Origin of the sequence: Arthrobacter sp. ZGTC412 (genome assembly GCF_002929215.1) — a bacterium.
In the GTDB taxonomy this organism is placed as follows: domain Bacteria; phylum Actinomycetota; class Actinomycetes; order Actinomycetales; family Micrococcaceae; genus Arthrobacter.
The window spans coordinates 115,344-160,924 of the sequence record NZ_PJII01000008.1 but is presented as its reverse complement, the minus strand read 5'-3'; the positions used below and the strand labels follow the sequence as shown (position 1 = coordinate 160,924).

The following is a 45,581-nucleotide window of genomic DNA, read 5'->3' as shown; positions in this document are numbered from 1 at the left end:
AGGGAAGGGGTCTGGCGCTGCCGAACGATATTCAACTGCAGCGAGGCCTGCCCGCGAGGTATCAAGATCACGCAGGCAATCAAGGAAGTCAGCCAGGCAATCCTGTCCACCCGCATATGACACACACCCAACAGATGCGCTGAGTCATTTCGCCGAGGGCCGCCGCCTGCCTGGAAGCGTTTGTGGAGTTGCGCGGCGCGCTCCGGGTACAGTGCGCCTTTCTTCAGCAAGTGACGCTGGACTGACAACCACTTGCCCAAGCCCTGTTCCTCCGGGGAACCGGACCGTCCCATGCCGGGATTTCTTCCGTAAGCACGTACGTGCTCCTTGAGTTGTTCCAGACGGTGTTCCACCTCGCCTCGGTCCGGGAAGAGGGACGGTAGCCACCGGGAGCGACATGACTCCAACCAGGCAGGGCCGAGTCCAACTTCGCGATTCTTTCCCGCAGGAGCAAACCGTTTCGAAGGCTGGATCTGTGATTCCGCATCCAGTAAGACAAAGCCCGCTCACCGGGTTCTTCCGCATATTGCGAAGGTACCCGCCTCTGCCGCTCGATGAACCGCACGTATTCACCAAATTGTTCGTCCCAGGCACGGCGGGGAACGCTGCGCGTGCCTTGACCGGGCGCTGTCTGCTTCATCCGATGCAGCCACCAAGCGTCCGTCCCCCTCCATTACCTAACCCTCCGCTCCTGCAGGCCAGCTACCGGAGCCACTCACACATTACTTACCCCACGGCTGGCCGGTGCTGCAGCGATCGGGGTGATGCGCAGCCAGTTCCCCAGGATCAGACAGCGGGTCCCGGCATCCGTCGGTTTCCTTCCGGAGTGACAGTCGGGGGAACCAGACGACAAGGGGTTGTGGCTGCGGTACTGGAGGGATGTCCTACGCCGCGAGTTGGGTTGCGAGTCCCGTGAGCAGAATGGTCAATCCCCGGTCGAGTTCGACGGCGCCGTCGTAGTCGGCGAGGGCGGGGGCCAGGGTCCGGAGGTGGGGGAATTCCTTGGCTGGGAGGCGGTGCAGGCCCAGGCGCAGGATGGCTTCGCTTTCGTCCGGGTCTACAACGTACTCCTGGAGTTCGTTGAGGATGTGCCCGTAGAAAAACCCGTAATAAACGCGGTAGACGTGCAGGGCATCGGCTGGGGCGAAGCCGGCATCTATCAGCAGCGCCAGGATCCGTTCCAGTGGCCGCAGTGTTCCCAACGGGCGCAAGCCCAAGGGAGTGGACAGGGGCCGGGTGACCAGCAGCGGCATCACCTTGGGGTGCCGCAGAGCCATGAGCCGGAAGTCATGGGCGATCCGGCGCAACTGTGCCTGCCAGTCCGGGTCATCCGGGAAGATCGTGAGCTCATCGAGGACAACTTCGGTGACCCCGTCCAGCAGGGCTGCCCGGTTGGCCGCGTACCGGTACAGGCTCATGGGATCGCGATGCAGTTCCTGCCCCAGGCGGCGCATGGTCAGGGCGTCCAGGCCTTCCTCATCAACCAACGCCAGCGCGGTGGAGAGCACCAGGTCCCTGCTGAGGGGCGCCTTCCGGGCGCTTTTTTGGTTGTTGGATTTTTCGGGGGTAGCCATGAAGAGTGTCCGTCCTGTTCGTTGCGTTCAGGCCCACCCATTGGAGATACGTAAGCTTGCTTATTAACCAGTCTACATGTAAAGTCTACGGTGTAGAGAAGTTGTCGACATGGTTTCAGTCAAGGGATCAAAGTTTGCAGGGCCGACACGGGCACCTCACACCCCTTACCTAGGGAGAACCACATGACGACGCAGACCCAGAACGAGCCTTCCAGCACGATCCGCAACGCCAACGCCATCAGAATTTCGACCCGGACCCTCGAGTTCGCCGTCTATGTTGCAGCCGTGATTGCCACGATCATCACGGCAGCTGTTGTCGGCGACGACGCGAGCGAGAACGGCGTTGACGTCTTCAACGCCAACCATGCGATGCAGTACGTCGCCTTCCTCACGGTCGGCCTGATGGTGGCGCGCGGACTGGCGAAAGCCGGCAACCGCGCCCACAACAACCGCGCCTAACACGCGCTTCTCCGGCCCCGTGCCGGGAACCGACTGATCCTGGCGCCGCACCGAACGCTGCTGTGCCAGGACCCTCCCGCCTTACCCCCTGTTTTACCTGCCGGAGCCCAAGAACATCGGTCCTCCCGCAGTTCCGCTTGCTGTCCCGTGCAAGGCAGCAAGCTTGAGTTCGCTGTAGCCCCCGGCGGACCATCGCACCTTGTTGAGAAGAGCCACTGTGGCCTATACACCGTTTGACCAGTTCCTCAGCGAAGCCACCTACAGAGACCATGCGTCTGACTCGACGATTGACGGGGATGCCTTTTACGGCCTGTACACCAGCTGGTGCTACGTATCCCAAAACACGCCACAGCCCCAGCACGTCTTCTGGGAGGCGATGGGACAGCGCATCAGTCCCGGGCACCGATTGCGCATGAGGGGCCCCGCGGCCACGGACTACCTCCTGAACAGCTACTAGGCCGTGGTCCAACCAACGTGACGACAGCCTCTAACAGCTACGTCCCGTGGGACGTGCACCAGCCACGCGGCATACGCCCCTGGTGCGGAAACTGCGACACCGATCAGCACCTCCTGGTCGAACTCCCCGCGGTCACGGGCAGACGGGCAGGCACTCCCGCAGTCGCCGTCGGCTGTTCGCAGTGCCGCCACTCCAGGGTCCTGGACTCACCGCGGACCACGTCGCCGTCCTTCCCGAAGGTCCATCGTGACACCCTGCCGCTGCTGGCCGGCCCGCCCCCACGAGCCAATGATGGCAACATCCCGCGGTGTTCCAGCACCGCGCGCACCCCGGCTGGAACAGCCCAGTGCAACCAACCCACTCCCCCAGCCGACAGGCCAGATCGAAGGTGTACCCAGAAATGACGAACAACACCCGCACCACCACCGCCGCTCCCAGAGTCGGGCGCGCCACCCCATTGGGCATCGAGGACTTTGACCTCACACCCGCCGGTCTCGCCGACGCCCCCGCCAACGAACAAGACACCGACAGCATCGTCCACACCGGCAACAGCTAGTCACCAGCCCTGAACCGAGAATACGGTCCCGGCACCTCCGGCCAGTTCCGGCAAGCCGTTACCGCACCGATTCCAAAGCGTTGAAAACTATCCGAAGGAGCCCAATGAACACCTCACCCGCCCCGGCCGAGCTTCAGGACGGGGTCATCTCCCAACTCCAGGACCTGGTCCTGGAAACCTCGGACGCCGAGGAATTTTTTCAGGAACTCGCCGCCTTCTCCGCTGCCCTCCTCGCCCCACCTGCGTCGGAAATTTTCTGCAATGTCACCATCGAGCGCCGGAAGAAGCCTGTCACGGTGGCCTCCAGCACTCCCTGGGCACACGCCATGGATGAGCTCCAGTACCGCTTCGGCGACGGACCCTGCCTCGCCGCCATGCGCACCGGCTCCACCATGCACGTCCCTGACGTCTCCCAAGAGCATCGCTGGCCCGAATACACCCGCGCCGTCGCCACCAAGTACATCCGGTCCATCCTCAGCGTTCCCCTACGTTTGGAAGGAGAGTCCGCGGCCTCCCTGAACATCTACTCCACACGAGCCCACGGGTTCACCGGCGAAGACATCACCAGAGCCGAACTGTTCGGCGAGCAGTCCGCCAAGACCCTCCGGCTGGAACTGCGCCTGGCACGACTCCCGGACGCGAAAAACAACCTGGCAGCGGCGATGAAAAGCCGGACAGCCATTGACGTCGCCGTCGGTATCATCATGGCCCAAAACCGGTGCAGCCAGGACGCAGCCATGAAAATCCTGCGCAGCGCCTCCAACGCCCGCAACCTCAAGCTCCGGGACGTAGCAGCAACAGTCGTTGAATCAGCGACGCCCACCCCGGGCCTGCGCACCCACTTCGATGAATAAGAGTGCCGGCGCTCGGCAGGGACCAACCGCTCTGGCGGTCACAACCTGTCGGTAGGACAGCTGTAAACCCACTCTGGGCGCCGTCTACCGGCAGGCTTCAGCGACAGCTCAAGCAGCGGACGACGTAAGGGCGCTGTCAATGGCCGGGCTGGGCCGACTCCTTCGGGGCGTGCAGCTCTTCTATCGAAAGCTCCAAAAGGTCCAGATCCAGGGCGCTCGGCTCGCTCACCCCGTACAGGAACGACTCGAATTCGAGTTTGGACGCGTTACCGCCGTTGGCGTAATACTGCACCCAGATTTCATAGACGTCAGCTTCGTCTTGTTCGACCATGGCCCGCGCTGTCAGTCGTGGATCTTCCACAATGACTACTCTCAGTTTGGCGGCGACAGTTCTAATGCTGGCCGCTCTCTGTGCGTCCCTTTTACTCAGAACAGCGTAATTGTTTCATGCGTTGGGCTGAGGCCACCAGCAAATGTGCAGGAAATAACACGCATAGACAGGGGCCCTTTTCGTTGTGAGGGCGCCCGTGACCCCTTATAGAGACTCCAGATAGCCCGTGTTCCGGGGCGAGTTGCTTGAACTCCATCGTTTGCAAGAAGGGGCAGCTGCACTCCGAAGCACCGATGGAGTTGGGTACACCCCAACCTGACAAACATCTCCCGGTCTGGACTGCAGAAGCAGTGGGAACTGATTCTCCGCTCCTGGGGAATGGACATGCATGTTCAGAAGATGAGGCTCGGGCAGGTTTAGGGTACCCCCATGTATTTGTGCGGCATGACGGTAATCAAGTCGATTGCTGTTTCTACAGGCATGGTCTCGAACCCGCCCTTGATGCCCGCCTCCATTTGGGGGAAAAGAATTGTATCCCGGAATATCTCCCAGCTCTCCTTTGATTCATGCACTGCCAGGACCGTCCAGCCGCCAACAGAGGCGCCGCTTGCATGGAAGATCTGACCTGCAGGGAGCTGTCCTTCTCCCGGATGGACAGCAGCGATCGAGGACAGGTATTGCTCCCGGGTGCCGCCAGGAAAAAAATGAACGATGCCGTACGGTGTAGTAGCCATCTCCGCTCCTAAGAAGGACCACGGTGGTCCCTACGGCCAGTGGTAGTCGCGGCCACCAGCCGTGTCAATGGGTTCCCGCAGACGCTGACAAGAGCCCAGCACCGTCGTCGAGCCAAACAGACCCCGCCCTTCGAACAAGTCAGGTTCGCCGTCGCCAGCCTGGACCACATTTGGCCAGTTGCACTACCCGTTCGGGATACAACCTGCCTCTCTTCTTTGCGTACCACTGGGCTGACAGCCACACGGCTGCACGACCACACCCAGGACGAGCACTCCAGTCCTGTCTCACGCGCTGTCTCGCCCTAGCGGGACCGGGTACATAAGTGTGCTTAGTATTTAGGGCCGTCATGTATTACCCTATTTTTAGTCTTCCGGACCTGAAGAAATTTTTCATGGTCCGGCAGCTCGGCTCGATGCCCCGTGCAGCGCAATGAGCTGGAGACCGCTGTAGCCGAACGGTGGACAACTGCACCAAGCCAAAAGAAGAACCACCATGGCACAGTCCCAGTTCGACCAGTTCCTCAAGGAAGCCACCTATACGGACCCGGAGTCCGGCTTAACTCTTGACGGAGACGCCCTTTACGGCCCGTACACCAGCTGGTGCTACATATCCCACAACACGCCACAGCCAGAGCGAATCTTCTGGGAAGCGATGCGACAGCGCAGCTGTCCCTACCCGAAATTACGCATGAAGGGCCCCGCGGCCGCTGACTACATCATGTCCAGCTACCCGGCCATGGTCTGACCAAAATGACCACGGCATCGAACAGTTACATTCCCTGGGATGTGCATCAGCCACGCGGGAAACGCCCATGGTGCGCAAACTGCGACACCGACCAGCACCTCGCCGTCGAATTCCCGGCGGTCATGGGCAGACGGGCAGGCACCCTCGCCGTAGCGGTCATCTGTTCACAGTGCCGCCAATCCCGGGTCCTGGACACTACCGCGGACCACCTCGCAGCCCTTCCCGCAGGTGCCCCGCGGTAAGCGGCCACTCGACGTTTGCTGCCCTACCCGATCGCGTCGGGCGATGACGGCACGCCATCACCCGCTGTTCCAGCGGCGGCCGCACCCTGGCTGGAACAGAAACAGCACAACTAACCTACTCCCCCTGCCACAGGCCATACCGAAGGGATACCCGACCATGACGAACAACATCACTGCCGAGCTCAAGGCCACGGCCATCCCGCTCAGCATCGAGGACCTTGACCTCACGCCCGCCGGCCTCGCCGACGCCCCGGCCAGCGAACTGGACCTCGACAGCCTCGTCCACACCGGCAACAGCTAGGCATCAGCCCTCGAAGGAGCCCCATGAACGCATCACCGATCACCCCCGGAGCCACCTCCTTCGAACCATAATCCGAAAGCCTGAACAGAAAGCTCGAGGGCATCTCCCGAACGTCCCACAACCGGGCTTCCCGTGAAGATTAGCTTGCCCAGCCTGCTCTGATCCTGGTACCCGGGATTAGGTTATGACCGTTAACACGCGCATGCTGGGTGGTGAGGTACCGAATGCTCGGGATACTTAATCCCTGGATTCGTGAACTCAAGCGCCGATCAGCTCGTTCGATCGACCCTCTGTCACCCGTTAAGCAGCTAGCGGCCCTGATGGACGCTTTCTGCAGGACCACGCCGCCGACCCGCACCGCGGCCCGGGTCGGCCATGACATGATGCACCCATGACGACAACTGCCCAGGCACTACGTGAATGGGCGCGAGGCTCCCTCCCCTGCGAAGCCGCCACAGAACTTCTCCTCCGTGCATTCAACGGACGCTTCACCCAGCCGGGCTGGCCATGGATGCACAGCGATGAGCAAGGCCGGAGCTGGATTGATTTCGAAGCCATCCCCGAGCACATGGACGGGCTCTCCGGCGGTGAGCACCAGTTCATGATGATCGCAGCATCCCTGGGAGGCGAGGAACAGGTGGCCCTCTCCGACGTTATACCTGGTCTCGACCGGGCGTTGCTGGATCTGGTGCTGGCGGCACTCGCCCATGCCGCAGGCTCCCACCAGGACTCTGTCATCCTCGAAAAGCCTGAAGGCGTCTTGGGATTTGAGCGGGCCGACACCCTACATCCGTGGCCGAAAGAACCCCCTGACCTACGCGCGATCGACGGCGGCCAAAACTAGGTGCTTCCAAGTACTGCTTTCTCTCGGGCGCCCCCTATAACGCTCTGGGTTTCAGGCGGAGGCCGAAACAGTGGCTTGTCGAGATAGAACACACCCCAAGCTGACATACGGCTCTTTACCTGGTCCCCGGAACAACCGGAATTGTTCACGTTTGAACGAGAATTCCGGTCCGGGTGGATAACCCAATTATCCGCAGCCGCGGATCGCTCAAAGTTTCTGCGTCGGAGCTAAACAGTCCCCTTGGAGCTATTTCGTTTTGATGGTGGTACTGACCCCCGGAGGGGCTGCCACTCAACTGGTAAAGGCCTAGAAAACACTTGAGTAGCTGCTTCCCGCGGTCCGGCGTGATCGAACGCGTTAGGGATCTTGCAATCAGGTCCTTCCATCGGGCGAGCATCGGTGTTGCCGCGGACCAGCGTCCGGCGTTTCATGCCGTCACTTCCCTGAATTGACTAGTGGTGTGGGAAAAGACTGAATCTGTGTGGGAACGGGGTTCCTTGACCCTGGCAGCCTCGGCCGCCTGGGTAAAAACTTCGCCCAGGATGGCCCCGCCCTCACGGATCTGATCGATCGTGGGCAGGCAGAAAGACAGCCGTAGCTCGGTGTGGCCTTTGCCGTTGGTGTAGAAGGCCGTGCCCGGAACGTAAACGACGCCGCGCTCAATGCACTCGTGGACCAGGACGTCGGTGTCGATGCCCTCCGGAACGGTTACCCACAGGTAGAAGCCGCCGCTGGGACGGTTCCAGGTGGTGCCGTCGGGCATGACCTGTTCGAGGGTGTCCAGCAGGGCGAGGAATTTCTCTTTGTACAGGCCGCGGTATTCCTCCAGCTTGTCCTGCCAGGCCGGGTTGTCCAGGTAGGAGCTGAGCAGCATCTGGTTGAATACCGGCGGGTTGAGCAGCGTGGTTTCGGAGGTGTTGATGAAGTGCTCGAAGAGGGAATCGGGCGGCAGGACCCAGCCGAGGCGCAGGCCGGGGGCGATCATCTTGGAGAAGGAGCCGAAGTACACGGTGATGTCCGGGAAGTTCGGCTGGATGGCCGGCAGCGTCTGCCCGTCGAAGCCGAGCAGCCCGTAGGGATTGTCCTCGAAGATCAACAGCCCGTTGTCGCGGCAAATCTGGCCGATCCTGCGGCGGCGCTCGGCAGAGAGGTTGACGCCGCCCGGGTTCTGGAAGTTCGGAATGGTGTACAGGCCCTTGGCGGTCCGGCCGGAGGCAATGACCTTGGCAATGGCCTGCTCTAGCTCTTCAGGGATTAGGCCGTCAGCGTCGATGGGAATGTGCACGATTTCTGCCTCGTAGCCGCTGAAGACGGCCATGCCTCCGGCGTAGGACGGCGCCTCCGCAAAGATGACATCGCCGGGATTGACCAGTATCCGGGCCGCCAGGTCCAGGGCCTGCTGGCTGCCGGCGGTGACCACTACCTGGTCCGGTTCTGCCTTGATCCCCTCCAGCTCCATGAGCGCGGTGATGTGCTTGCGTAGCGCCGGAACGCCCTGGCTTGCACCATACTGAAGGGCCACCTGACCGGCCTCCGCCAGAATCTTCTGTGCGGAGGCGGCCAGCTGGTCAAACGGCAGGGCACCGAGGTAGGGGGCGCCGTTCGCGAACGAAATCATGCCCGGACGCTGGGCGGCACGGAAAACCTTGCGCACCTCCGAAGGTCGGGCGGACCGCACTCGCTTGGCTAAGGCTGCCTCAGCGGTGACTTCCGCGGCTACGGGCATGATCGTTCCTTTCAATCGGGGGATGGGGCTGCACATTAGTATCGCGCGCCTCACATATGCTGTCTAAGACCGAAAAGTAGCGTTGAGAATGCTCTTTCGGCATGATCGGATGGAAGCTCGGATGTGCGCAAGCCCCTCGAAACGTCGGCTGAGTTTTCCGCGGGAAACGTCGGCCTTGGTTGCCTACTTCGTTAAATCCTTGCCCTTTGTTTCGGGTAGCTTCCAGGCCACCAGGGTGGAAATTGTCAGAAGTATGACGACGTAGGCGATGAACGCGGACGGCCCGAAAGCAGCATTTGCCCAGCTCTGCAGGTACGGTGCCGTTCCGCCGAAGATCGCGACTGCCACGGCGTATGGAACAGCCACGCCCACCGTGCGGATACGCGTGGGGAACATTTCGGCAAAGACGGCCGGGGAAATGGCCAATGTGGAGCCCATCAATACCAGGATGAGGGTGGCAGGGAGGAACAGCGACCAGAAGCTCTGGCCCACGGTGTTGACCAGCAGCGGGAACAGGATGATCGGTGCACCGGTTCCGATCAAGAGGTTTGCGCGGCGGCCGAAGCGGTCCGAGAACATCCCCCAGAAGGGCAGCGAGATGATGAGGACGACGTTGCTCAGGACGCTCGCCAGCAGCGCTGTGCCCTGGTCCATTTTGTGGATCAGGACGGCCTGCTGGACCGCACTGACGGACCAGACGTAGTAGCAGACCGTAGCGCCCACCCCGAGGCCGATGACGCGAAGGGCAGAACGCCAGTTCTTGCGGATTTCCGGCCAGATGGGCGTGCGTGGGGTGGCCTTGGCGGCCGTGAACGTTTCCGTCTCTTTCATCCGTGAGCGCGTGATGAGGGTGTAAAGGCCCAGCACAGCCCCGATGATGAACGGGATGCGCCAGCCCCAGGCCTGCATGTCCTGCTTGCTCAACATCAGATTCAAGACATAGCCGAAGAGCAGGCCGATCACGATGCCGGAGGTCCCGGAGAAATAGATCAGCGAGGACCACAGTCCGCGGCGTGCGGCGGGGGCCGTCTCCGCGATATATGTCTGGGCGGAGGGCATCTCCCCGCCGTGGGCCAGTCCTTGCAGCAGGCGGGCCGTCAGCAGCACCGCCGCAGCCCACGCGCCGGCCGCACTGTAGGTCGGTACCAGGGCGATCAGCAGTGAACCGAAGGAAGCCAGGCCCACGGTGGAGATCATGGAGGCCCGGCGGCCCCGATGGTCCGCCATCCAGCCAAACAGCAACCCGCCCACCGGCCGGGCAACGAAACCGACAGCAAACACTGCCATGGCTCCCAGCAGTGCCGCGAGGGGGTCCCTCGGGTTGAACACCTCGGTGGCAAAGTAAATGGCAAACGCCGAGTAGATCCCCCAGTCGTACCATTCGAGGGCGTTGCCCATACCTGTAGCGAGCAGGGTCTGCCGCTGCTCTTTTGTAGCCTTGATGCTAGCCGGGGCCGCCTGAACGGGGACGGCCAGTGCCGGGGCGCCGGAAGCTGAATCGTGGGTCATGGGAATTCCTAGGGTGGGAGGGTCTCTGGGATGGGTGCGCGGTCAGGTACTGGTGAGCTGCGCGAGCCGGGCTACGGCGAGTTGGGTGTACAGGGCTGTGCCGTCCACCAGGACGCTGTCGTCAAACGTGGCGCGGGGCGAGTGATTGAAGGCTGCGTCCTGCCGGCCTTCCGGAGTGGCGTCCAGGCAGATGAAGCTTCCCGGGACGCGCGCCAGGACGTCGGCGAAATCTTCGGACCCGCCCAGCGGAGTGGCGAGCCGGTGGTGGCGTTGGGCACCGAACAGCTCTTCGATCTGGTCGGCTGCGAAGGCGGTGTGGGCTTCGTCTGTCACCGTGACCCGTCCTCCTACGTGGTAGTTAATCTCGACGGTCAGCCCGTGGGCTGACGCGATCCCTTCGAGCAGTCGGGGGACGGCTGACTGCATTTTGGTGCGGGCCGCATCTGAATACATCCGGAGGCTTGCACCGAACTCGGCGGTATCTGGTATGACGTTGATTGCCTCGCCGGCCTTAACCATCCCGACCGAGACCACCACGGGGTCGTGGGCGTTGAACTGGCGGGTCACCATGTGTTGCAGGCCAAGGATCATTTCCGCCAGCACGGGCACGGGGTCCTTCGCCTGGTGCGGCGCCGATCCGTGTCCTCCCTGGCCAATGACCTTGACGAAGAGCGCGTCCGCGGCGGACATCATGACCCCCGGTTTCGTCTCGAACCGGCCGGTGTTGCCGCCGGCACTGAAGACGTGCAGGCCGTAGGCGGCGTCTGCCCGACGACCGGATAGCTCCAGGATCCCTTCGTCGATCATCATGGGAGCGCCTGCCAGCTGCTCTTCGGCGGGCTGGAACATCAGGACGACGTCTCCGGCCAGTTGATGGCGTCGCTCGGCCAGCAGCCGGGCGGCACCTGCCAGCATGGATGTGTGGAGGTCGTGCCCGCAGGCGTGCATGCGGCCGGCCACCTGGGAGGTGTAGTCGACGCCGGTTTCCTCTTGGAGCGGCAAGGCGTCCATGTCCGCGCGGAGCAATACCGTGGGGCGGTCGGCGCCAGAAATGTCGCCAGCAGTGCCGCGCAGGACGGCGCCCACAGAGGTGAGGCCCTTGCCCAGGGTGATCTCCAGGGGAAGGTCGGCTAATGCCTCGAGCACCTTTTCCTGGGTGCGCGGCAATTCCAGGCCCAGCTCAGGGTGGCGGTGCAGGGCGTGGCGTAGCTGGACGATGTCGCCGTGCAGTTCCCTGGCGTCTTCAAGTATTTTGTCGGCTGACACGGGTGTGTTCCCTTCGAAATGTACAAGCTGGCCACCACGAGTTGGCGGGGGTTTCATTCGAGTATGTGAGCTGGGCTACTTGCCGTCCATGACCAAAATTGCACGGAATTCATGCCACCACGGCATGAAAGAAGGAGCACTACGAAGCCTTACTCTGTTTCCGTGACCGCCACCCTCTTCGCAAATGCCACTTTCCACACCCTCAACCAGGACCAGCCACAGGCAGAGGCCATCTTGGTGGAGGACGGCGTCATTGTCGCTGCCGGCACAACAGCCCAGCTCCGGGCCCACGCACCGGCAGGGACGAAGACGGTTGGGCTGGGCAACGCCGTCGTGATTCCAGGACTCACAGATGCCCACATTCACACTGCGAGCCTGGCCCGGTCCATGCACGAGGTGGACCTTCGGCAGACCCGAAGCCTGGTCGAAGCCCTTGCCGAAGTAGCGGCGGTGAAGCCCCGCTACCGGGAAGGAGAGTGGATTCTGGGCGGCTGGTGGGACTTCAACGCCTGGGAAATCCCGGTTCAGCCGGACCGGGCAACCCTCGACTCCCTCTGCCCGAAGAACCCTGTTGCCCTGACCAGCGCGGACGGCCATACGGTGTGGGCCAATTCGCAGGCACTCCAGCTGCTCGGGATCACCAGGACCACGCCCGACCCTGCCGGCGGTGAAATCGTCCGTAACGCCCACGGAGATGCCACCGGGATCCTGCGGGAAAGCGCGGTGTACCCGGTCCGGAAACTCGCTGCATCAGGGGTTTCCGGAAATCTGGCAGACCAGCTGCGGGAAGCCCAGCAGTACCTTCTCTCTCTGGGGCTGACGGGGGTTCACGACATCGACGGAGCCGACGCCCTTGAGGGCTACAGACACCTTCGCGACGAAAACGCGCTTGCCCTGCGGGTGCATAAGCTCCTCGCGCAGGACGACCTGGAAGCCGCCATCCTGGGCGGAATCCGGACCGGCAAGGGAGACAGCTGGATCCGACACGGCGCTGTCAAAATCTTCGCCGACGGCGCTGCGGGCTCCCATACCTGCCACATGAGCGAGCCTTTCCCGGGCAGCACCAGCTACGGCATGGAAGTGACCGCCTATCCCGAGCTGTTGAGGCTGGCCACACGGGCCGCAACGGCAGGAATCGCCGTCGCCGTCCACGCCATCGGTGACCGCGCCAACCACCTGGTCCTGAACGCACTGGAGGACATAAAAACCATCACTGCGCAGCACAACCTGCGTCACCGGATCGAGCACGTCCAGTTCCTGAAGCCTGCTGATGTCCCCCGGCTGAACACGCTCGGCGTGGTGGCCTCAATGCAGCCCCAGCACTGCCCCAGCGACCTGCCCATCCTGGGCATGGTCGAGGGCCGCGACCTGGCCTCCTATGCCTGGCGGAGCCTCCTGGACACCGGAGCCACCGTGGCCTTCGGATCCGACTCCCCCGTGGAAGTGCCCAACCCGTTCCACGGGCTGCATGCCGCCATCACCCGGACAACGGCTAAGGGCGAGCCCGACGGCGGATGGGAACCACAGGAGCGGATCACACTGGAGGAGGCACTGCATGCATACTGCGCAGCACCCGCCTACGCGTCCGGTGAAGAGAACATCAAAGGCACGCTGAGTCCCGGTAAGCTCGCCGACTTCGCCGTGCTGGACACGGATATTTTTGCGGCAAGCCCCGCCGAACTCAGGGAAACGAGAGTTCTCATGACCGTCACCGGCGGGTCCGTGCGCTACCGACTCGAGGACTAGTAGCCGGACAGCACAGCGAGCGGCAGTTCAGCGGGTACAAAACGCCGGTACCCCCGCAGCACGGCTGCGGGGGTACCTTTTTCGTGTTGGAAATTCTGTCTACCTGGCGTCCGCCCTGACCTTCGAGGTCGCGATTGCGCCGCCGAGCGAGATCAGGCCGATCACCACCAGCAGTGTGGCAGGTCCCCAGGAAGCATTCCCTGACAGGGACAGGAAGACAGTGGCCAGCGCCGGCATGAATCCAGCGACGACGGCCGACAGGTTCGCCGAAAGCCCCATGCCCGTGTACTTGACCTCTGCCGGGAAGAGCCGGTCGATCAGGGCGCCGATGATCGCGTAAGTAATGGCACACGGACCGAATGCCAGCACCATGGCCACGATGATCAGGCCCGGGTCCCTGGTATCCACGAGCCCGAAGATGGGAAATGCCAGGGCAATGAAGATGGAGTAGCCGATGATCCCGACGCGGGCTGCGCCGAAGCGGTCGGCGAGGCGTCCGGCAACCACTGTTATGACCATCTGGGCCACGGCACCGATCGTCATGGCAGTCAGGATCACCGTGGACGGCAGGCCGAGGACCCGGGTCACGTAACTGATCATGAAGGTGGTCAGGATGAAGAAGCCGGCGTTGCCCACCAGGTAGGTGCAGACTCCGATGGCAAGCCTGCGCTTGTGCTTGCGGACCAGTTCGAGGACGGGAGCCTTCTTGGTCCCGTCGTTTGCCTTCAGTTCCTGGAATTCGGGAGTTTCATCCACGTTCCAGCGGAGCCAGAGCGCCACAGCCACCAGGAGAATCGAGGCGATGAACGGCAGGCGCCAGCCCCAGGACATGAAGTCTTCCTTGGGCAACAGGGCAACCAGCGTGATCGCGCCGGTGGAGAGCAGGGTGCCGACGGGCGAACCGAGCTGGACGAGGGCGGCGTACAGGCCACGGCGGTTGGCAGGAGCGTACTCGATGGCCATTAGCGTTGCCCCGCCCCATTCCCCGCCGGTTGCCACGCCCTGGACTGCCCGGAGCAGTGTCAGCAGGACAGGGGCGACGACGCCGGCCGTTTCGTAGGTGGGCAGCAGGCCCATCAGCGTGGACGCGGCGCCCATAAGCATCACCGTTGCCACGAGCGCACCGCGCCGCCCGTACTTGTCCCCTACGTGGCCAAAGATGATGGCACCGATGGGACGGGCAACGAAGGCGGCACTGAAGCTGAGGAATGCGGCGACCGTGGAAGCCACCGGGTCAGTGCTGGGGAAGAACAGAGGGGCGAAGACGATGGCTGCGGTGGTTCCGAACAGGAAGAAGTCGTACCACTCGAGGGCAGTGCCGATGAAGGCGGCGGCCACCACCTTGCCTGGGCTGGACGGGCCACGTTCCTTGGCACCGGCGTGTGCGGCAGTACGTGAAGTGGGAGTAGTCATGGGTGGGTCTTTCGGCTAAAGAGTGCAGATCAATGCTTGCTGTAGACGACGGTACTGTGAGCTGTTGCATACCCGCCAATACTTCTTCTTGCGCAATCACATACCCAAACGGCATGCTTTTGTCATGAACTTTCGCCGTCTGGAGTACTTTTTGGCCGTCGTGGATGCAGGCACGATCACTGCCGCGGCTGAGCTCATCCATATAGCCCAGCCTGCGCTCAGCCGGCAGATTAAGACACTGGAAAGGGAACTTAAGCTCAGCCTTTTTGAGGCTCAGGGCAACAAGCTGGTACTGACCCCTGCGGGCCGTGCTTTCGTCCCTGCCGCCCGTCGGCTGATCCTGGAGACCCAGACCCTGGAAGACGCGGCAGATGCGCTCCGTACGGGAAGGGTAGCAACGCTGGTGGTTGCTGCTACCACCGCGTCAGTGCGCGGGTTCCTGGCGCCCTATATTGCCACGACGGGTCCGGAGGATCCGTTGATAATTACCAGGGAGACCAGCCACTTCGCCATCACTGATGCTCTCCTGCATGGCAGCGATTTCGCTGTGTCCCCGGCGGCCCCTGAATCCGGGCTGGCAACAATGCCGCTCGGGAGTATCCCGCTGACCGCGTACGTGGCGGCAGACCATCGGTGGGCGCTGGAGGGGGTATCTGAACTCCCCCTCTCGGCTCTGGGCAGCCAGCATGCCATCCTGCCTTCGCACCAGAGCGTCAGCCGGTACATTCTCGACGATGCACTCAACCAGGCCCACTTGAGCTTCCGCCAGGTCTCCGAATGCGACGACGGACAGACCATCATGGCCCTGGCCGCTGCCGGGCACGGCATTGGAGTGACCACCGACCTGCCCGCGTACGGCACGCACCCGATCCGTATTCTCGTCGGCGCCGAAGGAATGCCAAACCAGGTCCTCCGGCTACCCCTGCACACAGCATGGATTCCCGGGCACTTCGCTGAGAAGGCCATCCGCGCCACCGCTGTTCGTTTACGGGAGTTCCTTAACGGACGGGGAGCCCTCGTGGAGGACGAGGTAAAAAGCGAAAAAGAGCATGCCCAAAAGGGATGAGTCTGCGAACTTTTAAGTCTTAGACAGCATGAACCCCGGTCCTGATACTGGAGGCTACCGCCTATCCACCAGACCGGGAGAAGTGCATGCTTTTCGACGCTTTGTACACCAACGGAACGTTCTACACCCAGGACGGCAACCGCCCTCGGGTGCACAGCGTGGGCGTCCACAACGGACGCATCATCAGCCTCGACGACGAACTCCCCCAGTCCCTCTTCCGCGACATCCACGACATGGGGGGCGCCGCCGTCGTCCCCGGCTTCAACGACGCACACTGCCACCTCAGCTACGTGGGCCTGGCGCTGGTGCAGGTCGATGTCCGGCCCGCCGCCTGCCCAACAATGGATGAACTGCTGGCCGCCGTGGACCGCGCCTGCCGGAACGCCCCCGCTGGGGCATGGGTCCAGGGCGCGGGGTACGACCAGAACTACCTGGGCAACCAGCACCCCACGGCTGAGCAGCTCGACGCCGTCAGCCATGGCCGCCCCGTTTGGCTGATGCACAACTCCCGGCACATGGGAGTGGCCAACACCGCCGCCTTCGAACGTGCCGGACACCCCGGCCGCAGCAGCGTTACCTCACCCGAGGGCGGGGCTGCGCCCGCCGACGCAAGCGGCAGGGCCGTCGGCCTGCTTCAGGAAACGGCCCGCGCGCTGGTGATGGATGCCATTCCCGCCCCCACAGTGGAGGACGTGGCCGCGATGGTAGGTGCAGGCAGCACCGCTCTGCTGAAACTGGGCGTCACCAGTATTACCGAGCCCGGGCTGGGAGCCCCACAGCACATCGGCCACACCATGTCCGACATCGCCGGCTACCAGGCCGCCCGCGATGCCGGCCTGCTGGGCGTCCGCGCCACGGTGATGCCCTACCTCACCACCCTGCACCGCCTGGATAGCAACCCAGGGCAGACCGGTCAACACGACGACGGCCCCAAACGCCTCGGCCTGGACCTCGGCATCCGGACAGGATTCGGGGACGAATGGCTGCGGCTGGGCCCCACGAAGATCCTGTCCGACGGCTCACTCATTGGCCGAAGCGCCTTCATGTGCTGCGACTACCACCTGGACGCAGCCGAGGGCAATGACAACCGCGGACTCCTTCAATTTCCCGCTGAGGAACTGCGCCGCCGCATCATCGGCGCGCACCGTGCTGGCTGGCAGGTAGCAACACACGCCATCGGTGACGCCGCCCTGGACGTGGTGATGGACATCTTCGAGGAAGCCCAACAGCTCTACCCCCGGCAGGACGTGCGGCACAGGATCGAACACGTCAACGTCGCAGGTGACGAACAAATCCGGCGGATGGCGTCCTTGAACCTCATTCCCGTACCGCAGGGCCGGTTCATCAACGAACTCGGCGACGGCGCCGCCCGAGCGCTGGGCCCGGAACGGGTGGCGTTGACCTACAGGGTGAAGGCCTTCCTCGATGCCGGGATAGAGGTCCCTGCCAGCACCGACGCACCCGTGGTCTCCGCGGATCCGCTCCTCAATATCCATGACCTCGTGAACCGCCGTACGGCCTCCGGGGCGGACTTCGGACCGGCAGAGCGAATCAGCGTCGCCCAAGCCGTGCGGGCCTACACGGTCGGTAGCGCCCACGCAGCCCATGAAGACCACTACAAGGGCTCGCTCTCACACGGCATGCTCGCGGACTTCGTCGCACTTTCCGAGGACATCTACCAGATCGCGCCAAACAGCATCAGCGACGTCCGAACCACCGCCACCGTGGTCGGTGGCCAGCTGGCCGCCGGAAGCCTGTAAAGTTCATGCCCTTTTGTTATGGCATTGGGGCTATATATGTATTGGACAGCATGGAGCTAGTTTCCAATACTTGAGACCAAGAGAAGGCCATTGCGGCCAGCACCCCCTTTCCGCAGCCCTATGGCACACCCCCTGATGAGGAGCACCACGTTGGAGAAGAAAAACCACGCCGGCCAGGCAATCGTTGACTCGCTTGCCCTGCACGGCGTCAACCGCGTCTTCGCGGTCCCGGGCGAAAGCTACCTTGCCGTCCTGGACGGCCTCCATGGAGCGGACATCGAAACCATCGTCTGCCGCCAGGAAGGCGGCGCCGCCTACATGGCAGAAGCACACGGCAAGTTCACCGGCGAACCGGGAGTGGCCATGGTGACCCGCGGCCCGGGAGCAGCCAACGCCTACGTTGCCATCCACGCCGCGTGGCAGGACGCCACCCCCATGGTCCTGTTCGTCGGCCTGATTCCAGTGGCGGACCGCCAGCGCGAGTCCTTCCAGGAGTTCGACCCCAACGCCTGGTTCGGCACCCAAGCCAAGCGGGTTTTTGTCCTCGATGAGGCCTCACGTGCCTCCGAGGTGGTGGCCGAAGCCTTCTTCGCCGCGAAGTCCGGACGCCCCGGCCCGGTAATCGTCGGCCTCCCTGAAGACGTCATCACGCATTCGTTCGAGGGTGAACTCCACCCGGCAATCACTGTGGCCGAGGGCGCCGTCTCCCCCGCGGAGCTTGACCTGATCACCACCGCCCTTGGCTCCGCCAAGAAGCCCGCACTCTTTGTGGGCGGCCAGCGCTGGACCCCTGAAGCAGCAGCCGCGGTGACCACCTTTGCCGAGGCCAACGGCATCCCGGTCATCCAGGACTGGCGCGCGTCGGACCGCATCCCCTTCGACTCCGAGGTCTTCGTCGGAGCCCTCGGCTACGGCCGGACCCAGGACACCGCACGGATCTTCGCCGAAGCCGACGTGCTGCTGGCCGTTGGTGCCGTTCCCACTGACGTTCCCACCGATGGCTACACCCTGCGCCAGGGCCACGATGCGACCAACATCCTGGTCAACATCGACGCTTCCCTGCGGGGACGTTCCGGGGCTGTGACGGCACATATCCTTGCCAGCCCGGTCGCCTTCGCCGATGCCGTCAAGGATGTCCAACTGGGCAAGGCCGCAGAATGGGACACCTGGCGTGCAACCGGCCGAGCAGCACAGACGGCGTTCAGCGCACTTCCGGACCTGGCTACCCTCCCGGCTACCCGCGAAGGAACCGGCCACATGAGCGCCGTTGTCTCCGAACTGGTCAACCGCCTGCCCGAGGACGCCGTATACAGCTTCGGAGCCGGAAACCACTGCGCCTGGGCGCAGCGGTACCTGCCCACCAATGTGTTCCCATCCCAGCTCAGCATGCGCAACGGATCCATGGGCTACAGCGTCCCGGCAGCCGTTGCGGCATCCCTGGAAAGCCCTGAGCGACTGGCAGTCGCCATCGCCGGCGACGGGGAATTCCTGATGAACGGCCAAGAGTTCGCCACCGCAGTGCAGCACGGCGCCGCCATGCTCGTCATCGTCATGGACAACGGACAATACGGCACCATCCGGGACCACCAGGAGCACCACTTCCCCGGCCGTGTCAGCGGCACCCAGCTGAAGAACCCGGACTTCGCCGGCTTCGCACGCGCCTTCGGCGGCCACGGCGAAACCGTAACGAACGACGACCAAGCAGCCATCGCCGTCGAACGCGCCCTTAAGGCCGTGCAGGACCAGCGCATCCCCGCCATCATCCACGTCATCACCGACCCGCAGATCGCCCTCCCCTAAGCGATCCGGACCCCAGAAGGAGAACAGCATGAGCCTGTATGCCGTCACCAACCCGGCCACCGGAGAGCACATCAAGAGCTATCCCACGGCCACCGACGCAGAGATCACCGCGGCTGTAACCGCTGCCGACGCCGCGTTCAAAGTATGGAACAAAACCGAGCTGGCCGAGCGAGTAAAACTCCTGGGCCGCGTCGCCGAGCTCTACACCGAACGCCGCGACGAGCTCGCCGCGATCGTCACCAGGGAAATGGGCAAGCCCATCTTCCAGGCGCAAATTGAAGTGGACATCGTCGCGTCCATCTATCGCTACTACGCTGACAACGGCCCCAGCTTCCTCGAGGACGAGGACATTGACGTTGTAGCCGGCGGCACGGCGATTGTCCGCAAGGAAGGACTCGGGGTGCTGCTGGGCATCATGCCGTGGAACTTCCCCTACTACCAGGTGGCACGTTTCGCCGCTCCCAACCTGATGAACGGCAACACCATCCTGCTCAAGCACGCACCACAGTGCCCTGAGTCCGCACTGGCGATGGAACAGATCTTCCGGGACGCCGGCGCGCCCGAAGGCGCCTACGTCAACATCTTCGCCACGAACGAGCAGGCTGCCGGCATCATCGCAGACCCCCGGGTGCAGGGAGTTTCCCTCACCGGCTCGGAGCGTGCAGGATCGGCCGTGGCCGAAATTGCCGGCCGCAACCTCAAGAAGGTAGTCCTGGAACTCGGCGGCTCCGACCCGTTCCTGGTGCTGGACTCCGCAGACATTGACCAGGCCGCCACGCACGCGCTGTTCGGCCGCTTCGGCAACACCGGCCAGGCCTGCAACGCCGCCAAGCGCATCATCGTGGCCGATGCTGTCTACGACGAATTCGTCGAGAAGTTCATCGGCGCCGTCACGTCGGTGAAGGTGGGCGACCCCACGGAGGCCGACACGTTCATGGGTCCCCTGTCATCGTCTGCTGCCCGCGACGGCCTCGCCGCACAGGTGGACGACGCCATCGCCAAGGGCGCCACGGTACTCACCGGCGGCGCTACGCTGGAACAGCCCGGCGCCTGGTACCAGCCCACGGTCCTCACCGGCGTCACCGAAGACATGCGGGCCTTTTCTGAGGAACTATTTGGCCCGGTTGCTGTTCTCTACCGGGCCTCATCTGAGGATGACGCGGTGGAACTGGCCAACAACTCCGTGTACGGTCTCGGGGCCGTCATCCAGTCCACGGACCCTGCTAAAGCCCAGGCGATCGCAGCGCGGCTGGACGCCGGCATGGTGTACATCAACGAAGCCCCCGGCACCGCGCCCGAGCTGCCCTTCGGCGGCATCAAGCGCTCCGGCGTAGGCCGCGAACTGGGCAAGTACGGCATGGACGAATTCGTCAACAGGAAGCTCATCCGCACTGGAAAGTAATTGCCCATCCCGTCATACATAAAAGCCCAGTGGGCCAAAGGACCCATGGCCCACTGGCGTCTTTCCCGCCGCCTGACCAATTACTTGGGATGAGAGCACGAAAAAGCGCCTCGATGCCAGCTGGTCCCCAACGCCCGGGCCATGAAAACAACACCTGGACCGAAGTGCACCACACACTCGGAAGCGGCCAAGACACCGACAAGACCGCCCGCCCCCGACTACATTCTGCCGACCAAACTAAAGGAGAAAATTGTGACTTCGAAGACGAAACGCGCCGGTGCCTCCGGCTGGGACGACATCCAGGTGGGAGACAGCGTGCAGCTGGGCAGCAGCGGCCGCACGGAGTATGCCGGCGAAGTGGACGCTCGGACAGCGGATGGTGACATCATTTGGGTCCACAACCCTATTGGTGGCCGCCGCTTGTTCCATATCCATGACGGCTACAACCTGCAGCCGGCTGCGTCATGACCGACCCGTGTTCGGAGGATTGCCACTACTGCTCAGGACCGGAAACCGACTAGCGGCCAGCCTGCGGAACAGGTCAAGTACTGAGGCCTGGGCCCTGCATCGTGGCAGAAACGACTGGCTGTGGAAAAGTGAATTGGCAAAGCGATGGCTGCGAAGCCTCCGGGGTTGGCGGGCTTGTCGAGAGCCCGGTTGACGTACACCAAATCTGACGACGCTACGTCGGGGCGCGTTGAACGATTCCTAGTCTGACTTCCAGAACCAGAGTGGACAATGACGCTGCCGTGGTCCCTAACCGGGGACAGTTCTCCTAGGGTATCCACCAGTACTACTGCCGGAGAGCTACTCCAGCGGCTCCCAAATTCCCATCCGTGGGTAGCTCGAATTGACCCCAGCCGTGGACCGCTTACAGTCACCCCTCGTTGGCAGGCATCAAGGGTTTATCCAAAGCAGGAGCAGGTAGACGGAAGGTCGATTATCGGCGTTTGTGGATAGGCCCAAGGAGTGGCCTCAAGTGCGGCCTATGGTCGGCTAAGGAAGGCCGCCTTCCCGCGGGCTACAGGATGATCTTGTAAGTGCTTACGGGTTCGCGTACTAGTTTGTCAGGTCCATCCCCATGGTCTTTGGTAGCTTCCGGGTCACCAGGGTGGAGTTGGCGAGGAGTACTACTACATGTCCGAGCCGGGCACGTCCACGGCAGGTATTGCTACTTATCACCAAGGCTGACGCAAGGGTCAAGCTCAAGTTTTTGTTCGGGTGGGCCTGCAGAAGGTTGGTACAGACCAGTATCAGCTGGTGAAGAGAACAACGCCGATGCCGAGGCCACCCAGCATCACCCCGGCGACTGCTGTCCAGAATACTGCTGGGATATCGGCGTCAACACTCTCCTTCACCATACCCTGCGAGCTGGCGCTGTACCGGCGGCGCTGGGTGAAGTAGATGGCGGCAGCCGCCCCTGTCGCCACAGCGAAGAGCAACATGATGGGAAATCCGTGCTGCGGGAGCCAGCGCAGGAAAATTGCGCTGACGGTCGCCAGGGCCATCATCGTCCTTCCCCAAGCCAGGGTGGTCCGCTCCGGCTGGAGGCCCGGGTCCTCGTGTATCCCGGTAGGCTGGCTGCTGCGTGCCAAGCTCTCAGCGCCTGAGGATGAAGACCAGGATGACGGCGGCGGCCAGCCCTCCTGCCGAGGCCAGGAGGGGAACGATGAGCGGCAACGGCAGCGGTGCCTTGTTGCGCATGCTGCGTTCCACGCGGAGCCACCTGACGGCGGAGCCTGCACTGAGCAGCATGCCGAGCAGCAGCAGGAGCACGGCGAGGCCCTTGCGTATGGGTTCCACGAACAGGTCAAAGGTGAACGCCTCAACGGCGATCCCGCCTGCCAACAGCGCCAAGGAAGTGCGGATCCAAGCTAGGAACGTTCGCTCATTTGCCAGCGTGAAGCGGGGATCGGGCTCTTGGCCGCCAGGCAGCAGGCGATCAGCAATTTTGCCGCGCGTCGGTGGGGCAGGATCGCGCGTCGTGGCCTGGTCACCAGTCACTTGATGACGCCAGCTCCGAGTCCGCAGTTGTCGCCGGAGAAATGGTAAGTCCAGTCCTCACGGCGGTCAACCATGTCCCTTGTCTGATTCGATGTCCATCTCTGGTTCCTGAGCCTTGGCGTCGCTTATGCGACGCGAGCTCCGGAAGCGAGCTGCACTGCGACGTCAACAATCATGTCTTCCTGCCCTCCAACGTATCCGGCTTTGCCGATTTCTTCGAGGATCTGCCAGGCGGGGACGCCGTAGCGTTCCGCGGCTCGTTCGGCGTGGATGAGGAAGGAGGAGTAAACACCGGCGTAGCCCTGCATGATCGAGGCGCGGTCCATGATGGGCATGCGGGTGATGATGGGTTTGACGACGTCTTCCGCGGCGGCCATGACGCCGTGGACGTCAACGCCGGTGTGAATGCCAAGCCGTTCGAAAGCGGCGGCGAGGACTTCGGTGGGTGAGTTCCCTGCGCCGGCGCCCAGGGCAAGCAAGGTTCCGTCGATTTGCTTTGCCCCTGCCCGGGCGGCGTAGACCGAGTTCGCAACACCGAAGCTAAGGTTTTGGTGGCCGTGGAAGCCTACCTGGGCGTCACTGCCGAGTTCCGCGACCAGGGCCGATACGCGGTCAGAAACGTCCTCCAGGATCAGTGCTCCGGCGGAATCCACAACGTAGACGCACTGGCAGCCAGCGTCGGCCATGATCCGGGCCTGTTTTGCGAGGTGTTCCGGTGTTGTCCGGTGGGAGAGCATCAGGAATCCGACGGTTTCCATGCCGAGTTTGCGGGCGTGCTGGAAGTGCTGGATGGAGACATCGGCTTCGGTGCTGTGGGTCGCGATGCGAGCGACGGAAGCGCCGGCGTCGTGGGCCTGGTTCAGGTCGTGGATGGTGCCCAGCCCGGGGAGCATGAGGACGGCGATTTTAGCGTTCCGGGCCTCATCGACGGCGGTCCGGACCAGATCGAGCTCCGGGGTGAGGGAGAAGCCGTAGTTGAAGGAAGAGCCGCCCAGGCCGTCGCCGTGGGTGACCTCGATGACTTCGACTTTGGCGTCGTCCAGGGCACGGACCACCGAGCGGACATGGGCTTCGGTGAATTTGTGGCTCATGGCGTGGGACCCGTCCCGCAGCGTGGTGTCCGTCAGTCGGACGCTCAGGTTCTGTGTCTCGGTCATGGTTATGCTCCTACGGGTGTTGAAGGGGTCACGGCGTCCATGCGATCGGCCAGCAGGTCAGCTGTCCGGGTGGCGGCGGCGGTGATGATGTCCAGGTTGCCGGCGTATTCGGGGAGGTAGTCTGCTGCGCCCTTGACCTGGACCCAGACGCCGACGCGGCCGTTGCCGTTCCAATCTTCGCGGGCGGCGTCGAACTGGGGCTCGACGCGCAGGGAGTAGCCGGGGACGTAGTCCTGGATCTTGGCGACGGCCTCGTCAATCGCGGCGCGGATCTTGTCCTGCAGGTTGCCGGCTTCGGCGGCCTGGGCGGGGATCGCGGCGTAGATGGTGTTGCGCATAATCATGGGCGGTTCCACCGGGTTGATGATGATGATGGCTTTGCCCCGCTTGGCACCACCGACCTCTTCCAGGGCCTTTGCCGTGGTTTCGGTGAACTCGTCAACGTTGGCGCGGGTGCCCGGTCCCGCGGACTTGGAGGCGATGGACGCGACGATCTCTGCGTAGTCCACCGGGACCACCGTGGAGATCGCGGCGACGATGGGGGTGGTGGCCTGCCCGGCGCAGGTGATCATGTTGACGTTCAGGACATCTTCGAGGGCGTCCAAGTTCACCACGGGGCAGAGGTAGGGCCCGACGGCGGCGGGGGTCAGGTCGATCGCATGGATCCCGGCGGCTTTGTACTTGGGCGCGTTGGCTTCGTGGGCCTTGGCGGAGGTGCACTCGAAGACGAAGTCAGGAAGTTCGTCCTGGGCCAGGAGCCAGTCCACACCCTCCGCGGATGTGCTGATGCCCAGCCGGGCGGCACGGGCGAGACCGTCCGAGGCCGGGTCAACGCCGATCATGTACTTGACCTCGAGGTTCTTGCTGCGGCGCATGATTTTGAACATCAGGTCGGTGCCGATGTTTCCCGAGCCGACAATAGCGGCTGTTTTCTTTGCCATGGGGGGTCCTTAGTCTGTGAAGTGGATGGTCAGTGAGCCCAGCGGACCGAAGTCCGCGACGGCTGTGCTTCCCGCGGTGACGGGTTCGGCTTTGGTGAACGAGCCGGGAAGGATCAGTTGCCCGGCTTCAAGGGCGACGCCCTGCTCGCCGAGGACGTTGGCCAGCCAGGCAAGCGGGGCTACCGGGTTCCCCATGACGTCGGCGCCGGTTCCGGAGCCAGTGACCACGCCGTCGATGACGAGTGAGCACGGGGTATCCAGCAGCGCCGAGGGATCAAGGTCCAGCGGTTTTGCACCGACAGCGATCGCGCCGCAGGAGGCGTTGTCCGCCACGGTGTCAACCAGCTTGATGTCCCAGTCCGTGATGCGTGAATCGATGATCTCGATGGCCGGGTAGACGGCCTCGATGGCGGCAGCGGCCTGCTCAACGGTAACGCCGGGGCCATGAAGCCTTTCTTTCAATACGAAACCGAATTCAGGTTCTACCTTGGGCTGGATGAAGGCCGATGCAGGGATGTTCGCGCCGTCGCCGTAAACCATGTCCTGGAAGAAGAATCCAAAGTCGGGCGAGCCGACGCCAAGCTGCTTCTGCATAGCCAGGGAGGTCAACCCGACCTTGCGGCCGGCCATGACCCGTCCGGCTGCAATGTGGTGGTCCAGCTGGACGGTCTGGACATAGTAGGAATCAGCCAGGCTCATATCCTCGAGCCGGTCCCGCAGGGGGGCTACGGGGACCAAAGAGGTGGTGGCCTCCAGCAGTTCGGCCGCGAATATCTCTAAAGTGCCGGTGCGGGAAGGCTGCGTGGTAGCGGTCATTACTTCACCACCGCCGTCGTCACGCCGAAGCCCGCAATGAATTCGGGGATCGGGCGGTAGTACTCCGAGGTGACGGTGTACTCTCCTGCCGCGCGCAGCGCGTTGTACGCGGCAACCCAGTTCCGGACCTCATGGGCGGAGTTTCCGGCGGTTGCCGCCATTTCCGCTGCGGTCCAGGTGTCCAGTTTTTCCAGCTCGCCTGAGGTGATGATCGTCAGAAACTCGCGGTCCCATTCCGGGTTCAGGTCCATAATGGTTGCCTCGCCCTTCGCGAAGGCTGCGGCCGTGTCGATGACCCGCTGCTGGCGCGCGTTCCGTGCAGCGGCGGTGGGGTGGCGGCCGTTGAGCAGCATCGTCTTTTGTTCGGGTGTGGCAGTGGCGATCTGGGGCACGGGCGGGTCGTGGGACAGTCCGCCGGAGCCGATAATGAGGACCTTCTGGTCCAGGGTCTTGAGGTAGTTTCCGACGGCGGTGCCCAGCTGCCGCATACGGCGCATTGAAGCGAAAGGCGGCGCGACCGAGTTGACGAAGATCGGGATCACCGGTTTGGCCGCGATGGAGCCGAACAGCACCTCGAGCGGCTGCACCGCACCGTGGTCGATCTCCATTTTGAGGGAGATCGCGGCGTCAAGATCGGCGTCGATGACAGCCTGTGCCAGGTCCTTTGCGATGGCGGTCGGGACGTTCAGCGGCCCCTCCTCGGAACCGTAGTCGCCGACGCTCACGGCTTCATAACCGATGCAGAAGGGAGGCATTAGCTCGTAGAAGAAGCCGTTGTAATGATCCGGGGCGAAGGAGACCACCAGGTCCGGGTTGAAGTCCTCCACGAACTGACGGGCGACGGCGAACGCGGCGTCGACGTCCCTCTGGATTTCCTCCGGCGGGGCGGTCACCTCCAGTAGGGGGCTATGCGACATGGAGACGAGTGCGAGCGTCATTGCTTACTCCTTCCTTGAAAGACATTGCGGCGAGAATGCCGTCGAGCGTTTTGGGGGCGTCCTGGGCCAGACAGGCGCCGGCGACGAAGCGGTCAGGACGGACGAACACCACCGGGGTGGGGCGCTCGTCGAACCATTTCTTGAGCCGCCCGGTGGTGTCACCGGCGACGACGACGCCTGCCGGGTAGCGTTCTTCGCACCAGGTGCGCTGGCTTTCTGGAACAAGGCAGACCAGCTGCGCGCCGAGCTCCTCAAGCCTGTCCAGGTCGCTTTCGGAGAACACGTCCTTGGGGTTGTTCCCCCAGACCAGGACGGTCCACCATTTTCCGGTGACCTCATCCAGCAGGACGTTGGATTCGGTCTTGGTGGTGACGCGCGGTTGTGGGAACTGGACGCCGACCGGTGAGACCTGTGTGTTGGCCGTGCGCGTGGGGATCAGTTTGCTGGTGAGTTTGGCGAGGGCGGAGCCGGGGTTGTGGCTGGTGGGGTCCACCACGACGCCTCGGGTGTAGCGCGGCATAGGCTTGAATTTCATGTCGGAGAAGTAGGCCTTGACCTGCGGGAAGAGGTTCAAGCCGGCCGCGATGGCGTCGCGTGAAGCGACCATGGCCGGGTGGGTCACCTTTATGACGTTGCCCAGGGTGAGGGACAAGTCGATCATTGCTTTAGCGTGGTCCCGGCGTTCGACGTCGTAGGTGTCCAGCAGGTCATCGCTGGCTTGGCCGCGGAGGATGGTGGCGAGCTTCCAGGCCAGGTTAGTGGCGTCTCGGACTCCGGAGTTCCAGCCCTGGCCCATCCAGACGGGCATGAGGTGGGCGGCGTCGCCGGCGATCAGGACCTTGCCGCGGCGGAAGGAGCTGGCGATGCGTGCATGGTGGGTGTAGACACGGCGGCGGATGAAGTCCAGGCCGGCCGGGTCCGGTACGTGGTCGGCGAGCAGGGCGTTAACGAAGTCGGGGTCGGTCACCATGGCGTCGGTTTCGCCGTCGAAGAGCATGAATTCCCAGCGGCGGATGGCGTGCGGCAGTCCGATGGAGACGTAGGGGCGTTTCGGGTCGGCTCCGAGGAAGACGTTGGGAGTGCCGAGCGGATCGTTGTTGACGTCAACGACGAGCCAGCGGGTGGAGGGGGACTTGCCGTCGAACAACACACCCATCCACAGCCGGGTCGCGGAGCGGCCGCCTTCACAGCCCACCACGTATTTGGCGTGGATCTGCTTCAGCCCGGTCTCCCCGTCGTCGCCTTTGACGTTGATCGTAGCCAGGACGCCGTTGTCAGTTTCACGCAGCGAGAGGACTTCGTGGTTGAACCTGACGTCTACGGTGGCGTGCCGTGACAGGCCCTCAAGCATCGCTTGGTCTACCAGGGGCTGGATAAAGGCGTTTTTGCGTGGCCAGCCGAACTCGTCGGTGGTCGGGGCGTTGTGGGTGAGGACCCGGCCCCTGCCGTTGACCAGCCGCATGATGTGCTGGGGCGTGGTGTGCGGCAGGACCGTGTCGGTGAGCCCAGCAGTCTGGACTGAACGCAGCGACTCATCATCGATTCCTACCCCGCGCGGATAGTCGATCAGCTCGGGCAGCGCCTCGAGCAGGGTCACGTCCTGGCCGTAGGTGCCCAAAAGGTTGGTCAGCATCAGGCCGACGGGGCCAGCGCCGATCACCAGTACGTCGGTGTCAAACTCCATGGTGGTTCTCTGTTCTATGTGTGCGCAGAATGTGCAGGGAAGCTGTTGTGCTCAGCGGGCGAGCATGAAGTCGAGGAAGACGCGGTTGAAGGTTTCGGGGTCTTCGTACTGGGGCCAGTGGCCGCAGTTTTCCATGACGGCGAGTTCGCCGTTGGGAATGAGTCCTGCAATGCGGCGGCCCTCGTCCACCGGGCCGGAGGGGTCCTTGGTGGTCCAGAGCACCAGCGCCGGTGCCTTGATCTGACCCAGTGCCTCATCCGTGAGCATGTTCCGCTTTCGGGTTTCAAGGTCCTGCAGGGCCATGTTGGCCTGACATGCCTTGAGCCAGTCCGGCTGCTGGAAGATAGCCTGGCGGGTGCGGATCAGGTCATCGGTGACCATGGCGGGGTCAGCCATGAGCCATTCGAGCCGGGTCCTGACCCGCTCCCAGGACGGGTCCTTGGCGGCCTCCATGCTCAGCGTGTAGAGCCGCTCCATCACCACGGGGTTGGCCATCGTTCCACCCATGGTGTTCAGCAGGATGCGCTCCACCTTTTCCGGGTAGTCGATCGCAAACCGGGCCGTGACCCAGCCGCCGAGGGACTCCCCCGTCAGGTAGGACTTTTCGACGCCGATGGCTTCCATGAAGCCCAGCAACTGGTCGATGTAGTGCTTGATCTCCAACGGATGGTCAGGCTTGTCGCTGTAGCCGTGCCCGATGAAGTCGATCGCCCACACGTCGAAGTGCTCCGACAGTGCCTTCAGGTTCCGCACGTAGGCCTCGGCATGGCCGGTAATGCCATGCATGGCAATGAGCGTCGGCTTCGACGAGTCACCGGCATGCAGGTACCGGGTGCGGTAGGGCCCGGCCTGCATGAAACCTTGGCTGAACTCCGTCTGGGCAAGGTCTGCCCAGACGCTGGTGTAAGGGCGGTGCGTCGTCATAACTTCCTCCGATGTTGTAAATAACGCTCAGCTACAAGCGATATATGCACGAGTATGGCTAATATCACAGCACGGCCGATGAGGGTCTGTCAACGGCGGGAGGGAATTGCGGTGATTGCCGGGGCTAGGTTCGGGACCGTGGAGGAGAGCCTAGGCCAAGCGGCTGGCTATGCGTGCGGCGGCTTCAATGATTGCCGGAATAGCGCTCTCGGCCAGCTCTTGGCGGGTGGTGATGAGGTTGACGCAGGCAGCGCTCCCCCAGGCTTCCCCTTGGATGGGGGCGGCGAGGCCGAACATATTCGGCTCCACCTCGCCATACGTCAGGGAGTAGCCTTTCGCTCTAGCCTCGCGCACCGGCTCTGAATCGTGTTCGGTGGGAGCGGAGCAGGAACTGATGGCGTGGCCTGCCGCTCCGCGGTTGAGCGGATGGCGGCTTCCTTCGCTGAACGAAATCCGGTAGGTGAGGTTCCGGGGCTCGACGACGGCCAACGCCACGGCGTCCGACCCCTCCCGCACCAGCAGCGAGACCGTCTGTTGAAGCTGATCCGCCAACTCGGTCAACACCGGCAGTGCAGCTGCACGCATTGCCGAGTGGGCGGCGCCGGCCAGAGTGAGGAGGCCGGAGGCGCCGCGGTACCTGTTGTCGTCACCGCGATGAATCAGGGCGCTGTCACTGAGGGTGTTCAGGATCCGGTAGGCGATGGTCCGGTGAACCCCCAACTGGTCGGCGACGTCCTGGATCACCATCCCCTGCTGCGAGGCCGCGATCATCTTCAGCACGGAAAGTCCCCGGGCAAGGGTCTGGGAGCCGGCCGTGCGTGAGGCGGGCGCTGCAGGTTCGTCAGTCACGATGACCATCCTAATGATTCGCCGGAAAGTCCGGCGCGTGCAAGAACTTCCGTATTGACAGCGAGGGTGAGCCCCATCACTATAGTTAGTACATTATCGCTCACTGACGAGCGTTATTTACACCAAATTCCAATCTTCTTTTCATCAGCCAAAGGCAGGCTCCTATGACCAGCGCTCCCACGGCCGTCCCCTCTGAGGCGGCCTACCGAAAGCAAATGCGGCGGGTTCTTTTCTCCAGCTACCTCGGCAGTGTCGTGGAGTTCTACGACTTCCTCTTGTATGGCATCGCCGCCAGCCTGGTTTTCGGACAGATCTTCTTCGCCAACATGACTCCCGTGGTTGCCACCATCGCATCCTTCGGCACCTTGGCCATCGGCTACCTGTCCCGTCCCCTCGGCGGCATCATCTTCGGCCACTTTGGTGACAAGATGGGCCGGAAATCGATGCTGATCATCACAATGTCGCTGATGGGCGTGGCGAGCACCCTGATCGGGCTGCTGCCCACCTACGACCAGATCGGCGTCGTTGCTCCCCTGCTGCTGATCTTCCTACGGCTCGTGCAGGGTCTGGCTGTCGGCGGCGAATGGGGCGGGGCCGCACTGATGTCACTGGAACATTCCAAGACAGAACGCCGCGGTTTCGCCGCCAGTGTCACGCACATGGGCGGCCCATCCGGTGCCCTGCTCGCCACGCTGATCATGACGGGCTTCTCCACCCTGCCCAAGGAGGACTTCCTGACCTGGGGCTGGCGTGTGCCCTTCCTGTTCAGTGCAGTGTTGCTCCTCGTCGGAATGTTCGTGCGCTTGAAGGTCACTGAAAGCCCCCTCTTTGCCGCCGCACAACAGGCAAAGAAACTGGAACCGCAGAAAACCAAATCCCCGTTGCTGCTGGTCCTCCGCCGCTACCCCAAGAACGTGGTACTCGCAGCATTGGGCGGCTCGGCAGCCTTTGTTTTCCAGGGACTGCTGGCAACCTTCGCCATTACGCTGGCCGTCCAGACCGGGGTAGCGCAGACCACCGTGCTGTTGATGCACGCGGTCGCAACGTTCCTGCACATCTTCACCATCCCGCTCTTCGCCATCCTGTCTGACCGCGTCGGCCGCCGGCCCGTCATGGTCACAGGTGCCATCGCCGGCGCAGTACTCGCCTTCCCGATCTTCCAAATGCTCGCATCCGGCAACGTCGCCCTGGTCCTGATCGCGTTCCTGATCGGCAACCCCCTCATCCAAGCGTCGATGTATGGGCCCATGGCCGCGTTCATCAGCGAGATGTTCGGAACCGGAGCACGCTACACGGGCGCGTCGCTGGGATACCAGCTTGCCGCCACCCTAGGAGCAGGCCTGGCACCGTTGAGCGCTGCAAGCCTGATGGCAATGGGCGGCGGAAACCCCGTCTTCATCTCAGTTATGGTCGCCGTCGTCTGCATCATCAGTGCAGCAGCCATCTACCTGACCAAAGAGTCCTACCGGGCAAACCTCGCTTCATCTGCGGCTGATGAATCACAGCCGGCAGCAGCAGCGGTAGGAAACTGATGGCCCGGATCCAGCATGAAGCTGTGCGCAGTGACCTGAACCCGCGGGTCGTGACCCTGGGAACCGCCGGAGGGCCCATGTGGTGGACAGGTGAAGACGCAGGACGCCGCTCCGGGATAGCCACCGCCGTGCTGGTCGGGGACCGCGCCTACCTGGTTGACTGCGGGCACGGCGTGGGACGCCAACTGATGCTCGCAGGGATCAGCATCGCAACCATCAAGGGCATTTTCCTGACCCACCTGCATTCGGATCACACGATCGATCTGGGCTCGCTGGCGCTATTTGGTTTGTACGACCTGTCCAAGGGCGACCGAATCAAGGTCGTGGGACCCGGAGACAGGGGCTTACTGCCGCCGGTGTCTAAACGGGCACACCAAGCACCCCAACCGATTTTCCCGGCCAGGCCAACGCCAGGCACGGCGTCCCTCTTTGAATCCATCCTGCAGGGCTACGCCACGGACCTGAACGACAGGATCTTCGACACCCTCCGGCCCTCCCCCTACGAGTTCTTCGACGTCGAAGATATCAGGGTTCCCGACGGAATCGGATACCACCCCAATGCCAACCCCACACCGGACATGGAACCCTTCGAGATCTATGCTGACGAGGTCGTGACCGTATCGGCCACGCTCGTACGCCACGCACCCATAGCGCCGGCATTTGCCTTCCGGTTCGATACAGCCGAAGGGTCCGTGACCATCTCCGGTGACACCGGACCTTGCCGCAACCTGGTACGTCTGGCCACCGGCACTGACCTGCTAATGCACGAAGCGATCGACGCGGACTGGATCTACCGCGACCGGCCCGGCGTCCCTGCGGACTCCGTTCAGGCCGCAATCGACCACCACAACAACGCACACACCTCAGTTGCAGACTGCGTCCGAATTGCCACCGACGCCGGCGCCAGGGCATTGGCCCTTCACCATCTAGTTCCAGGAACCAGTCCCAAGGAAACCTGGCTGCGCGGAGCCAAAGACTTCGACGGAACATATCTCGTACCAGACGACCTTGACGAAATATCCTTCGCCCGAAGTTCTCTAGTACCCCGATAGCAGCAGGACCAATTCAGGACGCGCCCGCGGCCCCCACAGGAACCACCGGCGGGTCATGACCACGGGCGACGTCGTGATAGACGACCAGGACGGCATCGTCGTCATCCCAGGCCGACCTCAGCTCCTGAGTGGCAGCAACCCGGCCGGGCCGCTGCCACTCCATCATGCCAAGAAGGGAAATCATGACTTTGAACCACGCTACGCCGCGCGAGCACGTCGAATGGAGCCCTCTGATCAATGTTCTTGTGGAAATCCGCCACTACGGCAAGGCCATCAGAACAGGGTTTGTGGAAGACGCAATGCCGGATTCCTCCGCCCTCTGGCTCGCGGCAGACGCCGCACATTCTCGTCAGATGTTTGAATCAGCCCAAGGTCATCAAGTTTGGGTTGCACCGCAGGAGCTCAGCGGCGACCTCAACTACCGCATGACGACGGCGCAGATTTTCGGCAACTCTCTAAGAAGAGGACTCTGACACGGCTCGGTGAAGTCGATAGCGTGCTGGGACTGAGGCAGCTCCCGTCGTAATAGGGCACACCCCAACCTGACGTCAGGAAGGTGCTCAGGGGTAGTCAGACTGAGGTTCGATTCACCTTTACTAACAATGGCGGGGACAAGTCAAGATCGGAACCTGACACTTCTGAATTGGCTCAAGCCTCAGCGCCACTTTAACGTTCATCAGCTCACTCGTTGGTACAGACCGGTCCGGGGCGTATCCGAGCCGACCAACGGCAAACTGCAGCGCGAATCCACCGGGTAACCGGGGCTGGCCGCGCCAGCTACCGCCGTCGACCCAAGCACTCAGGGTGTGTCGGAAGTCGAGTACTCTCCCTACGCTTTGAACTACTAGAGCCAGCTTCGCTGTTTGTCATTCTGAGCTCCATAGTCACTGGGCCCGCTCCCCTGCGCAAATCAGTGCCCTACGCTCCGCTGGCAACCCGGAATTTGACCTCGGCGCTGCTCGGTCGCCCGGGCACCGCCTATAAAGCAGACATAAGTGTGGACACTGTCCACACCCCCTTTGGCAGGACAAACAGAGCACCCCAGCTCCCGTGCCGTCAGGGAGGAAGCTTTCCAAGAAGGCTCCGCCACCAAAATCAGCAAAGTCATGTTGTGCCCGCAGCCCCGGACCATGAATAAGTGTTGGCTACCCACGGCCAACCCGACAGAACCGGAACGAGGAACCGCATAACCCCACCACAGCAGGCGGAAGGCCCACCAGCCAGGGACTTGAACCCGCCACCCCACACACCTGCATAGGCCACCGCGGCAAGCAGGCCACAGCCCGCGAACCTAGCGTCAGAGGGACGCCACCACTAGCTTTGTACACACGTTAAAGCAAAAACCCCTCTGACGAGGGGATATGCTGTGCCCGAGGTGGGACTCGAACTACATTCCAGCCCTTGCAAACACTGGGAACTCAATAGAACATCAGCGAACCGGCGAGGTCGGAGCCATCAACGACGCAGTCCGAACCCAAAGATGTTGACAGTGTCAACGCCTTCTTTCTCAATCAAGTCCTGCCCAAATGGTGGCATCGGGCCGAGAGCGTCGGAGGAGCGCTCCACTTACGATCCAGGCCCTACGCATGAGCTCGCTGCCAAAAGCTTCGAGAACTGACGGAGGCATGAATCGACACCGCCCCCTTCGCCATAAACGCACCTACCCGACGAAAATACCTCCATGGGAGTAACCGAGCGGCTAGGACGCCTGCGCGGGGAACGGCGGAAGGCGGTCGTCCCCAGTCTTAATGCGCACGATATCTTTGAGCCTGCGTCGCCACGCGTCGGCTGACTTCGGTGCAGGGTCGCTAAGCCTCGCCCGGTGTTCAATTCCGAGGTGCAGCGACGGCGGTACGAAGTCGGGCCCCTTGCCCTGCCATGGCTGCTGGGCCTCGTGCTCGGCTGGGAACAGGAAAGGTACTAGCAGGTCAAGCTCGTCAAACGACTCATAACCCATCCCAATCAAGGCGGATCGGAATCTTAGATAGGCCGCCAGGTCCTTCTCCGATCTCATCGCTCTCATCACTATGACCAACTGGTGCAGTGGAATGACGCCGAGTTCTGGCGTAAGCCCACCGACCAACGGAAGGCAGTCATGATGCCAGACCGCGCCCCCGTAATCGTGGAGTGGCACTGCTAAGCCATAGATGGATCCTCGCGGCGATTCCCAGGGCTGGCCGTCTACGGTGATCATCGCTCCAGCCGCCAAGGCCTCCATCCGCACCTTAACCTGGTCCGTCGCTTTGCCGACATCGGTTTGAAAGCTGTTGATGACGCTCGTGGCCTTTGGCGAGGCCACCATTGATTTACACTCGCCGATGTACGTTGAAGCCACCCCTCGTAGGACAAAGTCAGTCTCGCCTGGATTCTTGCTATCGGGAATGGGGCAGGCTGCCTCCCCGTCGCCCACCACCATGTCGCTAGGGACGGTTAGTTGCAGTGAGCGCCGTACTGTGGCCTCGAACAGGTCAGACCGATCCTTGTCATCCTTCAACAAACGGCGAGCAAGACTGAACAGGGCGAGTTCCAGACGACAACTCGCTTCCCGGTCCGATATGGGCATAACCCCACTAGTAAATCGAACGAACGGGTATTCCTCGTTGCGGAGGTCGGGCATCAGAGCGTCCGAAGGACTTCCTCTAAGAAGACCTGGTGATAAAGAAAGTGCGTCCAGAAGTGCAAGAGCATCCCCCGAAAGCTCAGGTACTCCAACGGCAGGCCCGTCCGAGACATCGGCGTCGCGGCTTAGTCCTTTTGCTTCCACCCACTTGAAAATCTCGCTCACCGCATTGGGGGTGACGATACTCAACTCTGCATACTTGTCGCTTTGGTCCGCGACTTCGTGGGCCACGGACATGCAGATGAGCTCCGACGCCCACCCTAAGTGAACTGCGACGTGCATGTAACGTCGGGCGGATTCAAACCACGGATTCGTATCAACGCCTCGACTGGCCTTGAACTGGGCTTGCCGGAACCTGTTGGCCAGAATATCCGCTGCGATCCACTCGGCAGACGCCGCAACGAAGCCCCCGAGGGCACTGGAGGCGCAATCGGTCCCGCCTGCGGCCGCCGCGATCATCCACTGCAATTTATTGAAGCCGGCCTTTCTGACGACATACAGGCCTTCAGCCGACTCTCCTAATACTGACCAGAGCAGGCCGTTATCAAGAATCACTTCAGGACTCAGCGCCTTGAGCCAGTAATCCATCCTGCGGCGGGATTTCTTCTTCGAATCATCCAGGACAGCAGCAGCCGTATCTCGGCTATCGACCGCCTGCCCATCGCCAAATGCACGCAACGTTTCCTCAGCAACACCGGAAGGCAAAAAGACATAGTCTTCAGCTTCACTGGCGCGGCTAGAAGCCAAGCTAACTAGGCTAGCGGCCGATTGCACACCCGTCATCCGTAGGGTTTCCCTTCCTTGGGGGTTTTGTAGGGCAAGCTTATGCCGTCTCCCCGAGTTCGCGAGACAGGGGCCAGCAGCTCGGCCTTTACTGCTCAGGCTCGCTCGAATCGAAGCAAGCTCATCCTCCATTCCAATGATTGGGTCCACCTTGGATGCGTTGCATCCCCGCACAAGCCGGAAAATATTGCCTACCGAGTGCCTGGCGGCCACACACAGCGGAATAACGTGTTCCTTTTGGACCGTTCGCTTTGGTGGGCTCGCCGCAGTAAGCCGATTCATATCCGTACTGCTCTTGCAAGCGCACCGACGCGTTCATTGAACGCATATGTCTCTCGGCGCCACCCTTCCTCGCCCTGTACTTTGCGCCACAAAAACTACCCATCCCCGGTTTCAGCAACGTGTGCAAAACGAGAACACTCTCGATCGAGGTCGCGATGCCTCGCCACAGCTCTCAGGCGCGTCAATGATGGTCGAAAAGTGAGCCATTCCGCCACCGTCACAATGGCTCACTTTTCGACCGTCACCGACAAAGGCGCAGCGCCCTCGGCTAGCCGCTCGGGTCCAGCGCTACGAGTGAGCGTTAGGTTCCAGCGCCCTTCCGCAGGAAGTACGGGGGTTTTCGATACGATAGCTGCCCATCGAAGAAGGGGCGTTTTCAGATTCGTTGATAGGTAGCGTGCCCATTGCTTTCCTTAGAACAGCAGATTGCCTTGCGGCCGCGTTCCCGAGGAAGGGTGTGCCGCACATCGGGCATGCCAGCGGCTGCCCCTTCGAAATCTTGTCGGGGCGGGAGCCGGACCGCGTCAACGCAGGCATTGCCCGAATCCGTCGCTACATCTGTAAGACGGTCGCGATGTACTGCGCAAAGGACGTCCAGAGGTCAACGTCCGCTTCTGGTGCGTCGATGGGACGTGCTGCCGACCACCCATATGACAGCAACTACCGGTGAGGCACCGACATCCAGAGTGGCAGCCTGGGCTTCTTGTCTGTTCAGTGGTGCCGTGCCAAGTCGGCACATCCTCGGAACGAGTGCATCGCTCTGCCGGCTGAGCCGATTGAGAGTAGCGGACCTGCCCCGTCTGTCAAGCGGACGCTCCCCCTCCCGGTCCTGCCACCTTGACACAGAAACGTGGGTAGGTACTGCGCGACACGGCTCCTCAGATTGGGGGGTGCGCGGCGAGATGACCATTCGCTTCGAGAGAAGGGACGATAGCCACCGTTGCGCCGAAGAGCATCAGACGCCTCCTTGCTCCAGCAAATCACGTCGCTCGTTTCAGGATCACAATGGAAGACATGCACTTTGTGAGGTTTGCCAAGCCGTAGTTTGAAGCTCGATACCATCGGGAAGCCGAGGGCAGGTTGTGGCCCGCTTCGAGTAGGTACCAAAGATTATGTTTTCAGGCTCCGGATTACGCTCCTGACAACACTGAATGCGTTCGCGGAGGTAGCCTTTGCAAATCCGTTAGGAACACGTCGCCCGGAACCCTTGTAACTGCTCTGAATTATGCGCGCATCGGGGGAATCCCCGCCCCGAAGACAAGTTTCAATAATGGGTTTGCCGGCCTTCAGCGGTGTTCCTTTCCAACACGCCTCATGTCCCGGGTGGGCCGCTACGCGCTCCCACGTGCGCGTACCCACCGGAACTTGTCCCAATGCGGTCATAAACTCTCTCGCATCATGAAAGCGGTCTAAGGGGTCGGGGGACATCGCTTTTGCTAAGCACCGCACTAGTTGATTGGAAACATGAGGCGCCACGAGGGCAACTCGGGGACTGCCTTCTATTAGTCGGACCATAAAGTCATGGTCGTCCTCCGACGGTAGCATCCGCTGTGCAGGAGTGCCGGACAGCGCCCAATATGCGCTTGCTCCTATCGAATAGACATCGCTCCTTACGGTGGTCAAGGGTGATGCGGTGAGAGTTCCAAGGAGTACTTCCGGTGCGACCGTCTCATATGTGAAGCCGTTGGTCGTTGTGCTCGAAGCCCCAGGTGCTAGAAGCGTTGCGCTGCCGAAATCTCCCAATTGACACGCACCGTCACTGGTGAGGAATTGGTTGGCTGGCTTGACGTCGTTGTGAATGAGCCCTCGGTCATGCGCGCGTGCGGCAGCGAGGCAAGTTTGGCGAGTCCAGCGAATTACATCTCTTGGACTGAGGCCTATTGGTCCGGAGGCAACAATGCGGTCATTGACCGTACCGTGTTCTGCAACTCCCGTAACCAGATACCTGGCGCCTGAATCGGCGAACGCATGCCGTATCGGCATTATGTGGTCGTCCTGCAACTGCCGAAGAAACTGAGCTTCCGCCCAAGGACCTGCATTGTTGGTTCCCAGACGCTTTAGTGCCACACGGCCAGTCTCTACAGTGTCTTCACACCAATAAACGTTTCCGGCCTGCCCGGAACCCAGAATGCCTTTGACCTGATATCTCCCCGCGAATAGCTCGCCTTCAAATTCCGTTACCGTTAGAGGAGTAGCCGATTGATCCACACATGAACAGTACAGGAGACTTTATGAAGGTTATGGGTGTAGTCGTCGATACGACGAAGACGACAATTCGTCTAGTCGTAGCCGAGGGGAAGGAGGAAGGCGATGTAATCTCTGACCTTTTCGAGCTGACGTTCGGTGCGGACGATACCCCAACGACCCTCTCGGATCTGTACAAGGCGGTCGCATCAAGACTCAAGAGTCATGACGTATCCAGGGTGTTGGTTCGTCGAGCTGATCCGCCAGCAAAAGCCGCCGGGCTGAAGCAGGGTGCTGTCACCCGGTTGCTGGTGGAAGGGGCGGTCGTAGCGGCAGCCCGATCCGAAGTCCGAGACACGCTGCTGGTCACAGGTCGAGAAACCGCAGCGCGTTTGGGCTTCTCCAAAGACGAGCTGGCTGGCCGGGCACGTACGGAATGCCGAGTACTTGGCAGGCAAATGTACTGGGCGGACGCCATAGGCGCTGCACTGGCAGCCCGAGCGGACCACGAATAAGCAGAGTCCACCAACAGTTGGCGATCAGCCTGTGCCCGCCGATGGAAGGAGCAGGGGCCTGACCGCCATTTGTCGTCAGTTCGCCAAGGTAGGGCGCTTTCTACTCGAATCCGCCTGCTGATGGCCGCAGCAAGTAGTGGGAACATCTTAACCAGGAGTAGAGCCGGATGGCACTAGAGCCTGCAGCTACCAGGGGCATAGAGGGGTTTTGCGGAATCGGGACTCGAGCTCCCGTTTTCAGGAGACTGTTACGTACCATTCCAGAGGACAGGATCTCGTCCACGCCCCGAATCCGCTGTTTCCGGTCTTTCCGGCCGCTCGTTCGCTTCCCACCAGACGTCGCCGGCGCCTTCACTGTGCTTCTGGCCGCGCCGGTTCGGATGTCTCGCGGACCAGGGCCTCCAGAAGCTCGATTACCAACTTAGACCGTTCAACAATTTTTGCCTTCGCAACGGCAACCTGACTCTGATCAGAGTCCTCAACCTGTTTATCGTTTTGCACCAGCCATAGGTATTCGAATTGATCTGCGCCGGCCGCTTGAGCGTGAAGTACCCATTCCTTGTCCTTCTCAGCCGACATCATCGCCGCGCAGTTAACGAGCGAGCGCAAAAGGTCCGCCATTAGTCGGTCAAGGCCGAGAGCGGCCCGGAGAAAAGTGTTGACCTCTATGTCTATTGCGCTCGGCCCGGCCTCTTCCTCGAAGGTTTTATAGAAGCCCCAGGGCTGAAGCCCCTTCGGGTCCAGCCGAGCGATTGCCCGCCCGACACTGTCGGATAGGGCGGTTGGATTCTCACGAAGTGCAGCTCCGTGTCGATGTTCCCAGAGCCGGAGGATATGGTCAGCAACCTCATCCTCGGCTTCTGACCGCTTCCGGCCCCGAAGGGACTCGAGTGTGGCCATTCGTTCTGCGAGGTAGTGCGCCATCCACCGTGACAGGAAATCGTGCTCGTCTAGAGTGGCGGCGAGTTGCTTACCTAGCGATAGGATCGCCGCGGTAGTCGCGCCATCCCTCGTTGGGCGTGAAGAGGAAGAATTTGACGTAGTCATCGAGATACCCCAAAGAGTCATCGGAGCCTGAGTAGCGCCGGGTGGATTCGTCGTTCCTATCAAAACGGACTGCAAGGATCACCGCACTGTCTGTTGCGGCTGCAAGATCTTCGAGGAGTGTTGGCGTGACTCGAAGTCGGGCACCGTCTGGCCCCCGCCTCTCACGGCTGCGGTCTTTTTGAGACCACGCCGCAGAGACGGCAACTGCTTCCGGCTTTCCAATCTGGAGCCAGTCCAGTCCGTTGGTCGTCGAGCTCAGATTGAGGAGCTTTTGCACCCAGTTGGAAGGTCGCGGTGTTGGATACCGCACATCGAGGGCGAATGGGTCTCGTCTATCACTGCCACTTTCCGAGTCAGGATCGTCAAGCCACCCTCGAAGCCGAAATGTTCCGGAGTCGAATGTAAAATCGTCATCACCAGCGAGCGGGATACGGAAATTGTTGAACGACGGTGAAGTTTGCAGGGCACGGACGAGCGCCGGTCCCGTCTGACGGCTAACGAGGGCGCTTGTCACAAAAATATTGTCTGAGGTTCTATAGTCAGTTTGGTGAGCGGACTGTCTCACCGTGATCCACCCATCCGGCCCGAGAAATGCCCGGACGAAGTCGCTGGTGGTAACTTCCCACAGCCACCCGTCGTGACCACTGCGCGATGCGTGGCCTAGGTCTTGGGGCACGGCACGTCGCGCGTCGGACAGCCACAGACGGTCCTCGCGGATTAGGTCGAAGGTTGAGAACCAGCGGTCGAATTCTGTGTGGTTATCGTCTGGCTCCTGGTAAGGCGTTTTACTCCTAAGCAATCGACCAGCGACGGTGAGCATCGCATGGTATGAGAGATAGAAGTCAAGATTCTCCGCCTCAGGGAAGTCGTATTTGTAGAAGTATGTTTCCCCCTCCAGATAGGCTTCTGCGGCTCGTCGGGGGTCGATCGTCAATAACGGCGAGTCGCGCCACTCCCACTCTTCAAGGATCACGTCGCTAGCGGCTTTGACCACATCCGAGTGTTCAACTTGGAAAGAATCGCTCAAAGGACCGAGCCAGTACTCATCTATATCGAAGTGGAAGTCGAACTCCGAGGTCCCGCGACTTGTGGTGAAAGGTTTAGGCGCACCAGCACGTTCATAGCGGGACATTACTTCAATTGGCTTCGGAGTGAAGGTAGCTTGGTCGACTAATTCGTGATCGCCAGTCCGAATGCCGATTTGGGCGCAGCAGCGCTGCATGCGCAAGTTGTCCGGGTATTCTGCCTGCAGCCTCTTGATTGTTGGCAGTACCGAAACGACGTTCCCGGGATGTGTGACGGAGGCACGCTCGGCTGCAACCAGCAGCGCTTCCACGGCGTGCATCCGATAAAAGGGGAACCGCTGGTCGGCGTAGCCTCTGGGCGCGTCGCTATGGGAGAACGCGCAAAGGGCATCGATCAAAGTTTGATCGCCGTACTCGAAGAGGAATCGGACAGCATGTGTAGCCCTCCATCGAATGCTAGCCCGGGGATCTGCCAGCGCGGACCAGAGAAAGGCTGCGGTAGCGGCGTGGATATCCGAGGAAGTAGGGATTTCAAGACCCTCCGTTGACCACGGTTCAATCTCCAGGGCCTGTTCCAGGTCAGTGAGCGCCGTCTTGAGTGAGGAGACTGCCTCCTGTGGCGTTAGGAGAGAGGCAACTGCACTTGCAAGGCGGTAGCAGGACTCCGCAGACGAGACCACGATCGTCGCGTCCGTTGCCTCGAGAGCAAGCATGGCGACGTCACTCGGGTTTATGCCTAGAAGCGTAGCGAACTCTTCCAGATCGATTCCATATCGATACCCCGACATGATTGATGTGCCATTCTCAGCGAGGAAGTCTTTGGCGAGTGCACGGAGGGCTCCACGAAATGCATGGCTGTTCGACGACATCTTTAAGGCATGTTGAAGGAAGGACGCTCTTTGCCATGCCGTGAACTCTTCACATTCGCTAAAGGCATGGGTTACTGCCGCCCAATGGCTGACGGGCCGCTCCGTCATAGCGTCGATGAGAGGAAGAATCTCGCTCCGGTGGGTGGCATCCGCGATCGCTTCTGCAGCCTGCAACATACCTTCATTTGTAGAGAGGTTGACCTCGTGCAGACGTTCTCGCAGCCTTGCGAGTTTGCTTGCCTGTGATGCCAGGTAGGCGCCATTGTCATTAGAGAAACTGGACACCCTGTTGTCGCTGTAATCCTCGGAAGTCTCCTTGGAGTCCAGTTCGAAGCGGGCGGCAACGCTTTCGCCAGTGTCCTCCGCGTAGAGCTCCGAGCCACGTGCCCGCGCTAAATCGCGAGCAGCTTCGAATCGGCGGTCTGTGAGTTCGCCGCGGTCCTGAAGCAGGGTCAGTCGCGGACCAATGGATATACGTTCGCTAAAGGAAGCCAAAGCTATGGACACATGAGGCACGGGCTCAAACAAACCTGATTGTTCCTCGGAAAGTGTGTGGAGAAGCCACTCCAATTTCCCAAACCGCCGATCGCGCCACTGGCTAAGCAACCCCAGCGTTCTAGGGCCGACGATGTGTCGGATCGTCCGGATCAGTTCCCCCTCGTCGAAGCCGTCGTCCAGGTAGGGCTCCATCCTTTCCGCTAGGTGCGCGAGGTGTGCAGCCAACGCGAAGGCCTCGCGCTCGTCATCATTGGCGGCTGTGCGTCCAATTTTGGTAATCGCCCCCCAGCGTTGCCATCCGTCGTCACCGACACGAGATACGACCGTAACCGCACGTTCGAAGTAAAGCCGCGCTTCAAGTGGGTCATAGGCGAAAATTGATCGAGCTATGCGAACCATGTCATCTGCCATTTGGTCTGCAGACTGATGTTCTCGTTCGGACGCACTGGCCGCCGCGTTGGCGCACGCATAAGCAGCATCAACGAAGCGGTCGTCCCCATGTAAGCAAGCAATCATTTCGGCCGCAACGTATAGCCCAGAATGATCGTTGGCGTTTCGCAGGATCTCGCGGAATTGATCTGTAACAGCTTTTTCGCAGGTGTTGTGCGCTAATTGGGCGGCGATGGGCCCGGCTATCCGACGAAGGAGAACAGGGTCCCGGTAGCCTGAGCGCTTGCTCGGATAGGTGCCCAACAGCGTACCAATCGCACGAGCAGCGACCCTGCCTAGGGTCCAGTTCCCCCATTCGTTAAGCCATGGAAGAAGCTGCTGGAGTTGTGCTTGCTGTTCCTCGGATTCATGCCGTCCTCGGCGTGGTTCGGCCGCGTCCTCTGTTGGTTGCAGGTCTGCAAGTGTGAGCGGTTGCTTCCGAAAGCAGGCGCGGAGAGCGTATGCATGCAGCAGACCGGAACGCTTGCGCCCGTAAATGTCGCCGAGATCGTTTGGCGGTTCACTCGGAAGGTATTCGCTAAGCAGCGAGATCGCTTCCTCCGGTGCCGCTACCGCGTAGCGCACTGCCCATGCCGAAATCCAAGAGACACCGCGGAAAATCATGTCCGTGGCGTTCTGAAGTTCGTACTCTCTGAAATCGATATCGATGTGCTTTTCCCGCAGCGTCTGCCAAGCGCGCTGCGAGTGCTCTTGTGTCATTGGAACGCCAAGACGCTGAGATTCGGCCGCGACAGCTACGCTGAGGGCTGCCGATTGGGATGCTAGCCCGAGCTTCGTCACCCTATCCTGCTCGCCTCGAGCCAAGAGAGTTGCGGTTAGAAGCCCCGCTGGCTCTAAGATCCAGCGAGGTGGACGCCAGCCCTCCAAGAATCGCGCCGCTGATTGTTCTCCATGAAGGTACAGGGCCGCCAGCGCGATGTTTGCAACGTTTTTGGGCTCGACATTCGAATCACTCGATTCCGCTTGCGCTTGGACCCACGCGTTCAACGCGGCCACGGCGGCCCGTAGTCGGTTCCTACCCTCACCTTGTCGATCGGTCTTCATTGCCAACATAACCGACTCAGCTCCAAGCACAGCTCCCGGCCAGTCACCGGGAAACATGCGGGCTGCCCGTATTTCATCTATCGTTGCGCTGTCGAGAATGTCCCCTGTGAGGTCAGGTTCATTGCATAGGAGCCTGTAGCGACGCTCACTGCTCGCTGCCGCTTCCCCGGCACGCATCGCAAGTCCTACGATGTCCGCGGGATGACGAAGCTTGATAGCGGCACGGAGCGCGAAGGCGGTTCGTAATTGTGAGATTTGACGACGCTCGACTTCGCTGGCGTTCGGAAGCGCGAGATCGGCTTTGGCGAGTTGCGCCAGTTGGGCGTAGCGACCTGCTTCCCAAAGCACCTGAGGCAGTGAACCAGCAGCGTATGAGCTCGTGGACGATAGCTCTGTAAGGGTGGCCACAACTCGCTCAGCATTTTCCGCGTTGAGCTCGTATCGCGTTCGAAAGAACGTCTCGGTTGGCTCGTCTAGAAATTGCACAGAGTCTTCGTCGATGAGGAGCCCACGACCGAGGTCAGATACAAAACTCCGGATCAGCCCGCTGTCGCGTTCAGTCAGCGACGCAAGCACCTCGATCGGAATCCGGGGGCGGAGGGTGGCCAGCAGCTGTCCGGCGAATTCTAGCGTGTCCCGGTCATTCCCGGCCGTATCCAGAACCGCATCGAGCTGTTGATTCAGTAATTGCTCGACGGCATTACCGTCTTCCTCTGCTATCCCTGCAAGCGCCTCAAGGCACTGTCGAAGGCTAGTGCACCGTTCAAGCGACAACGCCTGGATTCGAGGATTAGCCGAAGTCCGTCGATGGAATTCTTCTACCTCCCGCGACGTCGCTTCTGGATATCGCGAATGGAGCATATCCGCAGTTTCGTGCAGTGAGAATTCTGACAGCTCAAGTTGAACGATTCCCGGGGGTGGGTCGAGGTCGCTTACACGGTAGGGCCGGCACGTGAGCACTATGCTCACATTTTCGACCGGCTCTAGGCGCAGCAAGTCACGCACAAACGACTGTTCCCCAGGCCGGGAATGGGCTGCAGCCGCGGCGTTATCAGCCGCGTCGACAAGGATAACAATTCGAGCACCGGGGCTGCCTTCGGCATTCCGCAACGCAGCCTCGGCTAGCCGCTTACGGAACGCCTTGAGGTACTCAGTCGGAGCGGTGGCTGGACGCGGGATTAGTGGAGGGCAAAGCGCACGGGCCGCGAGTTCCGAGGCGATCTGGACTAGCCCGTCGCGGTGCCTGTGTCTCGAATGGTTGGACGCACGATAGGAACCGTTTCCGAAGCAATCGTAGACGATCACCGTAGCGCGGTCTGCGAGCAAATCCGGAAGTTGCCTGGCAAAGGTACTCTTACCCGCCCCGCCCACCGCTGTCATAATTACCGGACGCTCGGCCGCGAGTATTGCCTCGGCGAGCTCTTTGTAGCGCTCCCGTCCGACTAGCGACGATTCCGTGGACAAGAGGGAAGGGGCTGGGACAAGCTCTTCAACCGCTACCCCGAACGAGGCTGCCACGGTTTCAAGCCGAATAGGAGTTGCCGTTTCACCGCTCGCACGTTTACTGACCTGTTCTATGAGA

39 protein-coding genes and 3 pseudogenes (1 of these 42 only partly in view) are annotated in these 45,581 nt (G+C 61.7%); 19 read left to right on the top strand and 23 right to left on the bottom strand.

What is annotated here, in order from left to right:
* Positions 1 to 120: pseudogene (locus tag CXQ88_RS22325) on the top strand (succinate dehydrogenase iron-sulfur subunit); the annotation flags it as partial.
* A gap of 122 nt (positions 121 to 242) precedes the next feature.
* Here the strand turns inward: CXQ88_RS22325 and CXQ88_RS22680 are convergent.
* From CXQ88_RS22680 to CXQ88_RS11835, 3 genes and pseudogenes are all read right to left on the bottom strand, one after another.
* A pseudogene (locus CXQ88_RS22680) lies at positions 243 to 293 on the bottom strand (hypothetical protein); the annotation flags it as partial.
* 137 nt (positions 294 to 430) lie between these two features.
* A pseudogene (locus tag CXQ88_RS22675) lies at positions 431 to 640 on the bottom strand (hypothetical protein); the annotation flags it as partial.
* 244 nt (positions 641 to 884) lie between these two features.
* On the bottom strand, positions 885 to 1,574 hold the full coding sequence (locus tag CXQ88_RS11835) for a TetR/AcrR family transcriptional regulator C-terminal domain-containing protein (RefSeq protein ID WP_104044362.1): 690 nt from the start codon (positions 1,572 to 1,574) through the stop codon (positions 885 to 887).
* A gap of 183 nt (positions 1,575 to 1,757) precedes the next feature.
* Here CXQ88_RS11835 and CXQ88_RS11830 point away from each other — a divergent pair, with 183 nt between their 5' ends.
* The 4 genes from CXQ88_RS11830 (at position 1,758) to CXQ88_RS11820 (ending at position 3,900) form a co-directional block, all read left to right on the top strand.
* Positions 1,758 to 2,033 carry a hypothetical protein gene (locus CXQ88_RS11830; protein ID WP_104044361.1) on the top strand — a complete coding sequence of 92 codons (276 nt, stop codon included), beginning with the start codon at positions 1,758 to 1,760 and terminating at the stop codon, positions 2,031 to 2,033.
* A 217-nt stretch (positions 2,034 to 2,250) separates the two neighbouring features.
* Positions 2,251 to 2,490 (top strand): hypothetical protein, encoded by a 240-nt coding sequence (locus CXQ88_RS11825; protein ID WP_104044360.1) that lies wholly within the window; start codon positions 2,251 to 2,253, stop codon positions 2,488 to 2,490.
* Positions 2,491 to 2,890: 400 nt separating this feature from the next.
* Entirely contained in the window at positions 2,891 to 3,046 is a 156-nt protein-coding gene (locus CXQ88_RS21795) for a hypothetical protein (protein ID WP_181037489.1), read from the top strand.
* A 104-nt stretch (positions 3,047 to 3,150) separates the two neighbouring features.
* Entirely contained in the window at positions 3,151 to 3,900 is a 750-nt protein-coding gene (locus CXQ88_RS11820) for a GAF and ANTAR domain-containing protein (RefSeq protein WP_104044359.1), read from the top strand.
* A gap of 136 nt (positions 3,901 to 4,036) precedes the next feature.
* On the opposite strand, the gene CXQ88_RS11815 is transcribed toward CXQ88_RS11820, so the two are convergent.
* Positions 4,037 to 4,231, bottom strand: coding sequence for a hypothetical protein (locus CXQ88_RS11815; protein WP_104044358.1), 195 nt, complete (start codon positions 4,229 to 4,231; stop codon positions 4,037 to 4,039).
* A 416-nt stretch (positions 4,232 to 4,647) separates the two neighbouring features.
* A complete protein-coding gene (locus CXQ88_RS11810) occupies positions 4,648 to 4,965 on the bottom strand; it encodes a hypothetical protein (RefSeq protein WP_104044357.1) in 318 nt (105 codons plus the stop codon).
* A gap of 493 nt (positions 4,966 to 5,458) precedes the next feature.
* Here CXQ88_RS11810 and CXQ88_RS11805 point away from each other — a divergent pair, with 493 nt between their 5' ends.
* From CXQ88_RS11805 to CXQ88_RS11800, 4 genes are all read left to right on the top strand, one after another.
* Entirely contained in the window at positions 5,459 to 5,710 is a 252-nt protein-coding gene (locus tag CXQ88_RS11805; RefSeq protein ID WP_104044356.1) for a hypothetical protein, read from the top strand.
* Between the two features lie 5 nt (positions 5,711 to 5,715).
* Positions 5,716 to 5,952, top strand: a complete 237-nt coding sequence (locus tag CXQ88_RS21555; protein WP_146069196.1) for a hypothetical protein — start codon at positions 5,716 to 5,718, stop codon at positions 5,950 to 5,952.
* Between the two features lie 157 nt (positions 5,953 to 6,109).
* A complete protein-coding gene (locus CXQ88_RS21790) occupies positions 6,110 to 6,253 on the top strand; it encodes a hypothetical protein (protein ID WP_181037488.1) in 144 nt (47 codons plus the stop codon).
* 391 nt (positions 6,254 to 6,644) lie between these two features.
* Positions 6,645 to 7,097: a hypothetical protein gene (locus CXQ88_RS11800; protein ID WP_104044355.1), complete on the top strand. Its 453-nt coding sequence runs from the start codon at positions 6,645 to 6,647 to the stop codon at positions 7,095 to 7,097.
* 427 nt (positions 7,098 to 7,524) lie between these two features.
* Here CXQ88_RS11800 and CXQ88_RS11795 read toward each other — a convergent pair whose 3' ends face one another.
* From CXQ88_RS11795 to CXQ88_RS11785, 3 genes are all read right to left on the bottom strand, one after another.
* Positions 7,525 to 8,823 (bottom strand): aminotransferase-like domain-containing protein, encoded by a 1,299-nt coding sequence (locus tag CXQ88_RS11795; protein ID WP_181037487.1) that lies wholly within the window; start codon positions 8,821 to 8,823, stop codon positions 7,525 to 7,527.
* 183 nt (positions 8,824 to 9,006) lie between these two features.
* Entirely contained in the window at positions 9,007 to 10,332 is a 1,326-nt protein-coding gene (locus CXQ88_RS11790; protein ID WP_104044353.1) for an MFS transporter, read from the bottom strand.
* 42 nt (positions 10,333 to 10,374) lie between these two features.
* A complete protein-coding gene (locus CXQ88_RS11785) occupies positions 10,375 to 11,598 on the bottom strand; it encodes a M20 metallopeptidase family protein (protein WP_258061832.1) in 1,224 nt (407 codons plus the stop codon).
* Between the two features lie 162 nt (positions 11,599 to 11,760).
* Between CXQ88_RS11785 and CXQ88_RS11780 the strand changes: the two genes are divergently transcribed.
* Entirely contained in the window at positions 11,761 to 13,344 is a 1,584-nt protein-coding gene (locus CXQ88_RS11780; protein WP_104044351.1) for an amidohydrolase, read from the top strand.
* Positions 13,345 to 13,443: 99 nt separating this feature from the next.
* Here CXQ88_RS11780 and CXQ88_RS11775 read toward each other — a convergent pair whose 3' ends face one another.
* Positions 13,444 to 14,757, bottom strand: coding sequence for an MFS transporter (locus tag CXQ88_RS11775; protein ID WP_104044350.1), 1,314 nt, complete (start codon positions 14,755 to 14,757; stop codon positions 13,444 to 13,446).
* Between the two features lie 124 nt (positions 14,758 to 14,881).
* Here CXQ88_RS11775 and CXQ88_RS11770 point away from each other — a divergent pair, with 124 nt between their 5' ends.
* The 5 genes from CXQ88_RS11770 to CXQ88_RS11750 all read left to right on the top strand — a co-directional run bounded on the left by CXQ88_RS11770 (position 14,882) and on the right by CXQ88_RS11750 (position 21,253).
* Positions 14,882 to 15,823, top strand: coding sequence for a LysR family transcriptional regulator (locus CXQ88_RS11770; protein WP_104044349.1), 942 nt, complete (start codon positions 14,882 to 14,884; stop codon positions 15,821 to 15,823).
* Positions 15,824 to 15,909: 86 nt separating this feature from the next.
* Positions 15,910 to 17,583 carry an amidohydrolase gene (locus CXQ88_RS11765; RefSeq protein WP_104044348.1) on the top strand — a complete coding sequence of 558 codons (1,674 nt, stop codon included), beginning with the start codon at positions 15,910 to 15,912 and terminating at the stop codon, positions 17,581 to 17,583.
* 150 nt (positions 17,584 to 17,733) lie between these two features.
* Positions 17,734 to 19,383, top strand: a complete 1,650-nt coding sequence (locus CXQ88_RS11760) for a thiamine pyrophosphate-dependent enzyme (RefSeq protein WP_258061831.1) — start codon at positions 17,734 to 17,736, stop codon at positions 19,381 to 19,383.
* Between the two features lie 28 nt (positions 19,384 to 19,411).
* Positions 19,412 to 20,785, top strand: a complete 1,374-nt coding sequence (locus CXQ88_RS11755; RefSeq protein WP_104044346.1) for an NAD-dependent succinate-semialdehyde dehydrogenase — start codon at positions 19,412 to 19,414, stop codon at positions 20,783 to 20,785.
* A 252-nt stretch (positions 20,786 to 21,037) separates the two neighbouring features.
* Positions 21,038 to 21,253 (top strand): hypothetical protein, encoded by a 216-nt coding sequence (locus CXQ88_RS11750; RefSeq protein WP_104044345.1) that lies wholly within the window; start codon positions 21,038 to 21,040, stop codon positions 21,251 to 21,253.
* Positions 21,254 to 22,038: 785 nt separating this feature from the next.
* Here the strand turns inward: CXQ88_RS11750 and CXQ88_RS11745 are convergent.
* From CXQ88_RS11745 to CXQ88_RS11705, 9 genes are all read right to left on the bottom strand, one after another.
* Positions 22,039 to 22,380 (bottom strand): DUF202 domain-containing protein, encoded by a 342-nt coding sequence (locus CXQ88_RS11745; protein WP_181037486.1) that lies wholly within the window; start codon positions 22,378 to 22,380, stop codon positions 22,039 to 22,041.
* A 4-nt stretch (positions 22,381 to 22,384) separates the two neighbouring features.
* Positions 22,385 to 22,789, bottom strand: a complete 405-nt coding sequence (locus CXQ88_RS11740; protein ID WP_104044344.1) for a YidH family protein — start codon at positions 22,787 to 22,789, stop codon at positions 22,385 to 22,387.
* A gap of 125 nt (positions 22,790 to 22,914) precedes the next feature.
* Positions 22,915 to 23,946: a 4-hydroxy-2-oxovalerate aldolase gene (dmpG, locus tag CXQ88_RS11735; protein ID WP_104044343.1), complete on the bottom strand. Its 1,032-nt coding sequence runs from the start codon at positions 23,944 to 23,946 to the stop codon at positions 22,915 to 22,917.
* 2 nt (positions 23,947 to 23,948) lie between these two features.
* Positions 23,949 to 24,887, bottom strand: coding sequence for an acetaldehyde dehydrogenase (acetylating) (locus tag CXQ88_RS11730; RefSeq protein WP_104044342.1), 939 nt, complete (start codon positions 24,885 to 24,887; stop codon positions 23,949 to 23,951).
* A gap of 9 nt (positions 24,888 to 24,896) precedes the next feature.
* Positions 24,897 to 25,703: a 2-keto-4-pentenoate hydratase gene (locus tag CXQ88_RS11725; protein ID WP_104044341.1), complete on the bottom strand. Its 807-nt coding sequence runs from the start codon at positions 25,701 to 25,703 to the stop codon at positions 24,897 to 24,899.
* Positions 25,703 to 26,641: a 3-carboxyethylcatechol 2,3-dioxygenase gene (locus tag CXQ88_RS11720; protein WP_104044340.1), complete on the bottom strand. Its 939-nt coding sequence runs from the start codon at positions 26,639 to 26,641 to the stop codon at positions 25,703 to 25,705. Before CXQ88_RS11720 ends, CXQ88_RS11725 begins: the two co-directional genes overlap by 1 nt.
* Positions 26,610 to 28,325: a bifunctional 3-(3-hydroxy-phenyl)propionate/3-hydroxycinnamic acid hydroxylase gene (locus CXQ88_RS11715; RefSeq protein WP_104044339.1), complete on the bottom strand. Its 1,716-nt coding sequence runs from the start codon at positions 28,323 to 28,325 to the stop codon at positions 26,610 to 26,612. Before CXQ88_RS11715 ends, CXQ88_RS11720 begins: the two co-directional genes overlap by 32 nt.
* Positions 28,326 to 28,376: 51 nt before the next feature.
* The gene (locus tag CXQ88_RS11710; protein ID WP_104044338.1) at positions 28,377 to 29,249 is read right to left on the bottom strand and encodes an alpha/beta fold hydrolase; all 873 of its coding nucleotides are present in this window, start codon (positions 29,247 to 29,249) and stop codon (positions 28,377 to 28,379) included.
* A gap of 150 nt (positions 29,250 to 29,399) precedes the next feature.
* Positions 29,400 to 30,098 carry an IclR family transcriptional regulator gene (locus tag CXQ88_RS11705; protein WP_258061830.1) on the bottom strand — a complete coding sequence of 233 codons (699 nt, stop codon included), beginning with the start codon at positions 30,096 to 30,098 and terminating at the stop codon, positions 29,400 to 29,402.
* 164 nt (positions 30,099 to 30,262) lie between these two features.
* On the opposite strand from CXQ88_RS11705, the gene CXQ88_RS11700 reads away from it, so the two are divergent.
* Positions 30,263 to 31,630 (top strand): MFS transporter, encoded by a 1,368-nt coding sequence (locus CXQ88_RS11700; protein ID WP_104044336.1) that lies wholly within the window; start codon positions 30,263 to 30,265, stop codon positions 31,628 to 31,630.
* The gene (locus CXQ88_RS11695; RefSeq protein ID WP_104044335.1) at positions 31,630 to 32,682 is read left to right on the top strand and encodes an MBL fold metallo-hydrolase; all 1,053 of its coding nucleotides are present in this window, start codon (positions 31,630 to 31,632) and stop codon (positions 32,680 to 32,682) included. Before CXQ88_RS11700 ends, CXQ88_RS11695 begins: the two co-directional genes overlap by 1 nt.
* A gap of 13 nt (positions 32,683 to 32,695) precedes the next feature.
* On the opposite strand, the gene CXQ88_RS21785 is transcribed toward CXQ88_RS11695, so the two are convergent.
* A complete protein-coding gene (locus CXQ88_RS21785) occupies positions 32,696 to 32,866 on the bottom strand; it encodes a hypothetical protein (protein WP_181037485.1) in 171 nt (56 codons plus the stop codon).
* Between CXQ88_RS21785 and CXQ88_RS11690 the strand changes: the two genes are divergently transcribed.
* Complete coding sequence (locus CXQ88_RS11690; protein ID WP_104044334.1) at positions 32,865 to 33,155, top strand: hypothetical protein; 291 nt, start codon at positions 32,865 to 32,867, stop codon at positions 33,153 to 33,155. The genes CXQ88_RS21785 and CXQ88_RS11690 overlap by 2 nt on opposite strands.
* A 1,226-nt stretch (positions 33,156 to 34,381) precedes the next feature.
* On the opposite strand, the gene CXQ88_RS11685 is transcribed toward CXQ88_RS11690, so the two are convergent.
* Entirely contained in the window at positions 34,382 to 36,049 is a 1,668-nt protein-coding gene (locus CXQ88_RS11685) for a hypothetical protein (RefSeq protein ID WP_146069195.1), read from the bottom strand.
* 1,428 nt (positions 36,050 to 37,477) lie between these two features.
* Positions 37,478 to 38,575: a serine/threonine protein kinase gene (locus CXQ88_RS22670; protein ID WP_181037484.1), complete on the bottom strand. Its 1,098-nt coding sequence runs from the start codon at positions 38,573 to 38,575 to the stop codon at positions 37,478 to 37,480.
* Between the two features lie 23 nt (positions 38,576 to 38,598).
* Between CXQ88_RS22670 and CXQ88_RS11675 the strand changes: the two genes are divergently transcribed.
* Positions 38,599 to 39,066 carry a hypothetical protein gene (locus tag CXQ88_RS11675; RefSeq protein WP_104044331.1) on the top strand — a complete coding sequence of 156 codons (468 nt, stop codon included), beginning with the start codon at positions 38,599 to 38,601 and terminating at the stop codon, positions 39,064 to 39,066.
* Positions 39,067 to 39,417: 351 nt separating this feature from the next.
* Here CXQ88_RS11675 and CXQ88_RS11670 read toward each other — a convergent pair whose 3' ends face one another.
* Together CXQ88_RS11670 and CXQ88_RS11665 are read right to left on the bottom strand one after the other, a co-directional pair.
* Positions 39,418 to 39,990, bottom strand: a complete 573-nt coding sequence (locus CXQ88_RS11670; protein WP_219816317.1) for a hypothetical protein — start codon at positions 39,988 to 39,990, stop codon at positions 39,418 to 39,420.
* Positions 39,991 to 40,036: 46 nt separating this feature from the next.
* Positions 40,037 to 45,581 carry the 3' portion of a hypothetical protein gene (locus CXQ88_RS11665; RefSeq protein ID WP_146069194.1) on the bottom strand. It continues 671 nt past the right edge of the window, so the window shows 5,545 of its 6,216 coding nt (coding positions 672–6,216); the start codon falls outside the window, past its right edge; it ends in the stop codon at positions 40,037 to 40,039.

Coding starts and splice junctions, on each gene's coding strand:
- CXQ88_RS11835 (WP_104044362.1), bottom strand. CDS start 1,574: ATGGCTACCCCCGAAAAATCCAACAACCAAAAAAGCGCCCGGAAGGCG.
- CXQ88_RS11830 (WP_104044361.1), top strand. CDS start 1,758: ATGACGACGCAGACCCAGAACGAGCCTTCCAGCACGATCCGCAACGCC.
- CXQ88_RS21795 (WP_181037489.1), top strand. CDS start 2,891: ATGACGAACAACACCCGCACCACCACCGCCGCTCCCAGAGTCGGGCGC.
- CXQ88_RS11820 (WP_104044359.1), top strand. CDS start 3,151: ATGAACACCTCACCCGCCCCGGCCGAGCTTCAGGACGGGGTCATCTCC.
- CXQ88_RS11815 (WP_104044358.1), bottom strand. CDS start 4,231: ATGGTCGAACAAGACGAAGCTGACGTCTATGAAATCTGGGTGCAGTAT.
- CXQ88_RS11810 (WP_104044357.1), bottom strand. CDS start 4,965: ATGGCTACTACACCGTACGGCATCGTTCATTTTTTTCCTGGCGGCACC.
- CXQ88_RS11805 (WP_104044356.1), top strand. CDS start 5,459: ATGGCACAGTCCCAGTTCGACCAGTTCCTCAAGGAAGCCACCTATACG.
- CXQ88_RS21555 (WP_146069196.1), top strand. CDS start 5,716: ATGACCACGGCATCGAACAGTTACATTCCCTGGGATGTGCATCAGCCA.
- CXQ88_RS21790 (WP_181037488.1), top strand. CDS start 6,110: ATGACGAACAACATCACTGCCGAGCTCAAGGCCACGGCCATCCCGCTC.
- CXQ88_RS11800 (WP_104044355.1), top strand. CDS start 6,645: ATGACGACAACTGCCCAGGCACTACGTGAATGGGCGCGAGGCTCCCTC.
- CXQ88_RS11795 (WP_181037487.1), bottom strand. CDS start 8,823: ATGCCCGTAGCCGCGGAAGTCACCGCTGAGGCAGCCTTAGCCAAGCGA.
- CXQ88_RS11790 (WP_104044353.1), bottom strand. CDS start 10,332: ATGACCCACGATTCAGCTTCCGGCGCCCCGGCACTGGCCGTCCCCGTT.
- CXQ88_RS11775 (WP_104044350.1), bottom strand. CDS start 14,757: ATGACTACTCCCACTTCACGTACTGCCGCACACGCCGGTGCCAAGGAA.
- CXQ88_RS11770 (WP_104044349.1), top strand. CDS start 14,882: ATGAACTTTCGCCGTCTGGAGTACTTTTTGGCCGTCGTGGATGCAGGC.
- CXQ88_RS11765 (WP_104044348.1), top strand. CDS start 15,910: ATGCTTTTCGACGCTTTGTACACCAACGGAACGTTCTACACCCAGGAC.
- CXQ88_RS11755 (WP_104044346.1), top strand. CDS start 19,412: ATGAGCCTGTATGCCGTCACCAACCCGGCCACCGGAGAGCACATCAAG.
- dmpG (WP_104044343.1), bottom strand. CDS start 23,946: ATGACCGAGACACAGAACCTGAGCGTCCGACTGACGGACACCACGCTG.
- CXQ88_RS11730 (WP_104044342.1), bottom strand. CDS start 24,887: ATGGCAAAGAAAACAGCCGCTATTGTCGGCTCGGGAAACATCGGCACC.
- CXQ88_RS11725 (WP_104044341.1), bottom strand. CDS start 25,703: ATGACCGCTACCACGCAGCCTTCCCGCACCGGCACTTTAGAGATATTC.
- CXQ88_RS11720 (WP_104044340.1), bottom strand. CDS start 26,641: ATGACGCTCGCACTCGTCTCCATGTCGCATAGCCCCCTACTGGAGGTG.
- CXQ88_RS11715 (WP_104044339.1), bottom strand. CDS start 28,325: ATGGAGTTTGACACCGACGTACTGGTGATCGGCGCTGGCCCCGTCGGC.
- CXQ88_RS11710 (WP_104044338.1), bottom strand. CDS start 29,249: ATGACGACGCACCGCCCTTACACCAGCGTCTGGGCAGACCTTGCCCAG.
- CXQ88_RS11700 (WP_104044336.1), top strand. CDS start 30,263: ATGACCAGCGCTCCCACGGCCGTCCCCTCTGAGGCGGCCTACCGAAAG.
- CXQ88_RS11695 (WP_104044335.1), top strand. CDS start 31,630: ATGGCCCGGATCCAGCATGAAGCTGTGCGCAGTGACCTGAACCCGCGG.
- CXQ88_RS11690 (WP_104044334.1), top strand. CDS start 32,865: ATGACTTTGAACCACGCTACGCCGCGCGAGCACGTCGAATGGAGCCCT.
- CXQ88_RS21785 (WP_181037485.1), bottom strand. CDS start 32,866: ATGATTTCCCTTCTTGGCATGATGGAGTGGCAGCGGCCCGGCCGGGTT.
- CXQ88_RS11675 (WP_104044331.1), top strand. CDS start 38,599: ATGAAGGTTATGGGTGTAGTCGTCGATACGACGAAGACGACAATTCGT.
- CXQ88_RS11670 (WP_219816317.1), bottom strand. CDS start 39,990: ATGGCGCACTACCTCGCAGAACGAATGGCCACACTCGAGTCCCTTCGG.